This window comes from Mycobacterium sp. NGS57 (genome assembly GCF_059812405.1).
Genome location: NZ_JCALCP010000007.1, coordinates 282,434 through 339,342, shown reverse-complemented (window position 1 = coordinate 339,342; position 56,909 = coordinate 282,434). Strand labels below are relative to the sequence as shown.

56 protein-coding genes and 3 tRNA genes (2 of these 59 running past the window's edge) are annotated in these 56,909 nt (G+C 68.1%); 32 read left to right on the top strand and 27 right to left on the bottom strand.

All coding sequences use genetic code 11. The features are described 5' to 3' along the window. The 7 genes from AC5Y43_RS15995 to AC5Y43_RS15965 all read left to right on the top strand — a co-directional run. A protein-coding gene (locus AC5Y43_RS15995; protein WP_499973981.1) for a hypothetical protein crosses the window boundary here: on the top strand, positions 1-1,220 show its 3' portion. The gene continues 1,168 nt to the left of window position 1, outside the view; only the last 1,220 of its 2,388 coding nucleotides appear in the window; the start codon falls outside the window, past its left edge; the stop codon is at positions 1,218-1,220. Then, positions 1,217-4,819: a lipid II flippase MurJ gene (locus tag AC5Y43_RS15990; protein WP_499973979.1), complete on the top strand. Its 3,603-nt coding sequence runs from the start codon at positions 1,217-1,219 to the stop codon at positions 4,817-4,819. Before AC5Y43_RS15995 ends, AC5Y43_RS15990 begins: the two co-directional genes overlap by 4 nt. Before the next feature lie 65 nt (positions 4,820-4,884). Then, entirely contained in the window at positions 4,885-5,478 is a 594-nt protein-coding gene (gene sigM / locus AC5Y43_RS15985; protein WP_499973977.1) for an RNA polymerase sigma factor SigM, read from the top strand. Beyond that, the gene (locus tag AC5Y43_RS15980; protein ID WP_499973975.1) at positions 5,471-6,211 is read left to right on the top strand and encodes an RsmA family anti-sigma factor; all 741 of its coding nucleotides are present in this window, start codon (positions 5,471-5,473) and stop codon (positions 6,209-6,211) included. The genes sigM and AC5Y43_RS15980 overlap by 8 nt, the downstream gene beginning before the upstream one ends. 74 nt (positions 6,212-6,285) lie before the next feature. Continuing rightward, a complete protein-coding gene (gene trxB / locus AC5Y43_RS15975; protein ID WP_499973974.1) occupies positions 6,286-7,302 on the top strand; it encodes a thioredoxin-disulfide reductase in 1,017 nt (338 codons plus the stop codon). Then, complete coding sequence (gene trxA / locus AC5Y43_RS15970; protein WP_499973971.1) at positions 7,299-7,652, top strand: thioredoxin; 354 nt, start codon at positions 7,299-7,301, stop codon at positions 7,650-7,652. Before trxB ends, trxA begins: the two co-directional genes overlap by 4 nt. Before the next feature lie 135 nt (positions 7,653-7,787). Continuing rightward, positions 7,788-9,008, top strand: coding sequence for an N-acetylmuramoyl-L-alanine amidase (locus AC5Y43_RS15965; protein WP_499973970.1), 1,221 nt, complete (start codon positions 7,788-7,790; stop codon positions 9,006-9,008). Here the strand turns inward: AC5Y43_RS15965 and AC5Y43_RS15960 are convergent. From AC5Y43_RS15960 to rpmH, 9 genes are all read right to left on the bottom strand, one after another. Then, entirely contained in the window at positions 9,005-9,781 is a 777-nt protein-coding gene (locus AC5Y43_RS15960) for an acetyltransferase (protein WP_499973969.1), read from the bottom strand. The two genes, AC5Y43_RS15965 and AC5Y43_RS15960, sit on opposite strands and share 4 nt — an antisense overlap. Before the next feature lie 280 nt (positions 9,782-10,061). Continuing rightward, a complete protein-coding gene (locus AC5Y43_RS15955) occupies positions 10,062-11,054 on the bottom strand; it encodes a ParB/RepB/Spo0J family partition protein (protein WP_499973966.1) in 993 nt (330 codons plus the stop codon). A 26-nt stretch (positions 11,055-11,080) separates the two neighbouring features. Then, positions 11,081-12,124, bottom strand: coding sequence for a ParA family protein (locus AC5Y43_RS15950; RefSeq protein ID WP_499973965.1), 1,044 nt, complete (start codon positions 12,122-12,124; stop codon positions 11,081-11,083). Then, positions 12,019-12,738: a 16S rRNA (guanine(527)-N(7))-methyltransferase RsmG gene (gene rsmG, locus AC5Y43_RS15945; RefSeq protein WP_499973963.1), complete on the bottom strand. Its 720-nt coding sequence runs from the start codon at positions 12,736-12,738 to the stop codon at positions 12,019-12,021. Before rsmG ends, AC5Y43_RS15950 begins: the two co-directional genes overlap by 106 nt. Positions 12,739-12,777: 39 nt before the next feature. Continuing rightward, complete coding sequence (locus AC5Y43_RS15940) at positions 12,778-13,350, bottom strand: Jag family protein (RefSeq protein ID WP_499973961.1); 573 nt, start codon at positions 13,348-13,350, stop codon at positions 12,778-12,780. Between the two features lie 81 nt (positions 13,351-13,431). Beyond that, entirely contained in the window at positions 13,432-14,532 is a 1,101-nt protein-coding gene (yidC, locus tag AC5Y43_RS15935; RefSeq protein WP_499974041.1) for a membrane protein insertase YidC, read from the bottom strand. Then, positions 14,513-14,821, bottom strand: a complete 309-nt coding sequence (gene yidD, locus AC5Y43_RS15930) for a membrane protein insertion efficiency factor YidD (RefSeq protein WP_499973959.1) — start codon at positions 14,819-14,821, stop codon at positions 14,513-14,515. Before yidD ends, yidC begins: the two co-directional genes overlap by 20 nt. Next, complete coding sequence (gene rnpA / locus AC5Y43_RS15925; protein WP_499973957.1) at positions 14,818-15,174, bottom strand: ribonuclease P protein component; 357 nt, start codon at positions 15,172-15,174, stop codon at positions 14,818-14,820. Before rnpA ends, yidD begins: the two co-directional genes overlap by 4 nt. Before the next feature lie 23 nt (positions 15,175-15,197). Then, positions 15,198-15,341 (bottom strand): 50S ribosomal protein L34, encoded by a 144-nt coding sequence (gene rpmH, locus AC5Y43_RS15920; protein ID WP_079219747.1) that lies wholly within the window; start codon positions 15,339-15,341, stop codon positions 15,198-15,200. Between the two features lie 599 nt (positions 15,342-15,940). On the opposite strand from rpmH, the gene dnaA reads away from it, so the two are divergent. From dnaA to AC5Y43_RS15875, 9 genes are all read left to right on the top strand, one after another. Then, positions 15,941-17,485 carry a chromosomal replication initiator protein DnaA gene (dnaA, locus tag AC5Y43_RS15915; protein ID WP_499973956.1) on the top strand — a complete coding sequence of 515 codons (1,545 nt, stop codon included), beginning with the start codon at positions 15,941-15,943 and terminating at the stop codon, positions 17,483-17,485. A gap of 487 nt (positions 17,486-17,972) precedes the next feature. After that, positions 17,973-19,172 (top strand): DNA polymerase III subunit beta, encoded by a 1,200-nt coding sequence (gene dnaN / locus AC5Y43_RS15910; protein WP_499973955.1) that lies wholly within the window; start codon positions 17,973-17,975, stop codon positions 19,170-19,172. Continuing rightward, positions 19,173-20,333, top strand: a complete 1,161-nt coding sequence (gene recF / locus AC5Y43_RS15905; RefSeq protein WP_499973953.1) for a DNA replication/repair protein RecF — start codon at positions 19,173-19,175, stop codon at positions 20,331-20,333. It begins immediately after the preceding gene. Then, positions 20,330-20,884 (top strand): DUF721 family protein, encoded by a 555-nt coding sequence (locus AC5Y43_RS15900; RefSeq protein ID WP_499973952.1) that lies wholly within the window; start codon positions 20,330-20,332, stop codon positions 20,882-20,884. The genes recF and AC5Y43_RS15900 overlap by 4 nt, the downstream gene beginning before the upstream one ends. A 254-nt stretch (positions 20,885-21,138) precedes the next feature. Continuing rightward, positions 21,139-23,172, top strand: a complete 2,034-nt coding sequence (gene gyrB, locus AC5Y43_RS15895; protein WP_499973951.1) for a DNA topoisomerase (ATP-hydrolyzing) subunit B — start codon at positions 21,139-21,141, stop codon at positions 23,170-23,172. 17 nt (positions 23,173-23,189) lie between these two features. Continuing rightward, complete coding sequence (gene gyrA / locus AC5Y43_RS15890; protein WP_499973949.1) at positions 23,190-26,291, top strand: intein-containing DNA gyrase subunit A; 3,102 nt, start codon at positions 23,190-23,192, stop codon at positions 26,289-26,291. 101 nt (positions 26,292-26,392) lie between these two features. After that, positions 26,393-27,280, top strand: a complete 888-nt coding sequence (locus tag AC5Y43_RS15885) for a DUF3566 domain-containing protein (RefSeq protein WP_499973947.1) — start codon at positions 26,393-26,395, stop codon at positions 27,278-27,280. Positions 27,281-27,449: 169 nt separating this feature from the next. Continuing rightward, positions 27,450-27,523, top strand: a tRNA-Ile gene (locus tag AC5Y43_RS15880). Between the two features lie 139 nt (positions 27,524-27,662). Further along, a tRNA-Ala gene (locus AC5Y43_RS15875) sits at positions 27,663-27,735 on the top strand. A gap of 152 nt (positions 27,736-27,887) precedes the next feature. On the opposite strand, the gene AC5Y43_RS15870 is transcribed toward AC5Y43_RS15875, so the two are convergent. Further along, on the bottom strand, positions 27,888-28,445 hold the full coding sequence (locus tag AC5Y43_RS15870) for a TetR/AcrR family transcriptional regulator (RefSeq protein ID WP_499973946.1): 558 nt from the start codon (positions 28,443-28,445) through the stop codon (positions 27,888-27,890). 188 nt (positions 28,446-28,633) lie between these two features. On the opposite strand from AC5Y43_RS15870, the gene AC5Y43_RS15865 reads away from it, so the two are divergent. Next, a complete protein-coding gene (locus AC5Y43_RS15865; RefSeq protein WP_499973944.1) occupies positions 28,634-29,848 on the top strand; it encodes a cytochrome P450 in 1,215 nt (404 codons plus the stop codon). Positions 29,849-29,852: 4 nt separating this feature from the next. Here the strand turns inward: AC5Y43_RS15865 and cwsA are convergent, their stop codons facing one another. Next, entirely contained in the window at positions 29,853-30,287 is a 435-nt protein-coding gene (gene cwsA / locus AC5Y43_RS15860) for a cell wall synthesis protein CwsA (protein ID WP_499973943.1), read from the bottom strand. A gap of 128 nt (positions 30,288-30,415) precedes the next feature. Between cwsA and AC5Y43_RS15855 the strand changes: the two genes are divergently transcribed. After that, a complete protein-coding gene (locus AC5Y43_RS15855; protein WP_499973941.1) occupies positions 30,416-30,964 on the top strand; it encodes a peptidylprolyl isomerase in 549 nt (182 codons plus the stop codon). A 12-nt stretch (positions 30,965-30,976) separates the two neighbouring features. Here the strand turns inward: AC5Y43_RS15855 and AC5Y43_RS15850 are convergent, their stop codons facing one another. Beyond that, the gene (locus AC5Y43_RS15850) at positions 30,977-31,402 is read right to left on the bottom strand and encodes a PH domain-containing protein (protein ID WP_499973940.1); all 426 of its coding nucleotides are present in this window, start codon (positions 31,400-31,402) and stop codon (positions 30,977-30,979) included. Between the two features lie 155 nt (positions 31,403-31,557). Continuing rightward, positions 31,558-31,839, bottom strand: a complete 282-nt coding sequence (gene crgA, locus AC5Y43_RS15845; protein WP_499973938.1) for a cell division protein CrgA — start codon at positions 31,837-31,839, stop codon at positions 31,558-31,560. Between the two features lie 77 nt (positions 31,840-31,916). On the opposite strand from crgA, the gene AC5Y43_RS15840 reads away from it, so the two are divergent. After that, entirely contained in the window at positions 31,917-32,678 is a 762-nt protein-coding gene (locus tag AC5Y43_RS15840; protein WP_499973937.1) for a DUF881 domain-containing protein, read from the top strand. 42 nt (positions 32,679-32,720) lie between these two features. Continuing rightward, entirely contained in the window at positions 32,721-33,428 is a 708-nt protein-coding gene (locus AC5Y43_RS15835) for an aminodeoxychorismate/anthranilate synthase component II (RefSeq protein ID WP_499973936.1), read from the top strand. On the opposite strand, the gene pknB is transcribed toward AC5Y43_RS15835, so the two are convergent. From pknB to AC5Y43_RS15800, 7 genes are all read right to left on the bottom strand, one after another. Continuing rightward, a complete protein-coding gene (gene pknB, locus AC5Y43_RS15830; RefSeq protein WP_499973935.1) occupies positions 33,406-35,283 on the bottom strand; it encodes a Stk1 family PASTA domain-containing Ser/Thr kinase in 1,878 nt (625 codons plus the stop codon). The two genes, AC5Y43_RS15835 and pknB, sit on opposite strands and share 23 nt — an antisense overlap. Continuing rightward, positions 35,280-36,593 (bottom strand): serine/threonine-protein kinase, encoded by a 1,314-nt coding sequence (locus tag AC5Y43_RS15825; RefSeq protein ID WP_499973933.1) that lies wholly within the window; start codon positions 36,591-36,593, stop codon positions 35,280-35,282. The genes pknB and AC5Y43_RS15825 overlap by 4 nt, the downstream gene beginning before the upstream one ends. Beyond that, on the bottom strand, positions 36,590-38,068 hold the full coding sequence (gene pbpA, locus AC5Y43_RS15820) for a D,D-transpeptidase PbpA (RefSeq protein WP_499973931.1): 1,479 nt from the start codon (positions 38,066-38,068) through the stop codon (positions 36,590-36,592). Before pbpA ends, AC5Y43_RS15825 begins: the two co-directional genes overlap by 4 nt. Further along, entirely contained in the window at positions 38,065-39,474 is a 1,410-nt protein-coding gene (locus AC5Y43_RS15815) for an FtsW/RodA/SpoVE family cell cycle protein (protein WP_499973930.1), read from the bottom strand. The genes pbpA and AC5Y43_RS15815 overlap by 4 nt, the downstream gene beginning before the upstream one ends. After that, positions 39,471-40,979, bottom strand: a complete 1,509-nt coding sequence (locus tag AC5Y43_RS15810) for a PP2C family protein-serine/threonine phosphatase (protein WP_499973928.1) — start codon at positions 40,977-40,979, stop codon at positions 39,471-39,473. Before AC5Y43_RS15810 ends, AC5Y43_RS15815 begins: the two co-directional genes overlap by 4 nt. Next, positions 40,976-41,443, bottom strand: a complete 468-nt coding sequence (locus AC5Y43_RS15805; protein ID WP_499974039.1) for an FHA domain-containing protein FhaB/FipA — start codon at positions 41,441-41,443, stop codon at positions 40,976-40,978. The genes AC5Y43_RS15810 and AC5Y43_RS15805 overlap by 4 nt, the downstream gene beginning before the upstream one ends. A gap of 128 nt (positions 41,444-41,571) precedes the next feature. After that, complete coding sequence (locus AC5Y43_RS15800) at positions 41,572-43,317, bottom strand: FHA domain-containing protein (RefSeq protein WP_499973927.1); 1,746 nt, start codon at positions 43,315-43,317, stop codon at positions 41,572-41,574. Positions 43,318-43,557: 240 nt separating this feature from the next. Here AC5Y43_RS15800 and AC5Y43_RS15795 point away from each other — a divergent pair. Together AC5Y43_RS15795 and AC5Y43_RS15790 are read left to right on the top strand one after the other, a co-directional pair. After that, a tRNA-Leu gene (locus AC5Y43_RS15795) sits at positions 43,558-43,640 on the top strand. 158 nt (positions 43,641-43,798) lie between these two features. Further along, complete coding sequence (locus tag AC5Y43_RS15790) at positions 43,799-44,182, top strand: type II toxin-antitoxin system death-on-curing family toxin (protein WP_499973925.1); 384 nt, start codon at positions 43,799-43,801, stop codon at positions 44,180-44,182. A 171-nt stretch (positions 44,183-44,353) separates the two neighbouring features. On the opposite strand, the gene AC5Y43_RS15785 is transcribed toward AC5Y43_RS15790, so the two are convergent. Continuing rightward, on the bottom strand, positions 44,354-44,707 hold the full coding sequence (locus AC5Y43_RS15785; RefSeq protein ID WP_499973923.1) for a VOC family protein: 354 nt from the start codon (positions 44,705-44,707) through the stop codon (positions 44,354-44,356). 38 nt (positions 44,708-44,745) lie between these two features. Between AC5Y43_RS15785 and AC5Y43_RS15780 the strand changes: the two genes are divergently transcribed. The 3 genes from AC5Y43_RS15780 to AC5Y43_RS15770 all read left to right on the top strand — a co-directional run bounded on the left by AC5Y43_RS15780 (position 44,746) and on the right by AC5Y43_RS15770 (position 47,569). Beyond that, a complete protein-coding gene (locus AC5Y43_RS15780) occupies positions 44,746-45,012 on the top strand; it encodes a YdeI/OmpD-associated family protein (RefSeq protein WP_499973921.1) in 267 nt (88 codons plus the stop codon). Positions 45,013-45,164: 152 nt separating this feature from the next. Continuing rightward, complete coding sequence (locus AC5Y43_RS15775; RefSeq protein WP_499974038.1) at positions 45,165-47,087, top strand: TNT domain-containing protein; 1,923 nt, start codon at positions 45,165-45,167, stop codon at positions 47,085-47,087. A 2-nt stretch (positions 47,088-47,089) separates the two neighbouring features. Then, complete coding sequence (locus AC5Y43_RS15770; RefSeq protein ID WP_499974036.1) at positions 47,090-47,569, top strand: Imm61 family immunity protein; 480 nt, start codon at positions 47,090-47,092, stop codon at positions 47,567-47,569. A 64-nt stretch (positions 47,570-47,633) separates the two neighbouring features. Here the strand turns inward: AC5Y43_RS15770 and AC5Y43_RS15765 are convergent, their stop codons facing one another. From AC5Y43_RS15765 to AC5Y43_RS15750, 4 genes are all read right to left on the bottom strand, one after another. Then, positions 47,634-47,939 (bottom strand): GNAT family N-acetyltransferase, encoded by a 306-nt coding sequence (locus AC5Y43_RS15765; protein ID WP_499973919.1) that lies wholly within the window; start codon positions 47,937-47,939, stop codon positions 47,634-47,636. Beyond that, complete coding sequence (locus tag AC5Y43_RS15760) at positions 47,936-48,910, bottom strand: pirin family protein (protein WP_499973918.1); 975 nt, start codon at positions 48,908-48,910, stop codon at positions 47,936-47,938. The genes AC5Y43_RS15765 and AC5Y43_RS15760 overlap by 4 nt, the downstream gene beginning before the upstream one ends. A gap of 28 nt (positions 48,911-48,938) precedes the next feature. Beyond that, a complete protein-coding gene (locus AC5Y43_RS15755) occupies positions 48,939-50,321 on the bottom strand; it encodes an acyl-CoA dehydrogenase family protein (RefSeq protein ID WP_499973916.1) in 1,383 nt (460 codons plus the stop codon). A gap of 94 nt (positions 50,322-50,415) precedes the next feature. Next, positions 50,416-50,832: a WhiB family transcriptional regulator gene (locus AC5Y43_RS15750; protein ID WP_499973914.1), complete on the bottom strand. Its 417-nt coding sequence runs from the start codon at positions 50,830-50,832 to the stop codon at positions 50,416-50,418. Between the two features lie 143 nt (positions 50,833-50,975). Between AC5Y43_RS15750 and AC5Y43_RS15745 the strand changes: the two genes are divergently transcribed. From AC5Y43_RS15745 to AC5Y43_RS15720, 6 genes are all read left to right on the top strand, one after another. Continuing rightward, positions 50,976-51,758, top strand: coding sequence for a helix-turn-helix domain-containing protein (locus AC5Y43_RS15745; RefSeq protein WP_499973912.1), 783 nt, complete (start codon positions 50,976-50,978; stop codon positions 51,756-51,758). Beyond that, a complete protein-coding gene (locus AC5Y43_RS15740) occupies positions 51,755-52,576 on the top strand; it encodes a C40 family peptidase (RefSeq protein WP_499973910.1) in 822 nt (273 codons plus the stop codon). Before AC5Y43_RS15745 ends, AC5Y43_RS15740 begins: the two co-directional genes overlap by 4 nt. 49 nt (positions 52,577-52,625) lie before the next feature. Further along, the gene (locus tag AC5Y43_RS15735) at positions 52,626-52,988 is read left to right on the top strand and encodes a DUF4226 domain-containing protein (RefSeq protein ID WP_499973908.1); all 363 of its coding nucleotides are present in this window, start codon (positions 52,626-52,628) and stop codon (positions 52,986-52,988) included. A 91-nt stretch (positions 52,989-53,079) separates the two neighbouring features. After that, positions 53,080-54,474, top strand: a complete 1,395-nt coding sequence (locus AC5Y43_RS15730; protein WP_499973906.1) for a DUF4226 domain-containing protein — start codon at positions 53,080-53,082, stop codon at positions 54,472-54,474. Positions 54,475-54,529: 55 nt separating this feature from the next. After that, complete coding sequence (locus AC5Y43_RS15725; RefSeq protein WP_499973904.1) at positions 54,530-54,847, top strand: ESX-1 secretion-associated protein; 318 nt, start codon at positions 54,530-54,532, stop codon at positions 54,845-54,847. Continuing rightward, entirely contained in the window at positions 54,844-55,155 is a 312-nt protein-coding gene (locus tag AC5Y43_RS15720) for a DUF2694 family protein (RefSeq protein WP_499973902.1), read from the top strand. The genes AC5Y43_RS15725 and AC5Y43_RS15720 overlap by 4 nt, the downstream gene beginning before the upstream one ends. 9 nt (positions 55,156-55,164) lie before the next feature. Here AC5Y43_RS15720 and AC5Y43_RS15715 read toward each other — a convergent pair whose 3' ends face one another. Continuing rightward, complete coding sequence (locus tag AC5Y43_RS15715; RefSeq protein ID WP_499973901.1) at positions 55,165-55,308, bottom strand: hypothetical protein; 144 nt, start codon at positions 55,306-55,308, stop codon at positions 55,165-55,167. Positions 55,309-55,390: 82 nt separating this feature from the next. Here AC5Y43_RS15715 and AC5Y43_RS15710 point away from each other — a divergent pair, with 82 nt between their 5' ends. After that, complete coding sequence (locus AC5Y43_RS15710; RefSeq protein ID WP_499973899.1) at positions 55,391-56,713, top strand: DUF5631 domain-containing protein; 1,323 nt, start codon at positions 55,391-55,393, stop codon at positions 56,711-56,713. A gap of 108 nt (positions 56,714-56,821) precedes the next feature. On the opposite strand, the gene AC5Y43_RS15705 is transcribed toward AC5Y43_RS15710, so the two are convergent. Then, positions 56,822-56,909, bottom strand: partial view of a TIGR03084 family metal-binding protein gene (locus AC5Y43_RS15705; protein ID WP_499974035.1) — the final stretch only. Its footprint extends 668 nt past the window's final position; only the last 88 of its 756 coding nucleotides appear in the window; the start codon falls outside the window, past its right edge; the stop codon is at positions 56,822-56,824.

Genomic DNA, 56,909 nt, shown 5'->3' with positions numbered 1-56,909 from the left:
TGCTCAGCGGTAACGACAGCACGGTCGCGATCGCCGCCGGCACCCTGTCCGCCCAGGATTCGGCCGGCGACTCCAGCGTGGACACCGCCCCCCGCCGGCTATCGCCGCAGGTGGTGGTCGCCCCGTTCGACCCTGCCGTCGGCGCGGCGCTGGCCGGCGCGGGCAACACACCCGTCGCCCCCACCTACCTGGACCCGTCGCTGAGCGTCCGGCTCTCGCACGACTCGAACGTCGCCCGGCGCCAGGACGCCCTGGGCTCTATGTTCTGGCACGCCCTGCAGCGCGACGCGGCGCCGCGCACCCAACTGCTGGTGCCGCCGGCGACGTGGAACCTGCAGGCCGACGACGCGCAGGTCCTCCTGACCGCGCTGGCCACCGCAATCCGGTCCGGTTTGGCGGTGCCGCGGCCGCTGCCGGCCGTGATCGCGGAGGCCGCCGCCCGCAACGACCCGCCGCAGCAGGCACCGGTCTCGGAGGACTCGGCGTCCGAAAGGGGCCGCTTCGGCGACGACGTGACTGCCGCCATCTCCGGTCAGGTCGCCCGACTGTGGGGCCTGACCTCGGCGCTGAGCACCGACGAGCGCACCGGGCTGACCGGCGTGCAGTACACCGCGCCGCTGCGCGAGGACATGCTGCGCGCGCTGAGCCAATCCGAGCCGCCCGACACCCGCAACGGGCTGGCCCAGCAGCACCTCGCGGTGGTCGGCAAGACGATCCACGACCTGTTCGGCGCCGTCACGATCGTCAACCCGGGTGGCTCCTACACCCTGGCCACCGAGCACAGCCCCCTGCCGCTGGCGCTGCACAACGGCCTCGCGGTGCCGATCCGGGTGCGGCTGCAGGTTGACGCGCCCCCCGGGATGGCGGTCACCGACGTCGGCCAGGTCGAGTTGCCGCCGGGATACCTGCCACTGCGGGTGCCGATCGAGGTGAACTTCACCCAGCGCGTCGCCGTCGACGTGGCGCTGCGCACCCCGGACGGCTTGCGGCTGGGCGAGCCGGTGCGGTTGTCGGTGCACTCCAACGCCTACGGCAAGGTGCTGTTCGCGATCACGCTCAGCGCCGCGGCGGTGCTGGTGCTGCTGGCCGGACGCCGGCTGTGGCACCGGTTCCGCGGCCAGCCCGACCGCGCCGACCTCGACCGTCCCGATCCACCCCATCCCCGGCCCGCCGAGCGTGACGAGATCGGCGAGCGCGTCGACCAAGAACATCACGTATGACGCCCGCCTATCGGCGCACCCCACCGGCACCGCCGCAGCCGCTGCGCCAGCCGCCGGCGACGCACCGCCGTCGCGCGGGCCCGCCGACCGGACCCCTCCCCCCGGTGCCGGAGCTGGAACGCCGCCGACCCGAACTGTCCGACGCCGCGCTTGTGTCGCGGTCGTGGGGGATGGCGTTCGCGACGCTGGTCAGCCGCCTCACCGGCTTCGCCCGCATCGTCGTGCTGGCCGCCATCCTGGGTGCCGCGCTGTCGAGTTCCTTCTCGGTGGCCAACCAGCTGCCGAACCTGGTCGCCGCGCTCGTGCTCGAGGCGACCTTCACCGCGATCTTCGTGCCGGTGCTGGCCCGCGCCGAACAAAGCGACCCCGACGGGGGCGCAGCGTTCGTGCGGCGCCTGGTGACGTTGACGACGGCGCTGCTGCTGGTCGCCACCGCGCTGTCGGTGCTGGCCGCGCCGCTGTTGGTGCGGCTGATGCTGGGCCGCGTCCCGCAGGTCAACGAGCCGCTGACGACCGCCTTCGCCTACCTGCTGCTCCCGCAGGTACTCGCCTACGGACTGACCTCGGTGTTCATGGCAATCCTGAACACCCGCAATATCTTCGGGCCGACGGCGTGGGCGCCGGTCGTCAACAACGTCGTCGCGCTGGCGACCCTGGGGGTGTACCTGGCCGTTCCCGGCGAGCTGTCGGTCGACCCGGTCCGGATGGGCAACGCCAAGCTGCTGGTGCTTGGCATCGGCACCACCCTGGGCGTGTTCGCACAGACCGCCGTGCTGCTGGTGGCGCTCAAGCGCCAGCACGTGAGCCTGCGCCCGCTGTGGGGAATCGACGAGCGCCTCAAGCGCTTCGGGGCGATGGCCGCGGCCATGGTGCTCTACGTGCTGATCAGCCAGCTCGGTCTGGTGATCGGCAACCAGATCGCCAGCACCGCGGAGGCATCCGGGCCCGCGATCTACAACTACACGTGGCTGGTCCTGATGCTGCCGTTCGGCATGATCGGCGTGACGGTGCTGACCGTGGTGATGCCGCGGCTGAGCCGCAACGCCGCCAACGAAGACACCCGGGCCGTGCTCGCCGACCTGTCGCTGGCCACCCGGCTGACGCTGATCACGCTGATCCCGATCGTGGCGTTCATGACCGTCGGCGGACCGGCGATCGGCAGCGCGCTGTTCGCCTACGGACATTTCGGCGAGGTCGACGCCGGATACCTGGGCGCGGCGATCGCGTTGTCGGCGTTCACGCTGATCCCGTACGGCCTGGTGCTGCTGCAGCTGCGCGTGTTCTACGCGCGCGAGCAACCCTGGACGCCCCTCGTGATCATCCTCGTCATCACCGCCGTCAAGATCGCCGGCTCGGTGCTGGCGCCGCATCTCACCGGCGATCCGAAACTGGTGGCCGGTTTTCTGGGCCTCGCCAACGGGATCGGATTCCTCGCCGGCGCGATCGTCGGCTACTACCTGCTGCGGCACGCGCTGCTACCCAAAGGTGGTCAACTGATCGGCGTCGACGAGCTGCGCACCATCCTGGTGACGATCGTCGCCTCGATGCTGGCCGGTTTGGTCGCCCACGTGGCCGACCGGCTGCTGGGGCTGGACCGGCTGACGGCGCACGGCGGCGCGGGCTCGCTGCTGCGCCTGGTGGTGCTCGCGGTCATCATGGTGCCGATCGCGGCCACGGTCCTGGTCCGCGCGCGGGTGCCCGAGGCGCAGGCGGCGCTGGGCGCCATCCGGCGGCGCCTTGGCAACAGGCCCGATACTGCGCAAGACGGATCGTCCCGGCACGCCAGCGTCACGTACCCTGAGCAGAGGAATTCGTCCCCGCCGGAGGTAAGTGCGGTCCAGGAGCCGATCCGGCGCAGGCCTCCGGAGCGGGTTGCCAGCGCCCGCATAGCGAAAGGACCGGAGGTGACCGACCGCCCAGTGGACAGCGCATCCGGCGTGGGGTCAGGCGCCGAACCGGCACGGCCCGTCGCTGACGACTTCCAGCCCGACATTCCGCGCGAGCCCGCGCCGCGTCAGTCGGACCGGCAGAACGGCGACCCGTCGGCCGAAAACGCCCGCGGTCCAACGCCATTCGACGCACCGCGGGAGCGGGCCGGCGATCCTGCGTCCACGGAGGCGCTGCACCTGGTTCCCGGCGCCCGCATCGCCAGCGGCCGCTATCGGCTGCTGGTCTTCCACGGCGGCGCGCCCCCCCTGCAGTTCTGGCAGGCGATGGACACCGCGCTGGACCGGCAGGTGGCACTGACTTTCGTCGACCCGGACGGGGCCCTGCCCGACGAGGTGCTGCAAGACGTCCTGTCCCGCACCTTGCGGCTCAGCCGCATCGACAAGCCCGGCGTCGCCCGGGTCCTCGACGTGGTCCGCAGCGGCGGCGGCGGCCTGGTCGTCTCGGAGTGGATCCGCGGCGGTTCCCTGCAGGAGGTGGCCGACACCTCGCCGTCGGCCATCGGCGCCGTGCGGGCGATGCAGTCGCTGGCCGCCACCGCCGACGCGGCCCACCGCGCCGGCGTCGCCCTGTCGATCGACCATCCCAACCGGGTGCGCGTCAGCATCGAGGGCGACGTCGTGCTGGCCTATCCCGCCACCATGCCCGACGCCAACCCCCAAGGCGACATCCGCGGGATCGGCGCCGTGCTGTATGCCCTGCTGGTCAATCGGTGGCCGCTGCCGCAGTCGGGGGTGCGCAGCGGGTTGGCGCCGGCCGAGCGGGATTCGACGGGAAATCCCGTCGAGCCCATGGCGGTCGACCGCGACATCCCCTTCCAGATTTCCGCGGTCGCCGTCCGCGCGGTCCAGGAAGACGGCGGAATACGCAGTGCCTCAACGCTTTTGAATCTGCTGCAGCAGGCGACGGCGGTTGCAGACCGCACCGAAATCCTCGGGCCGATCGACGATTCGCCGGCACTGCCCCCAACTGGCCGGCCGACGACCGGTCGGGAGTACGCGACCTTCGTCCGCAGGCGCCGCAACGTGCTGATCGGCGTCGGCGCCGCACTCGCCGTCATCGTGGTGGCGTTGCTGGTGTTGGCGTCGGTGGTCAGCAGCATCTTCGGCAATGTCGGTGGGGGCCTCAACAAGGACGAGCTCGGGCTGAACGGACCGTCGTCGGCGGCGTCTCCAAGTTCCGGGGCGCCCAGTTCCGCCGGCAGCGTCGTCAAGCCCACCAAGGCGTCGGTCTACTCCCCCGACGGCGAGACCGACAACCCCAGCCAGGCCGGGCAGGCCATCGACGGCGACCCCACGACCTCCTGGTCGACGGAGGTCTACACCGACGCCGTCCCGTTCCCCAGCTTCAAGCAGGGCGAAGGCCTGATGCTGCAGTTGCCGAACCCCACCGTCGTCGGCCAGGTCACCATCGACACCACGAGCAGCGGCACCAAGGTCGAAATCCGCTCGGCGTCCACACCGTCGCCGTCGAAGCTGGAGGACACCACCGTGCTGGCCCAGGCATACGCGCTCAAGCCGGGTCACAACGTGATCCCGGTCCGGGGCGGTTCGGCGACGTCGAACGTGCTGGTGTGGATTTCCACGCTGGGAACCACCAATGGCAAGAGCCAGGCCACCATTTCGGAGATCACGGTCCAAGCGGCATCCTGAGAATCCCTCACAAACCTGCGCGCCGGTGAAGTGCCGCGCGAGCACCGATTGGATACTGTCCGGCCGTGGGTCTCGGGGGAAACGGTGAAGGGCAACGCAGCGACGCCGAACTGCTGGCGGCCCATGTCGCCGGCGACCGCTACGCCTTCGGCGAGCTGTTCCACCGCCATCAACGACAGCTGCACCGGCTGGCCCGGCTGACCACGCGCACACCGGAGGACGCCGAGGACGCGATGCAGGACGCGATGCTGTCGGCGCACCGCTGCGCGGGGTCGTTCCGGCATGACGCCGCGGTCGGCAGCTGGCTGCACCGCATCGTGGTCAACGCCTGCCTCGACCGGCTGCGCCGCACCAAGGCCCACCCCACCGCCCCGCTCGAAGACGTCTACCCGGTCGCCGACCGCACCGCGCAGATCGAGACGGCGATTGCAGTGCACCGGGCCCTGATGCGCCTTCCCCTCGAGCAACGGGCGGCGGTGGTGGCCGTCGACATGCAGGGTTACTCGGTCGCGGCCACCGCCGCGCTGCTCGGCGTTGCCGAGGGCACCGTCAAGAGCCGGTGTTCCCGCGGCCGGGTCCGCCTGGCCGAGTTGCTGGGGTATTTCCGTGCCGACCGCTCCGCCGGTCCGTGCATGACGGACACTGGGGCGGATGGGTGAACCCGACGAAACCGCGGATCCGCCTTTAACGGTCGAGCTGCTCGCCGACCTGCAGGCCGGCCTGCTCGACGACGACGCCGCGGCCCGTGTGCGTCGACGGGTCCGCGACGATCCCGCGGCCCAGCAGGCTCTGCACGCGCTCAACCAGGTCCGTCGCGACGTGGCCGCGCTGGGTGCCGACACGGGCTCAGCGCCGGAGGTGCCCCCGGACGTCACCGCCCGGATCTCGGCGGCGTTGCGTTCGGCGGATCGCGACGACAAGCGCACCGGCATCGCGCACTCGGCCCGTCCGCGGATGCGCCGGGGGGGCACATTCGCCGTCGTCGCCGGTGTGGGCGCGGTCCTCGCTGCGGTCGGGGTGGGCACCGCGGCACTGATCAACGCGCCCGAGCCCACGCCCAGCGCCCCGGCCACCGCTGAGCACATCACGGTGTCCACGCCCCCGATGACGATCCCGCTCGCGCGCGCGGAGATCCTCGGCCTGCTCGGCCGCAGCCCCGATTACGGCGCGCTCGGCGACCCGTCGCGGCGCGCCTCCTGCCTCAGTGGACTCGGCTATCCGGCGTCCACGCAGGTGCTCGGCGCGCAACCCGTCGACATCAACGCCCGCCCCGGGGTGCTGCTGGTGTTGCCCGGCGACACGCCCGAGAACCTGGCGGTCTTCGCGGTGGCGCCGAATTGCAGCGCCGCCGACACCGGGCTGCTGGCCAACACGCAGGTTCCCCGGTCCTAATCTGGTGCGCAGCCGGGAACACCCGCGCCTACGCTGGCGTTCGTAGACGTAGCTTCCGTACCTGAAAGGCCCGAATGACTGCCGACACTCACGACACCATCCACGACGTCATCATCATCGGCTCCGGCCCCGCCGGGTACACCGCCGCGCTCTACACCGCCCGCGCGCAGCTGGCGCCCCTCGTCTTCGAGGGGACCTCGTTCGGTGGCGCGTTGATGACCACGACCGAGGTGGAGAACTACCCCGGTTTCCGCGACGGCATCACCGGCCCGGAGCTGATGGACGAGATGCGCGAGCAGGCGCTGCGCTTCGGCGCGGACCTGCGGATGGAAGACGTCGAGTCGGTCTCGTTGGACGGTCCGGTGAAGTCGGTCGTCACCGCCGAGGGGGAGACCCACCGGGCGCGGGCGGTCATCTTGGCCATGGGGGCGGCCGCGCGCTACCTCCAGGTTCCCGGCGAACAGGAGCTGCTGGGGCGCGGGGTGAGCTCGTGCGCCACCTGCGACGGGTTCTTCTTCCGCGACCAGGACATCGCCGTCATCGGCGGCGGCGACTCTGCGATGGAGGAGGCCCTTTTCCTGACGCGCTTCGCCAGCAGCGTCACGCTGGTGCACCGGCGCGAGGAGTTCCGGGCGTCCAAGATCATGCTCAACCGGGCTCGCAACAACGAAAAAATCAGGTTCATCACCAACGCCGTCGTGGAGGCGGTCGAGGGTGACACGACGGTGACCGGATTGCGGTTGCGCGACACCGTAACTGGTGACGAGTCGACGCTCCCGGTGACCGGTGTCTTCGTGGCAATCGGCCACGAGCCGCGATCGGCGCTGGTGCGCGAGGTCCTCGACGTGGATCCCGACGGTTACGTACTCGTCCAGGGACGCACCACCGGCACCACGCTGGGCGGCGTGTTCGCCGCGGGCGACCTCGTCGACCGCACCTACCGGCAAGCGGTCACCGCTGCGGGCAGTGGCTGCGCGGCGGCCATCGACGCCGAGCGCTGGCTGGCCGAGCACGAAGCAGACGCACCCGCGCACGGCGCACAAGCCGGAAACGCCGAAGGTACCGACACATTGATTGGAGCGCCCCGATGACCGACGCCGAAAAAGCCGGCAGCACAATAGAAGTCTCCGATGCGTCCTTCGCCACCGACGTGTTGACGAGCAATAAGCCTGTGCTGGTTGACTTTTGGGCAACATGGTGTGGGCCGTGCAAGATGGTGGCACCGGTGCTCGAGGAAATCGCCGGCGAGCGGGCCGGCCAGCTCACCGTCGCCAAGCTCGATGTGGACGCCAACCCGGAGACGGCCCGCGACTTCCAGGTCGTTTCGATCCCCACCATGATCCTGTTCAAAGACGGCCAACCGGTGAAGCGGATCGTCGGCGCCAAGGGCAAGGCCGCGTTGCTGCGCGAGCTTTCCGACGCGGTCCCCGACCTCACCTGACCGCTGCCTGACCGCTGTCTGATTCGCCGCGCCGCGCCCCGCGCTCAGCCTGGGGTTTTCCGAAAACGCAGAAGCGTCTGCGACAATAACGGGTAGCTGTTGCAGTGTTCAGCCTTGTCCCGGAGGGCCCTTGGTATGTCGAGTCCGCGCCGCGAAGACGGCGACGCGCTGCGCTGTGGTGACCGCGGCGCGGCCGTGACCGAAATCCGGGCGACGCTGGCCTCGCTAGGGCTACTGGAAAACCCCGACGAAGACATGACTACCGGCCGCCATGTGGCCCTCGAGGTCTTCGACGCCGAACTCGACCAAGCCGTGCGGGCTTTCCAGCAGCACCGCGGCCTGCTGGTGGACGGGATCGTCGGCGAGGCCACCTACCGCGCGTTGAAAGAGGCCTCGTACCGGCTGGGCGCGCGCACCCTGTATCACCAGTTCGGGGCCCCGCTGTACGGCGACGACGTCGCCACCCTGCAGGCGCGGCTGCAGGACCTCGGTTTCTACACCGGTCTGGTCGACGGCCACTTCGGCTTGCAGACCCACAACGCTTTGATGTCGTATCAGCGCGAGTACGGGCTCGCCGCCGACGGCATCTGCGGTCCCGAAACCCTGCGCTCCTTGTATTTTCTGAGTGCGCGAGTCAGCGGCGGCTCGCCGCACGCCATCCGCGAGGAAGAACTCGTTCGCCGATCTGGCCCGAAACTGTCGGGCAAGCGCATCATCATCGACCCGGGCCGCGGCGGCGCCGACCACGGGGCGATCATGCAGGGCGTGGCCGGCCCCGTCAGCGAAGCAGATGTGTTGTGGGACTTGGCCAGTCGGCTCGAGGGCCGGATGACCGCCATCGGCATGGAGACGTTCCTGTCGCGGCCCACCAACCACAGCCCGTCGGACGCCGAACGCGCCGCCACGGCCAACAACGTCGGTGCGGACCTGATGATCAGCCTGCGCTGCGAATCGCAGGCCAGCCCGTCGGCCAACGGCGTCGCCTCCTTCCACTTCGGCAATTCGCACGGCTCGGTCTCCACGATCGGACGAAACCTTGCCGACTTCATTCAGCGAGAAGTGGTGGCACGTACCGGTTTACGGGACTGCCGGACGCATGGCCGCACCTGGGACCTGCTGCGGCTGACGCGGATGCCGACCGTCCAGGTCGACGTCGGCTACATCACGAACCCGCGCGACCGCGCGATGCTGGTCTCGACGCAGGCCCGGGACGCCATCGCCGAAGGCATCCTGGCCGCGGTCAAGCGGCTTTATCTGCTGGGCAAGAACGACCGGCCCACCGGCACATTCACCTTCGCCGAGCTGCTGGCTCACGAACTGTCGGTGGAGCGGGCATCCCGGCTGGGCGGTCCCTAACCGCCGCCGGCGATCCGCGGCGTCTGGCCCGCCTTCAGTGCACCCGCCGAGCTCGCGGAACCGGCCCCCACCGGCTGCTGCAACTGGGCATTGGCCAGCAGCCGCTCCAGCGCCGCTTCCACTTCGGCCTTCCACCCAAGGCCCTTATCCAGCTCCAGCCGCAGCCGCGGAAAGTACGTATGTGGTGCCACCACAACGAATCCCACGTCCTTCAAGAACTCCGCGTCGATCATGCAGTGGTCGACCGAGCAGTCCCCCAAAGCCTCCAGCACCGGCCGCACATCGGGATCCACCGCCCGCGGGTCCTGCAGCTCGGACGCCGCCGCGGTGCGGCCGAATGCCTCCAGCGCCCGGACCCCGCGGCGGACCAGCTCGTCGATTACCCGGGCGATGAGCCCGTGGGGCAGGTCGTCGGCGTCCGGCCCCGGCTCGATGTTCATCGATGTCAGCAGGATCGCATCGGCAGACACCGGTGCCGTCGGGAACCGCTGCGCCCGCGGAACCGCGCGGGGCGGCGCGTAGAGGACGTACCCCAGGCACGGCGGCTCGATGTGGCTGCGCTCAGCGTCGGGAACCGCAGTCGCGACCTGCCCGCACGAACCCCACTCCAGCATCACCATCGACAGCCAGGCTTCCTTTTCGAACTCGGGGTCGGCGAGGTGGTCCTGGTTGCCGAGGGTCGCGGGGTCGACCTCCCAGAAGACGCAGCGGCGCGCGTGCTTGGGAAGGTGCTCGAAAGCCTCGAGTCGCAGCGGCGTGATTCGAGCGGACACTAGCCTCCTGGCTTCCGTGCGGTATCGGGGCCCGCGTCAACCCGCGGGGCCACCGGCAACCCCTCCAGGATAAAAGAGTTGGTCCTCATCGGACCAGTGTTTGCTCCGCCACGCGATTCGACACCGCCAACCGGGCCCGCGCACCGCGGCACCGCGCGGTTAATGATCGAAATGCATTGGCACACATAGAGACTCGCTGCGGCGCGGGCCATCCGGCGGGCAATTTTGGCCGGGAATCCGCCCCCCGCGTCACAGTGACGTAATTACACCGTATGGAGCGTCAGGCCTTGGGCGGGGTCATCACGTCGACAATCCGTTGTAGATCCTCCACCGAGGCGAACTCGACCACGATCCGGCCCTTGCGTTTGCCCAGGCTGACCGTCACCCGTGTGTCGAAGCTGTTCGACAGCCGCTCGGCAACGTCTCGCAGGCCGGGCATCTGGATCGGCTTGCGGCGCTGGGGCGCCGGCGGGGCGGTGTCGCCACGATTGGCCAGGGTCACCGCCTCTTCGGTGGCCCGCACCGACAGGCCCTCCGCGACGATCCGGCTCGCCAGCTCCTCCTGCGCCTCCGGGCCGGCCTCCAGCGCCAGCAGTGCCCGGGCGTGCCCGGCGGACAGGACGCCCGCCGCCACCCGCCGCTGGACGGCGATCGGCAGCTTCAACAACCGGATCATGTTGGTGATCAGCGGCCGCGAGCGGCCGATCCGGGAGGCCAGTTCGTCGTGGGTGACATCGAACTCGTCGAGCAGCTGCTGATAGGCCGCCGCCTCTTCCAACGGATTCAGCTGTGCCCGATGGATGTTCTCCAGCAGGGCGTCACGCAGGAGGTTGTCGTCAGCGGTCTCGCGCACGATGGCCGGGATGGTCGCCAGGCCCGCCTCCTGGGCGGCGCGCCACCGCCGCTCCCCCATCACGATCTGATAGCGCGCGCCGCCCGGCGCCGCGCTCACCGCCCGGACCACGATCGGCTGCAGGAGGCCGAACTCCCGGATGGAGTGCACCAGCTCCGACAGCGCCTCTTCGTCGAATACCTGCCGGGGCTGGCGCGGATTGCGCTCGATGTCGGACGGCGCGATCTCGCGATAGACCGCCCCCACCGAGGCGGCGTCCGCCGACGAGACGGCCGGTCCGCCGATCAGCACGTCGGCGGCCGCATCCCCCATCCGCGGACCCAGCGTCGCGGGACCGGCGTCGCTGTCCGCCGGACCGGTCGGGATCAGCGAAGCCAGCCCCCGGCCGAGGCCGCCCTTCCTGCGTAACGGCTGCGTCATGGTCGTCCCTTCACGGATGGTGGTGGTCAATCCCGTTCGGCGAGTTCGCGGCTCGCATCCAGATAGCTCATCGCCCCCCGCGAACCGGGGTCGTAATCGATGATCGTCATGCTGTAGCCCGGTGCCTCCGAGACCTTGACGCTGCGCGGGATCACCGTACGCAACACCTTGGCGCCGAAGTAGCGGCGCACCTCTTCTGCGACCTGGTCGGCCAGCTTGGTCCGCCCGTCGTACATCGTGAGGATCACGGTGGTGACCTCCAGCTGCGGATTGAGGTGGGCCTTCACCATCTCGATATTGCGCATCAGCTGTGACACGCCCTCCAACGCGTAGTACTCGCACTGGATCGGGATCATCACCTCCGGAGCGGCCACGAGCGCGTTGATCGTCAGCAGGCCGAGCGATGGCGGGCAGTCGACGAACACGTAGTCGAAGTCGAACTGGTCGAGATCGGCCAACGCGGTGCGCAGCCGATTCTCGCGCGCGACCATGCTGACCAATTCGATTTCCGCGCCGGCCAGATCGATCGTCGCCGGCACACAGAACAGCCGGGGGCTGTGCGGGCTGGGTCGCAGCGCGTCTCGCAACGCGACCTCGCCGATGAGCACCTCGTAGGAGGACGGCGTGCCCGCCGTCCGGTCGTGGATGCCCAGCGCCGTGCTCGCGTTGCCCTGCGGGTCGAGGTCGACGACGAGCGTCTTGAGCCCCTGTACCGCGAGGGCCGCGGCGAGGTTGACCGCGGTGGTGGTCTTGCCGACACCGCCCTTTTGATTCGCGATGGTGAAGACGCGGCGCTGGCCGGGTCGGCGCAGCGGCGCGTAGGTGGTGTGCAGGACCCGCATCGCGCGCTCAGCGGCGGCGGCGATCGGGGTGTCGTATTCGTTCGATGTTTCACGTGAAACATGGCCGGCGTCGGCGCGCGCCGCGGTGGGCGCGGGAGCGGTGGGTCCGTCGTGGGGAGAACTCATCGTGCCCCCCTGTCTGCTATCCGCGCCGGCTTCGGGCGCGTCCGCTTGCGGTGACGCGCCACCACTACGGTTGCGGGCGGACGCAAATATTTCGCGCCACATGTCACCACCCTGGCATCAACAGCGCCCGCAGCCGCCATCACACGCCGGTGCGCTTCCAGTTCCTCGGGAGCGCGCTCCCCTTTGATCGCCACCATCCGCCCGTCCGGCCGTAGCAATGGCATACTCCACTTCGTCAATTTGTCCAGCGCCGCAACCGCCCGCGACACCGCGGCGTCCCGGTCCCCGAAGCGGTCGCGCACCCCAGGTTCCTCCGCTCGGCCACGCACCACCGCGACCGCCAACCCTAGTTCGGCCACGACCTCGGTAAGAAACTCGCTGCGCCGCAGGAGGGGCTCGAGGAGCACGACCTCGAGGTCCGGCCGCGCAATCGCCAGCGGTATCCCCGGGAGCCCGGCGCCGCTTCCGATATCGATCACCCGCTCCCCCGGATCGAGGAGCTCGGCCACCGCGGCGCTATTCAATAGGTGCCGGTCCCACACGCGTTCGGCTTCCCGCGGACCGAGCAGCCCCCGTTCGACGCCGGCTCCGGCGAGGAGGCCGGCGTACCGCCGCGCGAGGTCGATCCGCGGGCCGAAGACGGCGCTCGCCGCGTCGGGTTCCGGTCCGCCATGTTTCACGTGAAACATCTCGTCTACGTGTTTCACGTGAAACATCCTCCGGCTCCAAGCGCAAATTACACCGCTGTGACTCGGTCAGTCGAGCAGGACCACGACGCGACGCGAAGGCTCCTGGCCCTCGCTTTCGCTGTGCACCCCATCGACGGCCGCGACGGCGTCGTGGACGATCTTGCGCTCGAACGGCGTCATTGGCGAGAGCTCCTCGCGCTCGCCGGAGCTCAGCACCCGGCGCGCCACCTTGTCGCCGAGTGCGGCCAGTTCCTCGCGGCGCCGACGTCGCCAGCTCGCGATGTCGAGCATCAGCCGGCTGCGCACGCCCGTCTTCTGGTGCACCGCGAGCCGGGTGAGCTCCTGCAGCGCATCGAGCACCTCGCCGCCGCGGCCGACCAACTTATTGAGGTCGTCGCTGCCGTCGATGCTCACGACCGCGCGGTCGCCCTCGACGTCCAGATCGATGTCGCCGTCGAAGTCCAACAGGTCCAACAGCTCTTCCAGATAGTCGCCGGCGATCTCCCCTTCGGCGACCAGTCGCTCTTCGGCGTCGTCGGGTTGATCCGCTCCCCCCGACTCCGCCGTGTCCTCGTCGACCGACGCTTGGGTGTCGAGTTCCGTATCAGCGTCGCGTTCGGTGGTGTCGGCGTCTGTCATGCGTTATCTCTCCCTCATCCGTGGGGCCCGTTCCAGTCGCGTCACTGGTCGAAGGCGCCGGTGGCTGTCGTCGTCGTTTCTTTAGCGTTTCCGCTTTTTCGGTCGCGCCCCCGGTCGCGGGGTGCGGTTGGTCGGAGCGTCGTTGCGTGGCTCAGCATCCGGCTGGTCCGGTTGCGCCGTCGTCGTCTTCGCGGCGCCCGCGTCGTCAGCGGGCCCATCGGACTCCGGGCCCGCCGGCGATTCCCCGCCTGCCGCCTTCGGGTTGCGTTTGGGTTTAGCCCCCGGCGCCGGTGCGTTGGACGCGCGGCGCTCGAGGGCTTGTTGGCGCTTGGCCTCGTCTTCCTTCTCGATCATCCCGAACACGTAGTGCTGCTGCGCGAACGTCCAGATGTTGTTGGCGAACCAGTACAGGATGATCGCGAGCGGGAGGAACGGTCCGCTGACGATGATGCCGAGCGGAAACACGTACAGCGCAAGCTTATTCATCATCGCCGTCTGCGGGTTGGCGGCCGCCTCTGGGCTCTGCCGCGCCACCGACGCGCGGCTGTTGAAGAAGGTCGCGATGCCGGCCAGGAGCATCACCGGCGCGCCCACCGCGATCACCGCGGGGCGGCTGAAGACGGTGAACGCGTCCAATCCGGAATGCTGCGTCATGAACGCCCCGATCGGCGCGCCGAAAAGGTGGGCGTCGAGGAAGTGGCCCACGTCGGCGGGGCTGAAGAAATAGTTCCCGGTCGCTCGGTTCTGAGCCACCGACAGGTGGGCTTGACCGAAGCCGCCGGTGGTGCGGTTGAACGAACGCAGGACGTGATACAGCCCGAGGAACACCGGGATCTGCGCGAACGCCGGCAGGCAACCCAGGAGCGGGTTGAAGCCGTGCTCGCGCTGCAGCTTCTGCATCTCGAGCGACATGCGCTGGCGGTCCTTGGCGTACTTTTTCTGCAGCGCCTTCAGTTGGGGCTGCAGCTCCTGCATTTGCCGGGTGAAGCGGATCTGGTTCACCACCGGCTTGTACAGCAGGGCCCGCAGCGTGAACACCAGGAACATCACCGACAGAGCCCAGGCGAAGAAGTTCGACGGACCCAGCACGGCCGCGAACAGTTTGTACCAGGCCCACATGATCCACGACACCGGGTAGTAGATGATGTCGAGGCTGAAAAAATCAAAGGACAAAAGACTCACTCTTCCCTTGCGTCGCTGGGGATTGCCAGGCGCTGTCGGCGTCGTCGAAGTCGGCACGAGCGCCGCTTCGTTCGGGTATCGGATCCCATCCTCCCCGATGCCACGGTCCGCATTTGGCGAGCCGGACCGCGGACAGCCAACTCCCCCGGATCAGGCCGTACTCAGTGAGAGCGTCGAGGGCGTACTGGCTACAGGTCGGCGTGAAGCGACAGGTCGGCGGTCGCAGCGGCGACACCATGTGCCGGTAGAGGCGGATCAGGAAAAGCAGGCCCCGCACGGCGGCGTTCACCGGCCGGCCCCCGCCGACTCGAGGGCGCGGCGCAACCCGCGTCGCAGTTGCTGCTCCAGGCGTGCCGAGGACGCCTGGCGACTGCCCGGCAACGCCCGGATCACCACGCGGTCGGCCGGGTCGAGGTCATCCAGCATCGTCCGGGCGACGTGGCGTAGCCGGCGCGCGACGCGATGGCGTTCCACCGCGGATCCCACGGGCTTCGCGATGATCAGCCCGACGCGCGGGCCGGTGCCGTCTTCGGGAGTCCGCCGGAGGTGCACGACGACGTCGGCCTGCGCCGAACGCGCGCCGTGTTTGACGGCGGAGTCAAACTCCGTTGACCGCCTCATGCGGTTGCGTGCGGGAAGCACCGCCGAAAAACCTGACGTTGCGATCAGGCAGTGAGCGCGCGGCGGCCTTTGCGGCGCCGACTGGAGACGATGGCCCGCCCGGCGCGGGTGCGCATCCGCAACCGGAAGCCGTGCACGCGGGCTCGGCGCCGGTTATTCGGCTGGAAGGTCCGCTTGCCCTTGGCCACGGCGTTCTCCTCGTATTCGAACCATCCGGCCGCTCACGTTGCTCGACTGCGTTCGTCCGCGAGTCGGTCGGGGGTGGGTCTTGCTGCTGGCCGGCGCGGTCCCCGAGCTAAGTCCGGGTCGCAGCCGTATCGCCGACTTTCGGGCGACTGTTCGAGGGTACTGACGAGCTTCCGCTGGGTCAAACTTGGTCTGCCGCAACGAACGCAACTCACACATCCGCGAAAACAGAAGTTCTCGACGACCGGTCTGCGGCACCATAGGGGAACAACCATCATGCACGCCCCGAAGAACTCTAGAGAAGCCGATTGGAATGCAGCACAACGGTTGGCAGCCGCACGGAAAACTGTTAGCTTCGGGCAATGCCGTTTCAGCGTGGAACGGCGCTCGACGACGAAGCGAGGATGGCGGATCGACTAGCTGGCTAGGCGACCTGAACAGGCCGTCATCAGCACGGAGATCGCGGGCCGTCGCCGGTAGGCTGCGGCTCGTTTGCGGTCATCCTGTCCACACCTGTGCATAACTATGTGGACAGTTGCTTTGTCGCCCAGCGTGGCTACTCCTCGACCCGGGATCTGCGAGAACCAGGGAGATTACGTCGTTGACCGATGACCCCGGTTCAGGATTCACGACAGTGTGGAGCGCGGTCGTCTCCGAGTTGAACGGTGAATCCTCCCCGGACGGCATGTCCGCCGGACGCACCGCGCTCGCCACCCCGCTCACCCCGCAGCAGCGGGCGTGGCTGAACCTCGTGCAGCCGCTCACGATCGTCGAGGGCTTTGCTTTGCTGTCGGTGCCGAGCAGCTTCGTGCAAAACGAAATCGAACGTCACTTGCGCGCGCCCATCACCGACGCGCTGAGCCGTCGCCTCGGGCAGCAGATTCAACTCGGCGTGCGCATCGCCCCGCCCGAGGAAGCCGGCGACGGCCCCTTCCCACAAGCGGAGAGCTTCCCGTCCGACGGGCAACCACCGGCCCCCGCCGACGACGACCTGGATACGCCGCTCGACACCGACGAGGCGGATGAGAACGGTGAACTCGTGGGTGGCGCCGAGCAGAGTTGGCCCAACTACTTCACCGAGCGCCCACACACCACGGATCCGGCCGTTGCCGGCGGAACCAGCCTCAACCGGCGCTACACCTTCGACACGTTCGTCATCGGCGCGTCCAACCGCTTCGCCCACGCCGCGGCCCTGGCCATCGCCGAAGCCCCGGCCCGCGCCTACAACCCGCTGTTCATCTGGGGCGAGTCCGGCCTGGGCAAGACCCATCTGCTGCACGCCGCCGGCAACTACGCGCAGCGGCTGTTCCCCGGCATGCGGGTCAAATACGTCTCCACCGAGGAATTCACCAACGACTTCATCAACTCGCTGCGCGACGACCGCAAGGTCGCGTTCAAGCGCAGCTACCGCGACGTCGACGTGTTGCTTGTCGATGACATCCAATTCATCGAGGGCAAAGAAGGTATCCAGGAAGAGTTCTTCCATACCTTCAACACGCTGCACAACGCCAACAAGCAAATCGTCATCTCCTCCGACCGGCCGCCGAAACAACTGGCCACCCTCGAGGATCGGCTGAGGACCCGCTTCGAATGGGGCCTGATCACTGACGTGCAGCCGCCCGAACTGGAGACCCGCATCGCCATCCTGCGGAAAAAGGCTCAGATGGACCGGCTGGCGGTGCCCGACGATGTCCTCGAGTTGATCGCCAGCAGCATCGAACGCAACATCCGCGAACTCGAGGGCGCGCTGATCCGGGTGACGGCGTTCGCGTCGCTGAACAAGACGCCCATCGACAAGGCATTGGCGGAGATCGTGCTTCGCGATCTGATCGCCGACGCCAGCACCATGCAGATCAGCGCGGCGACCATCATGGCCGCCACCGCCGAGTATTTCGACACCACCGTCGAGGAGCTGCGCGGCCCGGGCAAGACCAGGGCGCTGGCGCAGTCACGCCAGATCGCGATGTATCTGTGCCGCGAGCTCACCGACCTGTCGTTGCCCAAGATCGGTCAGGCATTCGGCCGCGACCACACCACGGTCATGTACGCACAGCGAAAGATCTTGTCGGAGATGGCCGAGCGGCGTGAGGTCTTCGATCACGTCAAGGAGCTGACCACGCGCATCCGGCAACGCTCCAAGCGCTGACCCTGTCGTTTCGAGCCGTCCAGGGGTCCGTCCCCGAAACTTTTCGAAAAACTTCCCGCTCCCCTGTCACACCTGTCACACCCAAGCCGCTGTGTGCAGCGCTGTGCAGAAACCAGCGAAACTCGGGTGCAGCAATGGAGTTTCCGTGCACACCCTTCCCCCATCCCCAGCGGCCCAACAACAACCCCACCGTTGTCAACGCTGTCATCAACAACCTCGCCCGTCCCCTAGCTGGACCAAGCCCTGCCTGTCCCCAGAATCCACAGCCCTTATTACTGGTACTGAAATCTCTTCGTCGATTCTTCTTTGAAGAACAGCATTGGGGACACGCGTTGCCCGCGCGACGCGCAGCCGGCGTTCGCCCGGCTTGTCGGCCTCTTGGACTAGCTTTCAAGATGGCCGCAGAAGATCTACGGTTGTGGTTCGACTGCTAGCGGCGGGCGGCTAGCGATCTCGGTTACGAAGACTTGGCAGGTGAAGGGACGCTATGGACGCGGCGACGACGACAGCTGGCCTCACCGACTTGAAATTCCGTCTCGTGCGAGAGTCTTTCGCCGACGCGGTGTCGTGGGTGGCGAAGAACCTGCCGACCAGGCCGGCGGTCCCGGTGCTGTCCGGGGTCCTGTTGTCCGGTTCGGACGACGGGCTGACGATCTCCGGATTCGACTACGAGGTATCCGCGGAAGCACAGGTTGCGGCCGAAATCGCTTCTCCGGGAAGCGTTTTGGTGTCCGGCAGGTTATTGTCGGACATCACCCGGGCGCTGCCGAACAAGCCCGTCGACTTCTATGTCGACGGCAACCGGGTCGCGTTGACCTGCGGAAGCGCCAGGTTTTCGCTGCCGACGATGCCGGTCGAGGATTATCCGACGCTGCCCGCGCTGCCGGAAGGGACCGGCACGCTGCCGGCGGAGCTGTTCGCCGAGGCGATCGGCCAGGTGGCCATCGCCGCCGGCCGGGACGACACGTTGCCCATGCTGACCGGCATCCGGGTTGAGATCTCCGGTGACCGGGTGGTTTTGGCGGCGACCGACAGGTTCCGGCTCGCGGTACGCGAGTTGACCTGGTCGGCGCTGTCGCCCGACATCGAGGCCGCGGTGTTGGTTCCGGCCAAGACGCTCGCCGAGGCCGCCAAAGCCGGCGCCGACGGGGATGAGGTCCGGTTATCGCTGGGGGCCGGCCCCGGAGTCGGGCAGGACGGGTTGCTCGGTATCAGCGGCAATGGCAAGCGCAGCACCACCCGGCTCCTCGACGCGGAGTTCCCGAAGTTTCGGCAGTTGTTGCCGGCCGAGCACACGGCCGTCGCCACCATCAATGTCGCGGAGTTGACCGAGGCCATCAAGCTGGTCGCCCTGGTCGCCGACCGGGGTGCGCAGGTGCGGATGGAATTCTCCGACGGAACGCTGCGGCTGTCCGCGGGCGCCGACGACGTGGGCCGTGCGGAAGAAGACCTTCAGGTTGATTTCGTCGGGGAACCGTTGACGATCGCGTTCAACCCGACGTACCTGACCGACGGGCTGGCGTCGGTGCATTCCGAGCGGGTGTCGTTCGGCTTCACGACCCCGGGCAAGCCGGCGTTGCTGCGCCCGGCGCTCGCTGACGACAGTTCCCCGACCGGCAGCGGGCCCTTCGCCGCGTTGCCGACGGACTACGTGTACCTGTTGATGCCAGTCCGGCTGCCCGGGTAGGTGTACGTCAGGCAGTTGGGCCTGCGCGACTTCCGGTCGTGGGCACACGTCGACCTCGAATTACAGGCGGGCCGGACGGTGTTCGTCGGCCCCAACGGGTTCGGCAAGACGAATCTGATTGAGGCCCTGTGGTATTCGACCACCCTGGGCTCACACCGGGTTGGAACCGACGCGCCGTTGATCCGGGCTGGTGCGGATCGCGGGGTGGTCTCGACCATCGTGGTCAGCGACGGGCGGGAATGCGCCATCGATCTGGAGATTGCGGCCGGCCGCGCCAACAAGGCCCGGCTGAACCGGTCGCCGGTGCGTAGCACCCGTGAAGTGGTCGGCGTGCTGCGAGCGGTGCTGTTCGCGCCCGAGGACTTGGCTCTGGTGCGTGGTGATCCGTCGGATCGGCGCCGCTACCTCGATGACCTGGTGACCGTCCGCCGGCCGACGATCGCGGGCGTGCGCGCGGACTACGACAAGGTTTTGCGGCAACGCACTGCGTTGTTGAAGTCGCTGTCCGGCGCGCGGTACCGCGGTGACCGGGGTGCGCTGGACACCCTCGACGTGTGGGATAGTCGGTTGGCCGAGCACGGCGCCGCATTGATGGCGGCCCGGATTGATTTGGTGAACCAACTGTCGCCGGAAGTGGAAAAGGCCTATCAGCTGCTCGCGCCGGGATCACGGCCGGCGTCGATCGCCTACCGCTCTAGCCTGGGCGACCCCGGCACCATCGATGGCGGCGACCTCACCGATCGGGAATTCTTGGAGGCCGCGCTGCTGGCCGCACTCTCGGCCCGCCGGGACGCGGAACTGGAACGCGGGATGTGCCTGGTCGGTCCGCATCGCGACGACCTGGAGTTGCGCCTCGGCGATCAAGCCGCCAAAGGTTTTGCCAGCCATGGGGAGTCGTGGTCGTTCGCGGTGGGCCTGCGGCTGGCGGCCTACGAGTTGCTGCGCGAAGACGGCAGCGACCCGGTGTTGTTGCTCGACGACGTGTTCGCCGAACTCGACGCGGCGCGTCGCCGTGCGTTGGCGGCGGTGGCTGAATCCGCCGAGCAGGTTCTGGTGACCGCCGCCGTGCTGGAAGACATTCCGGCGGACTGGGACGCCAGGCGCGTGCACATCGATTTGCGCGACGACGACACGGGCAGGGTATCGGCGGTGGTGGGATGACCGGCGAGGACGACACGGGAAACGTTGACCGCCTCGGCGAGTTGACGGGTATGGACTTGGTGCGGCGCACCCTCGAGGAGGCTCGCGCCGCGGCGCGCGCACAGGGCAAGGACGCGGGGCGCGGGCGGACCACCCCGTCGGGTCCGCGTCGCGTCGCGGGGCAGCGGCGCAGCTGGTCGGGACCGGGCCCGGACGTTCGCGATCCACAACCGCTGGGCAGGCTGGCGCGCGATCTCGCCAAAAAGCGGGGCTGGTCGGCGCACGTGGCCGAAGGCACGGTGCTGGGCCACTGGCCGTCGGTGGTGGGACAGCAGATCGCCGACCATGCGACCCCGACCGCGCTCAGCGAGGGAGTGCTGAGCGTGACGGCGGAATCGACGGCCTGGGCCACCCAACTGCGGATGATCCAGGCGCAACTGTTGGCCAAGATCGCCGCCGCGGTGGGCAACGGTGTGGTGACGTCGCTGAAAATCACCGGCCCGGCCGCCCCGTCGTGGCGCAAGGGGCCGCGGCACATCGCCGGACGGGGCCCGCGCGACACCTACGGGTGAGGCATTCAAGGGGCGTAAACGATCCCCAGACGCGCGTCTATCCACAGCGGCTGAGAGCCACCAGGACGACGCGGACCCCTAATTTGCACGTCGGGACGCGCCCGGAAGAAAGAAATCGTGTGCACGGCGCGGTTAGCTGGGTAGAAACGCGCCCGGAGAAGCGGTCCGAGGCCTCGATCACGGTAGAGTGGTGGGATGCGATTGTCGCGGTGACCGGACCGCCCGCATGAAACCCCAAGGAGAGCATTCCGACCGTGGCTGCCCAGAAGAAGAAGCCCCAAGCCGGATACGGCGCCGAACAGATCACCGTTTTGGAAGGGCTGGAGGCTGTCCGCAAACGCCCGGGCATGTACATCGGGTCCACCGGTGAGCGTGGTCTGCACCACCTCATCTGGGAGGTGGTCGACAACTCGGTGGACGAGGCGATGGCCGGCTACGCCAACCGGGTGGACGTGCGCCTGCTCGACGACGGCGGCGTCGAGGTGGCCGACAACGGCCGCGGTATCCCGGTGGCGATGCACGCCACCGGCGCGCCGACCGTCGACGTGGTGATGACCCAACTCCACGCCGGCGGCAAGTTCGGTGGCGAGAACAGTGGCTACAACGTCAGTGGCGGTCTGCACGGCGTCGGTGTGTCGGTGGTGAACGCGCTGTCGACCCGGCTCGAGGTGGACATCGCCCGTGATGGCCACGAGTGGTCGCAATTCTACGACCACGCCGTGCCGGGCACGCTCAAGGAGGGCGAGGCCACCAAGAAGACCGGGACCACCATCAGGTTTTGGGCGGATCCGGACATCTTCGAAACCACCGAGTACGACTTCGAGACCGTGGCGCGCCGGCTGCAGGAAATGGCATTTTTGAACAAGGGCCTGACGATCGAGCTCACCGACGAGCGGGTGGCCCAGGACGAGGTTGTCGACGAGGTCGTCAGCGACACCGCCGACGCACCCAAGTCCGCCGAGGAAAAGGCGGCGGAATCGAGCGCGCCGCAAAAGGTCAAGCACCGCACCTTCCACTACCCCGGCGGCCTGGTCGACTTCGTCAAGCACATCAACCGCACCAAGAACCCGATCCAGCAGAGCGTCATCGATTTCGACGGGAAGGGAGCCGGCCACGAGGTCGAAATCGCCATGCAGTGGAACGGCGGCTATTCGGAGTCGGTCCACACCTTCGCCAACACCATCAACACCCACGAGGGCGGCACCCACGAAGAGGGTTTTCGCAGCGCGCTGACGTCGGTGGTGAACAAGTACGCCAAAGACAAGAAGCTGTTGAAAGACAAGGACCCCAACCTCACCGGCGACGACATCCGGGAGGGCTTGGCCGCGGTCATCTCGGTGAAGGTCAGCGAACCGCAGTTCGAGGGTCAGACCAAGACCAAGCTGGGCAACACCGAGGTCAAGTCGTTCGTGCAGAAGGTGTGCAACGAGCAGCTGACGCACTGGTTCGAGGCCAACCCCTCCGAGGCCAAAACCGTTGTGAACAAGGCGGTGTCGTCCGCGCAAGCCCGGATCGCCGCGCGCAAGGCGCGAGAACTGGTGCGCCGCAAGAGCGCCACCGACCTCGGCGGGTTGCCGGGCAAGCTTGCCGACTGCCGCTCCACCGACCCGCGAAAGTCCGAACTGTATGTGGTGGAGGGTGATTCGGCCGGCGGCTCGGCCAAAAGCGGCCGCGATTCGATGTTCCAGGCGATCCTTCCGTTGCGCGGCAAGATCATCAACGTCGAGAAGGCGCGCATCGACCGCGTTTTGAAGAACACCGAGGTCCAGGCGATAATCACCGCCCTGGGCACCGGCATTCACGACGAGTTCGACATCACCAAGCTGCGCTACCACAAGATTGTGCTGATGGCCGACGCCGACGTTGACGGCCAACACATTTCGACGCTGCTGTTGACGCTGTTGTTCCGGTTCATGCGGCCCCTGATCGAAAACGGGCACGTGTTCTTGGCGCAGCCGCCGCTGTACAAGTTGAAGTGGCAGCGCAGCGATCCCGAATTCGCCTATTCCGACCGCGAGCGCGACGGCCTGCTGGAGGCCGGGCTGAAGTCCGGCAAGAAGATCAACAAGGAAGACGGCATCCAGCGCTACAAGGGCCTGGGCGAGATGGACGCCAAGGAGTTGTGGGAAACCACGATGGACCCGTCGGTGCGGGTATTGCGCCAAGTCACCCTGGATGACGCGGCCGCCGCCGACGAGTTGTTCTCGATCCTGATGGGCGAGGACGTCGAGGCGCGCCGCAGCTTTATCACCCGTAATGCCAAAGACGTTCGTTTCCTGGATGTTTAAGGGGATTTAGGAAATACATGACTGACACCACGTTGCCGCCGGGCGACGAAGCCGGCGACCGCATCGAGCCCGTCGACATCCAGCACGAGATGCAGCGCAGCTACATCGACTACGCGATGAGCGTGATCGTGGGCCGCGCGCTGCCGGAGGTGCGCGACGGCCTCAAGCCGGTGCACCGCCGCGTGTTGTACGCGATGTACGACTCCGGGTTCCGCCCCGACCGCAGCCACGCCAAGTCGGCGCGCTCGGTGGCCGAGACGATGGGCAACTACCACCCGCACGGCGACGCGTCGATCTACGACACGTTGGTGCGCATGGCCCAGCCGTGGTCGCTGCGCTATCCGCTCGTCGACGGCCAGGGCAACTTCGGTTCGCCGGGCAACGATCCTCCGGCGGCGATGCGCTACTGCGTCTCTGGAGATGTGTTGGTGGCGCTGCCAGAGGGCCGCTCGATCCGCATCGCCGATGTAGTGCGGGACGCAAAGCCGAACAGCGACAACGTCATTGATCTTAAGGTGCTTGATCGGCACGGCATGCCGGTGTCGGCGGACCGCCTGTTCCACTCGGGAGACCATCCGACCTTCTGTGTGCGCACATTAGGCGGACATGAGGTCACCGGTACGGCGAACCACCCACTGCTGTGCCTGGTGAATGTTGGCGGTGTGCCGACGCTTCTTTGGAAGCTAATCGAAGAGATTCGCCCGGGTGACTGGACCGTCATGAACGCCGAGCGTGGGGGCTACGCACGGAACACGCCGGCAGCGGCGTACATACCCCCCACGGTCGACGAGGTGCCCGGACTGGTCGAGTTCCTGCGTGTCCATGGGAATGACCCGGACGCGGCCGCCATAGCGACCGACCTCACCGACGGCCGGTTCTACTACGCACGTGTCGCCTCGGTGACCGACGCCGGCATCCAGCCGGTCTACAGCCTGCGCGTCGATACTGACGACCACGCATTCCTGACGAACGGGTTCGTCAGCCACAACACCGAGGCGCGGCTGACTCCGCTGGCGATGGAGATGCTGCGCGAAATCGACGAGGAGACAGTCGATTTCACCCCCAACTACGACGGCCGCGTCCAGGAACCGACGGTGCTGCCGAGCCGGTTCCCCAACCTGCTGGCCAACGGGTCCGGCGGCATCGCGGTCGGCATGGCGACCAACATCCCGCCGCACAACCTGCGCGAGTTGGCCGAGGCGGTGTTCTGGTGCCTCGAAAACCACGAGGCCGACGAGGAAGCCACGCTGGCCGCCGTCATGCAGCGCGTGAAGGGGCCCGACTTCCCCACGTCAGCGCTGATCGTCGGCTCGCAGGGCATCGCCGACGCCTACAAGACCGGCCGCGGCTCCATCCGGATGCGCGGAGTGGTTGAGGTAGAAGAAGATTCACGCGGCCGAACGTCTCTGGTCATCACCGAGCTGCCGTATCAGGTCAACCACGACAACTTCATCACCTCGATCGCCGAGCAGGTGCGCGACGGCAAGCTGGCCGGAATCTCCAACATCGAGGACCAGAGCAGCGACCGGGTGGGCCTGCGCATCGTCGTCGAGCTCAAGCGCGACGCGGTGGCCAAGGTGGTGCTGAACAACCTCTACAAGCACACCCAGCTGCAGACCAGCTTCGGGGCCAACATGCTGTCCATCGTCGACGGGGTGCCGCGCACCCTGCGCCTGGATCAGATGATCCGCTACTACGTCGCACACCAGCTCGACGTCATCGTGCGGCGCACCACCTACCGGCTGCGCAAGGCCAACGAGCGGGCCCACATCCTGCGCGGTCTGGTCAAGGCCCTCGACGCGCTGGATGAGGTGATCGCCTTGATCCGGGCGTCGGAAACCGTCGACATCGCGCGCGCCGGACTGATCGAGCTGCTCGACATCGACGAGATCCAGGCCCAGGCGATCCTGGACATGCAGCTGCGGCGCCTGGCCGCCCTGGAGCGTCAGCGCATCATCGACGATCTGGCCAAGATCGAGGCCGAGATCGCCGACCTGGAAGACATCCTGGCCAAACCGGAGCGGCAGCGGGCGATCGTGCGCGACGAGCTCACCGAGATCGTCGACAAGCACGGCGACGACCGCCGCACCCGCATCATCGCGGCCGACGGGGATGTCAGCGACGAGGACCTGATCACCCGCGAGGACGTCGTCGTCACCATCACCGAGACCGGCTACGCGAAGCGCACCAAGACCGACCTGTACCGCAGCCAGAAGCGCGGCGGAAAGGGCGTGCAGGGCGCCGGGCTCAAACAGGACGACATCGTCAAGCACTTCTTCGTGTCCTCCACCCACGACTGGATCCTGTTCTTCACCACGCAGGGCCGGGTGTACCGGGCCAAGGCCTATGAGCTGCCGGAGGCATCCCGAACGGCGCGCGGGCAGCACGTCGCCAACCTGTTGGCCTTCCAGCCCGAGGAGCGGATCGCGCAGGTCATCCAGATCCGCGGCTACGAGGACGCCCCGTACCTGGTGCTGGCCACCCGCAATGGCCTGGTGAAGAAGACCAAGCTGACCGACTTCGACTCCAACCGGTCCGGAGGCATCGTCGCGGTAAACCTCCGCGACGGCGACGAGCTGGTCGGGGCGGTGCTGTGCTCGGCCGACGAGGACCTGCTGCTGGTGTCCGCGCTCGGGCAGTCCATCCGGTTCTCGGCGACCGACGAGGCGCTGCGCCCGATGGGCCGGGCTACCTCCGGCGTGCAGGGCATGCGCTTCAACGCCGACGATTACCTGTTGTCGCTCAACGTGATCCGCGAAGATACCTACCTGCTGGTCGCCACGTCCGGGGGTTACGCCAAGCGCACCGCGATCGAGGAGTACCCGGTGCAGGGCCGCGGCGGCAAGGGCGTGCTGACCGTGCAATACGACCGTCGGCGCGGCCGGTTGGTGGGCGCGCTGATCGTCGACGACGACAGCGAGCTGTACGCGATCACCTCCGGGGGCGGCGTGATCCGCACGGCGGCGCGCCAGGTCCGCAAGGCGGGACGGCAGACCAAGGGCGTGCGGTTGATGAACCTCGGTGAGGACAACACGCTGCTGGCGATCGCCCGCAACGCCGAGGAAGCCGCCGACGAGGTGGTCGGGGAGGCCGACGTCGACGCGGAATCGGACGGCTAGCCAGGTCACGATGCCCACCAAGCCGCGGTCCTGTGGGTGCGGGCTGCCGTTCAGGCAATAGACTCGGCCCGACGATGCGCTAACAGTTCTAAGGAGTCGGGGTGACCTCACCGAACGAGCCGGGCGCCCCCAACATGGGCGACGGCCTAAATGGGGATGGCGCGGCCGAGCGTGCCGGTGCGCACCGCGCGGCACCTCCGCAGGCCGGCCGGATCCAGGATTCCGGCGATGGGCCACCCCGGCAGCGCGGCGGTGCCCGGCCGTCGCACGCGCCGCAACGCGAGCCCGAGCCTCACCCCGAGACGAGGCCGTCGGGCCCGCCGGCCGGCGCCGACGCCCGGCTGAACCGCTTCATCTCGGGTACCGCCGCCCCCGGCGCCCGTCCGAAGAGCCCCCCGCGCGACCCGGACGCCCCGGCGGCGCGCGACCAGGTGGCCGCACCCGCCGAGGCCTACGCCAGCGAGTTGCCCGACCTGTCCGGCCCGATGCCGCGGCCGCCACAGCGCAAGCCCGCGCCGGACCGCGGTGCGGAGGGCCCGGGCCGGGCCGCCACCGCCGAAGGGCCGGAGAACCGGGAGGCCCGCGAGGGCCGCGAAAGCCGCGTCCAGGTGTCGCGGCGGACCCGCGGACCCGTTCGGGCCAGCATGCAGATCCGCCGGATCGATCCGTGGAGCACGTTGAAGGTGTCCCTGCTGCTATCGGTGGCGCTGTTCTTCGTGTGGATGATCGCGGTGGCGTTCCTCTACCTCGTCCTCGGCGGCATGGGCGTGTGGGCCAAGCTCAACAGCAACGTCGGCGACCTGCTGAACAACACCAGCGGCAGCAGCGGCGAACTGGTCTCCAGCAGCACCATCTTCGGCGGTGCCGTGCTGATCGGCCTGGTCAACATCGTCCTGCTGACCGCGATGGCCACCATCGCCGCCTTCGTCTACAACCTGGCGACCGATCTGATCGGCGGCATCGAAGTCACGTTGGCCGACCGCGACTAGCGCGGCGATCGCTCGCGAGAGTGCAGTTGGCGACGCATCGCGCCCGAGAGAGTAGGCGTCGGTAGTTGCACTTTCGCGGAAGGCTGCCGGCGGCCCGGCGCGGATCATGGGCTTTTGGGGGTGGGGCGGCGATTGCGGTAATCTCGTCGCTCGGCCGTACGGCGAGTACGGGCCTATAGCTCAGGCGGTTAGAGCGCTTCGCTGATAACGAAGAGGTCGGAGGTTCGAGTCCTCCTAGGCCCACAACCATGTGCCCGTCCAGACGTTGCGTGAGACTTGCATTGCCACTGGCATTGGTCGCGGTAGCGGCGGCGGTGGTGCGGTCACGGCGCGGGGTCGAGGTATGGCACGTGGCGGTGGCCGATCCGTCCGACCACAACCAGGGGCCTTAGCTCAGTTGGTAGAGCACCGCCTTTGCAAGGCGGGTGTCAGGGGTTCGATTCCCCTAGGCTCCACAGACTCCCCCGTATCAACCGGCGGTCGGCGGCTGGACCTCGCTGCGGGCCTCGAAACCGTCGCGATCGGAAGCATTCGGCCTTAACGGTTTCCGCCCAGCGACCCGACGGGAACCATCGGCAATGCATCCATGCCTTCGGCTGCGACGGGGTTATTCGTCCGCATGAACAGTCGAATAGGACGAGCCGAGGAAGCGTTGCACCAACGCGCGTTCGGCGGCGACGTCTTTCAAAGGCCAGCGCCACAGCGCCAGAAAGACACGGATCAGCCACTGCGCGGCGAGGGGGTCGTCCGCGTTCCCCAGCATTTCGGTCGCCAGGGCGGTGACCGCCGATGAGCTGGCGATCCACTCGTTGGCCGGGGTCGCGTGCACCGACCGCATCAGGTGGGCCAGCGGGTCCGAACGCAACCGTTCCAAGGCCACGATCGTCGCGGTCACCACGCGATCCGCCCCGTCGAGGCCCCGGATGGCGTCCCGTGCGGCGTCGACGATGCGCTCCGCATGGATGGCGACGACGGCGTCGCGAAGGGCGGCCTTGCCGCCGGCGTGCCGGTAAATCGTCGCGGGCGAGCAGTGGACCGCGGCCGCGAGGGCTTCGATCGTGAAAGCTTCGTATCCGCGGCGGGCGATGAGATCCGCGGCCGCCGCATGAATCCGCTCGGTGGCCTCGCTACGGCGATCTCGTCCCACCAACCAGTCGTCGCGCATAGGCCCCTCCGCAGCGGTGGTCGGAAACACTTTCCTCACGATGAGAATTTCTGATGGATAACTCTCAAGTCAATCCGCTGCTGGAAGCAAGGGCGCAACCGGGGCTGCAACCTGTGCCCGACCCGTGGCGCTCCTCAACTTCGCCGCGACCCATTGACGGCGCAGGCCGGCACATCGAGCCTGAACACATGCCGGTATTGGACTCTCCGATCAGGTTCTTCGGCGCCGAGGCGGTGCAGGATCCCTATCCGCTGTATGAGCGCATGCGTGCCGAGGCGCCGGTACACCGCATCGGTGACTCGGTGTTCTACGCGGTGTGCGGCTGGGACGCGGTGCAGGAGGCCGTCGAGCGGGTCGACGACTTTTCGTCGAATCTCACCGCGACGATGCTCTTCAACGACGACGGCACCGTCACCCCGTTCGACATGGCGCCCGCGGGAGAAGCCGCGCACGTGTTGGCCACCGCGGACGACCCGACGCACGCGGTGCACCGCAAGCTCCTGCTTCCGCACTTGTCGGCCAAGCGCGTCCGGATCATCGAGGAATTCGCCGCCCACACCGCCGAGCTGTTGTGGGAGCAGAACCTGCGCGACGGGGAGATCGAATGGATGAGCGCCATCGCCAACCGCCTGCCGATGATGGTAGTCGCCAAGCTGCTGGGGCTGCCCGAGGGCGACGTCGACAAACTCATTCGGCTCGGCTACGCCACAACCACACTGCTCGACGGCATCGTCACACCCGCCCGCCTCGAAGAGGCGTTCGCCGCGGCACTGGAGCTGTCGCAATACGTCCTCGAGCATTTCGAAAAGGCAAGCAGGGGCGACGAATACGGTCTGATCGGCGATCTGGCCGCGCGCTGCGCTTCGGGCGAACTCGAGCAACTGCCGGCACTGGGCATCATGCTCACGCTGTTCAGCGCCGCCGGTGAATCGACGGCGTCGCTGCTGGGCAGCGCGGCGGGCATTCTCGCCGAGCGGCCCGCGATCCAACGCCAGCTACGCGAAAACCCCGAACTGCTCGGCGCTTTCATCGAAGAGACGCTGCGCTTCGAAGCGCCGTTTCGTGGCCACTATCGCCATGTGTGGCGCGACACCACGCTGGCCGGAGTCCACGTGCCGGCCGAGTCACACCTGCTGCTCATGTGGGGGGCGGCCAATCGCGACCCGGCGCACTTCGACGCCCCGGAGGAGTTCCGCCTCGACCGCACCGCCGCCAAAAGTCACGTCAGCTTCGGCAAGGGCGTGCACTTTTGCGTGGGCGCGGCACTGGCCCGCCTGGAAGCCCACATCGTGCTGCGCATGCTGCTCGAGCGCACCTCGTGGATCGAGGCGATCGACGTCGGCGATTGGCTGCCGAGCATTCTGGTCCGGCGTCGGGAACGGTTGCGGCTGGCCGTGCGGTAAGCGGCTAGGGGCGCGGCTGGACGTCCACGCTCGGCGGACGCGACTGGGGCTCCTGGGGCTTCGCTCGCACCGAACGCCGCACGATGCTGAATGCGACGGCGCCGCCCGCCAGGACCGCGACGGCCGCGCCGGCGATCAGCCACGGGCGCGGCCTGCGGCGCTGGGACCGACGCGCCTCCTGCAGCGCCTCGGGCAGCCCCGAGACCACCTCGTGCGCGGCGGCCAATTCCAGGGCCAATGTCTCTTGGGCCGCGGCGATTTCGCGGGCGAGCCGGCCGTCCCGGTAGCGGTGGCGCAGCTCCGCCGCGGCCGACCGCGCGGAGTTGGCGCCCAGCCCGACGATCCCCCGCGCCAGATCCACGGGCCCCACTGTCGTATAAGTCAATCCGCGGGCCAATCGCTCCCGTGAGGTCAGCCGGGATTCCGTCTTAGCGCTCATCTGCCGCCCTTCCGTGCCGCTCGTCCGGTGCCTCATCAGACTGCCATCAGACTGACTTCAGCGGGCCACGTCCGCGCCCATTGTGCGCGCCCGTGTTTCGGTACCGAGTGCGGGCATGCCCGCGCGTGATGGCAGACTCTAGGCCCGTGACTAACAGCCCCATTCAGACCGCCACCGCAACGCTGCACACCAACCGCGGAGACATCAAGGTCGCCCTGTTCGGAAACCACGCCCCCAAGACCGTCGCCAACTTCGTCGGCCTGGCCCAGGGCACCAAGGAGTACTCGACCCAGAACGCGTCGGGCGGCCCGTCGGGCCCCTTCTACGACGGCGCGGTCTTCCACCGGGTGATCACGGGCTTCATGATCCAGGGCGGCGACCCGACCGGCACCGGCCGCGGCGGTCCGGGGTACAAATTCGCCGACGAGTTCCACCCCGAACTGCAATTCGACAAGCCCTACCTGCTGGCGATGGCCAATGCCGGCCCGGGCACCAACGGGTCGCAGTTCTTCATCACCGTGGCCAACACTCCCCACCTGAACCGGCGGCACACGATCTTCGGCGAGGTGACCGACCCCGATTCGCAAAAGGTCGTCGACGCGATCGCGACGACGGCGACCGACGGCAACGACCGGCCGGCCGAGCCGGTCGTCATCGAGTCGATCACGATCTCCTAGCGCGGCTTCCGGTCAGCGCTTCTTACCGCCCGCGTAGCCGGCGGCCGTGAGCGCATCGAGCACCGTCAGCGGGTCGGTCCCGAGGTCCCAACGGGAGAGGACCACCAGCCCGCCTTCGACCGATTCGACTTCGAGCAACCGCATCGTCCGCGCATGGCGACGGAACTCGGTGATCCGGATGATCTTGATGTCGGAGTGCTGCAATACCTGCGTTCTGAACCAGCCGCGCAGCACCAAACCGCCGGGGGTAATTGCCAGTTTGGGGCGAGCGCGCCACGTCATGCCCGCAAACAAGATCAGACCCGCGGCGGCAATGCCCGCCAAAATGCGGGCCGGCGCGTCTGTGACCACGGTCACAGAGGCGGTAGCCATCAAGACACCGACGACCCCGCAACCAGCGATTCCCGCCGCCGGCGGCGCCCAATGTGTTTGCTGCATGGGCCGGCTAGCCCCTTCCACCACTGCCGATGCGGTTATCCACAAGCGCTATCAACAGTGGGGATAAATAACACGCGTGTGATTGGCCGCCCGCAACGTTGCTGAACCAGTTACAAGCGGACCCCAAGATGAATTCATTACCGCAGGGATCCGGGTCAGTGCCAGCGCATCGTGAGCAACAACCCGGTGATCATGAAAGCGAACGCGATCGCGTAGTTCCATGGGCCCAGTTGCGCCATCCAGTTCAGGGCGGCCGGAGCCTGGCTTCCGACCGCGGCCAGCTGAAACACCATCAGCCAGACGAGCCCGATCAGCATGAGGCCGACGAACAAACACACGAACCACACGCTGGACGGCCCGACCTTCACCTTCACCGGCGTACGGCTGACCGAGCTGACGGCGAAGTCGTTCTTCTTGCGGACCTTGGATTTGGGCACGGTTACCTCGGGGGTGTCGCGGCAATTACGCTACGAGACTAACCCACCTGGCACCGTGACCAGGAAATGGAGCGCCAGTGAAGGACCCGCCCGGCCCGCCGAACCCGCGCCGTTCGCCGTGGCGCTTCGGCGTCCCCTTGGTGTGCCTGCTGGCGGGGTTGCTGCTCGCGGCGACGCACGGGGTGTCCGGCGGCGCCGAGATCCGCCGCAGCGACGCACCGCGCCTGGTCGACCTGGTCCGCGAGGCACAGTCGTCGGTCGATCGCCTCAGCGCCGAACGCGACGAGCTGGCCAAGAGGATCGATTCGGCGCACGGCCACTCGTCGGACGCCGCGCTGGCGGCGATGCTGCGGCGTTCGGCCGAGTTGGCCGCCGAGGCGGGAATGGACCCGGTCCACGGTCCCGGGCTGGTGGTCACCCTTCAGGACGCACAGCGCGACGCCAACGGCCGCTTCCCGCGCGATGCGTCGCCCGACGACCTGGTGGTGCACCAGCAGGACATCCAGGCCGTCCTCAACGCGCTGTGGAGCGCCGGCGCGGAAGCGATCCAGATGCAGGACCAGCGGATCATCGCGACCTCGGTGCCGCGCTGCGTGGGCAACACGCTGCTGCTCAACGGCCGCACCTACAGCCCGCCGTACGTGATCACCGCGATCGGCGACGCGCCGGCCATGCAGGCCGCGCTGACCGCCGCTCCCCTGGTCGTCCTCTACAAGCAGTACGTGGTCCGATTCGGCCTGGGCTATCACGAAGAGGTCAAACCCGACGTGCAGGTCGTCGGCCGGTCCGAGCCGGCGCGGACGCACTTCGCGCAGCCCGCCGGGCCGGTCGGGTACTGAGCGGCGCATCTGTGCCCCGGGCCGGACCGGTACCCTGACACGATGCGGATCCTGGTTGTCGACAACTACGACAGCTTCGTGTTCAACCTCGTGCAGTACCTCGGGCAGCTCGGCGTCGACGCCGACGTCTGGCGCAACGACGACGCCCGCCTGTCCGGGTCGCCCGACCCATCCGATCAGCATGCCGCCGTCGCCGCGCAATTCGACGGCGTCCTGCTCAGCCCGGGGCCGGGCACCCCGGAACGCGCGGGGGCCTCGATCGGCCTGGTCCGCGCGTGCGCCGAAAAGCGCACCCCCCTGCTCGGGGTCTGCCTGGGACACCAGGCCATCGGCGTGGCGTTCGGCGCCACCGTGGACCGCGCACCCGAGCTGCTGCACGGCAAGACCAGCAGCGTATTTCACACCAACATCGGTGTGCTGCAAGGACTTCCGGATCCGTTCACCGCGACCCGCTACCACTCCCTGACGATTCTGCCGGAGTCCTTGCCGGCGGCGCTGGAGGTCACCGCGCGCACCCAAAGCGGCGTGATCATGGGCGTGCGCCACCGCGAGCTGCCGATCCACGGCGTCCAGTTCCACCCGGAGTCGATCCTGACCGAGGGAGGGCACCGGATGCTGGCCAACTGGCTCGCCTGTTGCGGCTGGACGCGCGACGACACGCTGGTGCGCCGGCTGGAGAACGAGGTCCGCGCCGCGGTCGGACCGTATGTTTCGGAGGATGCGGCGGCTACTGGCCGAACTTCAGCGTGATGATGCCGTCGCGGTTGCAGCCGGCGCCCGGCGCCGGGTTCTGATAGACCACCCGGTGGGACTGGGAGCCCCCGGCGTCGACGTCGGCGCCCTTGTCCAGCACCCCCGTCCAGCCCAGCGCGCGTAGCCGCGGCTCGGCGTCCGCCCAGAACATGCCGGACAGGTCGGGCATGGTGAACTGGTTGCCCTTGGAGACCTGGATCTCGATCACCGAGTCCACCGGAACCGTTTGGCCCTTGGGCGGATTGGTGCCGATCACTTCGCCGGCCGGCTTGGAGCTGTCGACCTGGGTCTGGCTGAACTTGGTGAACCCGTAGACGGTCAGGTTCTTCTCCGCGACGTCGACGGTCTGACCGGCGACGTCGGGGACCTGTTTGGTTTCCGGCCCGGAGCCGACGATGACGGTGATCACGTTGGTAATGGCCGACGTCTGGTTGGCCGGTGGGTTGGTCCCGATGACCTTGCCCAGCAACTCCGGGGTGGATGGCGAGTTCGCGGTCTTGAACTTGCTGAACCCCGCGGCCTTGAGCTTGTTGACCGCGTCGGTGTAGCTGAGCGAGGAGACGTCGGGCAACTCCCGCTGTTCGGGGCCGGTGGAGACGTTGATGGTGATCTCGTCGCCGGCGCTGACGGACGCGTTGGCGGCCGGGTCGGTGCTGATGACGTGATCCGGCGGCACCGTCGAGTCCGGCTTCTGCAGCGTGCGCGTCTTGAAGCCATGGTTTTGCAGCGTGGCGATCGCGTCGGCGGACACCTGGCCGCGCATGTCGGGCACCTGAACGTCGCGGGTGCTGCCGCCGAACGTGTTGAACGCGATCACGACGACGATCGTCAGCACCGCCAGCACGGCGACGGCGACCACCCAGCGGCCGATGGAACCACCGGGCCGATCGGTGTCGGCGTCGTCGAAGTTCTGGCGCGGCAACGGGTCGGTGCGCGGCCCGTGGCTGGGCGCGGTGGACGACAGGTACGAGCTGCGTTCGGCGTCGGTGAGCACCTTGGGCGCCTCGGGTGTCTCGCCGTTGTGCACCCGCACCAGGTCCGCGCGCATCTCCGCGGCGGTCTGGTAGCGGTTGTCAGGATTCTTGGCCAGCGCCTTGAGGACGACGGCGTCCAGGTCGGCGGAGATGCCCTCGTGCCGCTTCGACGGCGGCACGGGATCTTCGCGCACGTGCTGGTAAGCGACCGCGACGGGCGAGTCACCGGTGAAAGGCGGTTCGCCGGTGAGGATTTCGTAGAGCACACAGCCCAACGAGTAGACGTCGGAGCGGGCGTCGACGGAGTCGCCGCGGGCCTGTTCGGGCGACAGGTACTGCGCGGTCCCGATTACGGCGGCGGTCTGGGTGACGCTGTTGCCGCTGTCGGCGATCGCGCGGGCGATGCCGAAGTCCATCACCTTGACCGCGTTGGTGGTGCTGATCATGATGTTGGCCGGCTTGACGTCGCGGTGGATGATGCCGTTTTGGTGACTGAAGTTCAGCGCCTGGCAGGCGTCGGCGATGATCTCGATGGCGCGCCGGGGCGGCATCGGTCCGTCGGTGTGCACGATGTCGCGCAGGGTGACGCCGTCGACGTACTCCATGACGATGTACGGCAGCGGACCGGTCGGTGTTTCCGCCTCGCCGGTGTCGTAGACCGCCACGATCGACGGGTGGTTCAGCGCCGCGGCGTTTTGCGCCTCGCGGCGGAAACGCAGATAGAAGCTGGGATCACGGGCCAGGTCGGCGCGCAGCACCTTCACCGCGACGTCGCGGTGCAAACGGACGTCGCGGGCCAGATGAACTTCGGACATGCCCCCGAAACCGAGGATCTCGCCGAGCTCATAGCGGTCGGACAGGTGCTGCGGGGTTGTCATCGCGGTGTCTCGTGTCGAGCCGGCGATGCGCCGGGCCTGAAGGGGGCCCAGCCGTGTCCATGCGGCTCGCTCTGAAGTCCAGAATTACCTATGCTCCCGCGATCCGTCCAATCCAGGCGCAGACGTGGCGCGGCCCCACCGGGCGTCTTGCTCGCCGGCGCGGTCGCCGGCGGGGGCCCGGTGTCGGTGACCATCGGCGGCTGCTGCTGATTGTCCCCGCGGGAATTGATGACGATGATCACCGCGATCAAGATCGCCAGCGCGCCCAGGACCCCGGCGGCCCACAGCAGCGCGCGCTGGCCCGACGAGAACGTGCGCCGGGCCGGGGGCCGGGAACGCCCGGTGGACGGACCGGACCGGCGGGTGGCCGGGGCGCGACTCGGCCCGACCGCGGTGGCCCTGGCGTGCGGGCTGGACGGGATGGCCGCCGGCGAGGCGCGACCCGGGGGAGGCGACTGGCTGGGCCGCGGCGGCCGGCGCCCCGCGCGCACCGCGGCGACGGCATCGGCGAACGGTCCCCCGCTCCGGTAGCGCATCTGCGGATTCTTGACGAGGGTGATCTCGATGAGTTCCCGCACGTTCGGCGGCAGTTCGGCGGGCAGCGGCGGCGGGGGCTCCTTGATGTGTTTCATCGCCACCGTCAACGCGCCGTCGCCGGTGAACGGGCGCTTGCCCGAAACCACCTCGTAGCCAACGACTCCCAGCGAATAGACGTCGCTGGCCGGGGTCGCGTCGTGGCCCAGCGCCTGTTCGGGAGCGATGTATTGGGCGGTTCCCATCACCATCCCGGTCTGGGTCACCGGCGCGGCGTCGACCGCCTTGGCGATGCCGAAGTCGGTGATCTTCACCTGGCCGGTCGGGGTGATCAGGATGTTGCCCGGTTTGACGTCGCGGTGCACCAGGCCGGCGGCGTGCGCGACCTGAAGGGCCCGCCCGGTCTGCTCGAGCATGTCCAGCGCGTGCCGCAGCGACAGCCGCCCGGTGCGTTTGAGGACCGAATTCAACGGTTCGCCGTTGACCAGCTCCATCACCAGGTAGGCGGTGCGCCCCTCGCCGTCGAGCTGGCTCTCACCGTAGTCGTGCACGGCGGCGATGCCCGGGTGGTTGAGCATCGCGGTGGTGCGCGCCTCGGCGCGGAACCGCTCGATGAACTCGGGGTCCTGGGAGAACTCCTGCTTGAGCACCTTGACCGCGACGCGCCGGCCCAGCCGGCTGTCCACGGCCTCCCAGACTTGGCCCATGCCACCGGTGGCGATCAGACGCTGCAGGCGGTACCGGCCTGACAGCGTCACACCAACTCGCGGGCTCATGGTCCTCCCTGTAGCGCGGCCTCGATCACCGCCCGCCCGATCGGCGCGGCGAGCGCGCCCCCGGTCGCGGACAGCTCGTTGGCGCCGTTCTCCACCAGCACCGCCACGGCAACCTTCGGCGTCTGCGCGGGCGCGAACGCGATGTACCACGCGTGCGGCGGAGTATGACGTGGGTCGGTGCCATGCTCTGCGGTACCCGTCTTGGATGCAATCTGCACGCCGGGAATCGCCCCTTTCTGCTGTGCGACCTTCTCGGCGCCGACCATCAGCTCTGTTAGCTTAGCGGCGACCTGCGGTGACACCGCGCGGCGCTGCTGGTAGGGCGCGGTGGTGCTGATGTTGGAAAGGTCGGGTCCCTTGAGGCTGTCGATCAGGTAGGGCTGCATCGTCACCCCGGCGTTCGCGACGGTCGCGGCGACCTCGGCGTTTTCCAGCGGGGTCAGGGCGACGTCCTTTTGGCCGATGCTCGACATCCCCAGCGCGGCGGCGTCGGGGATGACCCCGACCGTGGATTCGGCGACCTGCAGCGGAATGACGCTGGGCGTGCTGTCCAGCCCGAACGAGCGCGCCATGCTGCGCAGCGCGTCGGCGCCGGTCTGCAGGCCCAGCTGAACGAATGCCGTGTTGCACGACTGGGCGAACGCCTGGCTGAGCGACACCGTGGGCTCGGTGCCGCACGGCGCGCCGCCGTAGTTCTGCAGGGTGGCGGTGCTGCCCGGCAGGGGAATGGAGGGCGCCGCGGTCAACTTCTCGGTTTCGGTCGCGCCGGCCTGCAGCGCCGCCGCGGTGGTGATCACCTTGAACGTCGAACCCGGCGGATACGTCTCCGAGATGGCCCGGTTGGTCAGCGGGTTGTCCGGGTCGTCGCGAAGTTGCTGCCAGGCCCGCGCCTGCACAGCGGGATCGTGCGACGCCAGCAGGTTGGGGTCGTAGGACGGCGACGACACCATGGCCAGAATCTTGCCGGTCGACGGTTCCAGCGCGACGACGGCGCCCTTGCACGGCGGTCCGCCGCAGCCCTGTTGCATCGCATCCCAGCCGGCCTGCTGGACGCGCGGGACGAGCGTGGTGTCGACGTTGCCGCCGCGCGGATCGCGGCCGGTGAAAAAGTCGGCCAGCCGGCGCCCGAACAGGCGCTCGTCGGACCCGTTCAACAGCGGGTCCTCGGTGCGTTCCAGGCCCGTGCTCGAATAGCGCAGCGAATAGAAACCGGTCACCGGGGCGTACGCGGCGGGGTCGGGATAGACCCGCAGGAAACGGAATCGGCTGTCGGTGGCCACCGAGTAGGCCAGCAGCTGACCGCCCGCGATGATCTGGCCGCGCTGGCGCGAGTACTCGTCGAGCAGCACCCGCTGGTTGCGCGGGTCGGCCCGCAGCCCCTGGGCGGCGAAGACCTGGGTCATCGTCGCGTTGAGCAACAGCAGCACCACCAACGCCATCACGGTGACCGAGATCCGGCGGAGAGAGGCGTTCATACCCGCTCGATCACGTCGGTGCCGGCCGCCGCGATCGGCGACGGGTTGCGCGCGCGGGTGCGCAGGGGGCGCCGGGCGCTGTGCGAGATCCGCGCCAGGATGGCCAGCAGGATGTAGTTGGCCAGCAACGACGACCCGCCGTACGACATCCACGGTGTGGTCAGCCCGGTCAGCGGGATCACCCGCGTGACGCCTCCGACGACGATGAACAGCTGGATGGCCAGCGTCGACGACAGACCGGCGGCCAGCAGCTTGCCGAAGCTCTCGCGGGTGGCGATCGCCGTGCGCAGGCCGCGGACGATGACGATCGTGTACAGCATCAGCAGTGCCGCCAGGCCCACCAGGCCGAGTTCTTCGCCGAACGCGGCGATGATGAAGTCGGTCGAGGCCGCCGGAACGGTGTCGGGCTGGCCGTTGCCCAGACCGGTGCCGAAGATGCCGCCCGTCGCGAAGCTGAACATCGCCTGCACCAGCTGGTAGCCGTTGCCGTCGGGATCGGAGAACGGGTCCCACCACATTTGCACCCGAACGCGGACGTGGTCGAAAAGGAAATACGCCGCGGCGCTTGCCGCGGCGAACAGCACCAGCCCGATGACGACCCAACTGAAGCGCTGGGTGGCGAGGTAGACCACCACCAGGAACGACGCGTAGAGCAACAACGACGTGCCGAGGTCCTTCTCGAAGACCATCACGCCGACCGAGATCACCCACGCCGCCAGCAGCGGGGCCAGATCCCGGGGGCGCGGCAGCGTCATGCCCATGACGTGCTTGCCGACGCTGGTGAACAGCCTTCGCCTGGCGATCAGCACCGCCGAGAAGAAAATCAGCAACAGGATCTTGGAAAATTCGGCCGGCTGAATCGAGAAGCCCGGCAAGCGAATCCAGATCTTCGCGCCGTTCTGCTCGGACAGGGATGCCGGCAGCAGCGCCGGGATCGCCAGAAAAACCAGGCCCGCGATGCCACAGATGTAGCCGTAGCGCGCGAGTTGGCGGTGGTCTTTCAAGAACGTGACGACCAACGCGAAGGCGGCCACCCCGACCACGGTCCACAGCAGCTGCTGGGTGGCGCTGGGATGACGATGGCCACCCAGCTCGTTGCTGACGAGATCGAGCCGGTGGATCATCACCAACCCAAGTCCGTTGAGCAGAGCCACAATTGGCAACAGCAGCGGATCGGTGTAGGGCGCAAACCTCCGGACGGCCAAGTGCGCGCTGCCGAACATGGCAGTGAAGATCAGCCCGTAAGTGACCAGGTTCCAGCGCAGGTCGCGGTCCTGGTTGGCCTGGACGATGAGCAACGCGGCGACGGTGATCAGCGCGGCAAAGCCCAGCAGTAGCAGTTCGGCATTGCGCCGGGTGGGCAGCGGAGGAGTGACCGCCACCGGCGGCTGGACTTGTGTGGTCATGCCACCGCCCGGCAGTCGATGCCTGGCTTCAGGGGGGCTGGCGGGAGTGTCGTCAGCGTCTGGGTGGGAGACGGTGACGTGGTCGCGGGCGCGGTTGGCGCGGTGCTTGCGGTGGTGCTGCTGGGCGGGGCGACGCTGGAGGAGGTCGGAGAGGTCGGGGGCGCTGGGGATTTCGGCTCACTGGTGCCCGCCGGGGCGGGCGGCGCGGGCGAGGCGGGCGGGGACGTGGCGCGCGGCGGCGGACACGGCGGCAGCAGGGAGTTGGCCGACAATTCGCGCAACTGCGCGATGGCGTTGTCCAGGGTGCCGGCCGGCAGCCCCGCCTGGACCTGAGCGCGTTCGGGCGGGCGCAGATCCTGCAGTTGCATCAGGCGGCATTCGAGATGAGTGCCGGTCTGGCTGGAGCTGATCAGGGACAGGTCGTTGCGGGCGTTCAGGCAGCCGATCAAATACGGCTCGTGCAGGGACATGCCCAGCAGGGATCCTTGTATCCCGCGCAGGATCGACACCATGCCGTTGTATTCGGCGACGTAGTAATTGCTCCGGATGATGGCCCGGCCGATGCCCAGACCCGCGAGCACCAGCAGCACCACCAGCGTGGCGACGAGCGCCATCCGCCGCCGTGGCCACCGCGGGCGCTTCGGCGGCTCCTCTTGTGGCGGAACGCGTTTGGTGACCTCGTCGCGGGGCCGGATCGCCGACGCGCGTCCGGCGGAGGTGTTGGGCAGGGTCAGCTGGTCTTCTTCACCGGAGACCGCGCCGGCCAGGATCGGCTGTGTCTGGCCGTAGTCGTAGTCGACGACGTCGGCGACCACCACGGTGACGTTGTCGGGACCGCCGCCGCGCAGCGCCAATTCGATGAGGCGATAGGCGCTTTCGGCCACGTCGGGGATCTGCAACGCTTCTTGGATGGTTTCGTCGCTGACCGGATCGGACAAGCCGTCGGAGCACAGCAGGTACCGGTCGCCGGCGCGGGCTTCGCGCATGGTCAGGGTGGGCTCGACCTCGTGGCCCGTCAGCGCCCGCATGATCAACGACCGCTGCGGGTGGCTGTGCGCCTCCTCGCGGGTGATCCGCCCTTCGTCGACCAGGGTTTGGACGAACGTGTCGTCCTTGGTGATCTGGGCGAGCTCGCCGTCGCGCAGCAGGTAGCCACGCGAGTCGCCGATGTGCACCATTCCAATCCGGTTGCCGTCGAACAGGATTGCGGTCAGCGTGGTGCCCATCCCCTCGAGGTCGGGCTCCATCTCGACCTGCGCGGCGATGGCCGCGTTTCCGGCGCGCACCGCCGAGTCGAGCTTGGCGAGCAGGTCGCCTCCGGGCTCGTCGTCGTCGAGGTGGGCCAGCGCGGCGATCACCAACTGCGAGGCCACCTCGCCGGCGGCGTGACCGCCCATGCCGTCGGCCAACGCCAGCAGACGCGCCCCGGCGTACACGGAGTCTTCGTTGTTGGTGCGTACCAGGCCGCGATCGCTGCGGGCGGCGTAGCGCAGGACCAGGCTCACGGGCGCAACTCGATCGCCGTTTTGCCGATTCGAACCGGCGTTCCGAGAGGAACCCTTACCGCAGTCGTCACCTTCGCCCTGTCGAGGTAAGTGCCGTTGGTCGATCCTAGATCTTCGACGTACCACTCCGACCCGCGCTGAGAAAGCCGCGCATGCCGTGTCGAGGCGTAGTCGTCGGTGAGCACCAGGGTCGAGTCGTCAGCGCGTCCGATCAGCACCGGCTGACCGCTGAGTGTGATGCGGGCGCCGGTCAGCGCCCCCTCGGTCACCACCAGATAGCGTGCGGCGTGGCGACGCTGGCGTGCCGGTAACAGGGTGCCGCGCAAGGCCAGCCCCCGGCGGACCATAACGGCGCCGGTGGGGGCGTAGATGTCGGTCCGAAGGATCCGCAGCACCGACCAGATGAACACCCATAACAACATCAAAAATCCGGCTCGCGTCAGCTGCAGTACCAATCCCTGCATCTGGCGTCCTTTCCGTCCTGGCGCCGCACCCCTCGTCGTACCCGTGACACCGAGCACATCAGCAACGTCACGATACTTGGACGGGCGTCGACGCGGGGCGAAGCACGGCAGCTTTGGGCCCGGTGCGTCTAGTGGATGCGAACGATGATCTCCGAGTGGCCCAAGCGGATTACGTCGCCGTCGGCCAACTGCCACTCCTGTACCGGTGAGTTATTGACGGTGGTGCCGTTGGTCGAGTTGAGGTCGGAAAGCAGTGCCACCTGGCCGTCCCAGCGGATCTCCAGGTGACGCCGCGACACGCCCGTGTCGGGCAGCCGGAACTGCGCGTCCTGGCCGCGTCCGATGATGTTGGAGCCGTCGCGCAACTGGTAGGTCCGGCCGCTGCCGTCGTCGAGTTGCAGGGTCACCGTGGTTCCGGCGGCCGCGTAGCCGCCCTGGCCGTAGCCCCCGTATCCGCCGGCCTGCTGGCCGTAGTCGGCTGAGCCGTAGTCGGCGGGCTGGCCGTAGTCGGGCGGCTGGCCGTAGTCGTACTCGCGGTGTGCGGTTTCGGCGTATCCGCCGCCCTGCGGGGCGTACCCACCCCCCGGGACGCTCTCGGCGTACTGGGTGTAGTCACCCTGGCCGTACTCCTGCTGGCCGTAGCCCCCGCCCTGCTGGTAGCCCTGGTCGTACCCGCCCTGGTCGGGGTAGCCCGGTCGTTGCTGCTCGGGCGCGCCCTGCGGGGGCGCGTAGGAACCCTCGTCCTGGCGAGCCGGCCCGCGGCCGTATTCGCTGTAGCCCTGCTGCGCGGCGCCGGGCTGCCCGGCCCCGGGCGGGCCGTAACCGCCGCCCTGGCGGTAGCCCTGATCGCCCGGACCGCTCTGGCCATAAGCTTGGCCGCCGTAGCCGCTGGGCGCAGGTGGGCGCTGCTCGTAGGACTGCGGGTAGCCGCCGCCCTGCTGCTGGTCGGGGTAGCCACCCTGTCCTTGGTCGGGGTAGCCGCGGCCCTGGTCGGGATAACCATGCTGTTGGTATCCGCGCTGGTCCTGGTAGCCGCCCTGGTCGGGGTAGCCCCCGCGCTGGCCTTGGTAGCCGCTCTGCTCCGGGTAGCCGCCCTGCTCGGGGTAGCCGCCCTGCTCGGGGTAGCCGCCTTGGTGCTGGTAGCCGCCCTGGTCGGGGTAGCCGCCGCGCTGGTCCGGGTAGCCGCCCTGCTCGGGGTAGCCGCCCTGCTCGGGCGGGCGTGGGGGCGGGTAGCCGCCCTGCGCCGGGTGGCCGCCTTGCTCGGGTGGATAACCCCCGCGGGGATCCGGTTCGCCCTGCGGATCCGCGCCACGCTGCTCGTCTTGCGGGCGCCCGTAGCGGTCGTCGTAATACTCATCGCCGGGCCGGCCCTGCCCCTGACCCCCGTGGTAGCTCGAATTGTCAGTCATTGCTGCTACTCCTCGTTCTGCGCCGAACGCGTCATTTGATTGTGGCCGGAGGGCATGGTTGACCGGCGGGCGGGGTTCGACATCGGGGTTGACAGCACCGCGGGCACGGTACTGGCCGGTATGCAGGCTCGACGACTGCTCGAACCGGACGACCACATCACCATACGTTTGCCACCCCTGTTCGTAGATATAGTCGGCCACGTACCTGGCGAAAGCGCTCGAAGTGAGATCCGTGTCCGTTCCCACCTTCGCAAAGTCGTGCATACCGAGGGTAATGATGTATTCGTTCGGGGCCAAAAGACGATTTCCCTGCAGCGCGCGGACGCCGTCCTCGGCTTCCCTCCGCAATAGCGTTTCAACCTCTTGGGGGACGACCGGTCCGCCGAATACCCGGGCGAACGCGTTGTCCACGGTCGCCTCGAGCTTGCGCTCGATGCGCTGAACGAGCCCCCTTTGGCTACTCATTTCGCAGCGCTCGCCCGCAGCTCTCGTCGTGTGTCGCGGGCCTGAGGCAATCGAACCGCCCGCGTGTCTATCACCCCAGCATGCTATCGGGATAGCGCGACGCAGTGGCACCGTGGAAATTCTGAGAATCGCGTCGGCGCAGTTCAGAGGTGGCGTGTGGGCTGCGGACGGCCGCCAGGCCCCGCCGGCTCGATTGGGGCACACCGCTATTAGAGTGGTATGGTCCACCGGTTGTTTTCCGGGCGAGTGGCGGAATGGCAGACGCGCTGGCTTCAGGTGCCAGTGTCCTTCGGGACGTGGGGGTTCAAGTCCCCCTTCGCCCACAGTCAGTACAAGCTGCTGCGCGCGAGGGCCTGTCGACGCAGGCCGTTGCCCTCAAGGCCGTCGATCAGTCCCTCGAAAACCGCGAGTTGCGCCGCGCGGCTCTGCTAGCCCAGATCCTTGAGGAGGATGCCGGACTGCTGCGGCGGCTCGCTGACGCGTGAGGACCGAGTACCTCGACCTCGACGACCTGCTGGCGTCCGCTGCCGCCTATCTTGGGCGCCCACCACAGGTCCGCGACTTCGGTCTGCTCGAATCGGCTCTCGCCAGACCGTGCGCCTCGGTGTTTGGACAGGACGCCTATCCGACGATTCACGAGAAGGCCGCCGCGCTATTGGAATCGTTGGTTAAAAACCGTGCACTGATCGACGGCAACAAGCGGCTCGGCTGGGTCGCCGTGCGGCTGTTTTACGGCTACAACGGCTACACGATCTCGGCGACGGAGGACGAGAAGTTCGATCTGGTGATCGCTGTGGCCACCGGCGAGCTGGACACGGTCGGCACGATCGCCCACCGATTATCTGCAATGGCTGAGTCAGCGTAGTCTGGCCGACCAATCCTCGGCTTCGCGCCGCGCAGCGACATGGTTGCGGCCTACAACACCCACCTCTTAGTACGGCGCATGCGCACCGCGAGCTTCGGCATCACTTGACCACGAATGCGATGGCGCCGGCGATAGCACATTCCATGGGCGGGCCGTTGGTACAAGAGCGTTTCAGCGGCTGAGGGGACTGTAAAAGACCAGTCCGTTCCCCTTGTTGTCGTAGACGACGGCGCGTCGTTCGTGGGCGTCGTCGTAGGGGCCTTTAACGATGCCGCCGCCACTGGCCTCGATTGCCTTCGCCGCGGCGTCGACGTCGGCGGTCTTGATTCCGACGACCACCTGCCCGGGGATCGGGTGGTCGACCGCGGTGGCCAGTGCGAGGGTGACGGCGCCGCCGTCGAGGGCCGCGAAATGGGCCCCGTCGCGGAACTTCAGCGGCATGCCCAGGGTCTCGCTGTAGAACCGGATCGACTCGTCCAGGTTGTCGGTCGACAAGACGATCATGCGCACTTCGTGGTCGCTCAATGCTGCCTCCCGTGGCTCGATCCCCTTACCCTATCCCCGTGAGCAGCAACCGAATCCCCGGTGGAGTGGTCCACGAGTTGCCGTCGGATCTGCGTCAGGCGTTGACCGCCAACTCCACGGCGTTAGCCGCCTGGCAGGACATCACGCCGCTGGCGCGCAACGAGTTCATCTGCTGGGTCGAAGACGCCAAGCAAGAGGCGACGCGACAGCGGCGCATTCGCCGCACCCAGGAGGAGCTGGAGGAAGGCAAGCGCCGCCCGTGCTGCTGGCCGGGCTGCAAGCACCGGGAGCGTACGGGCAGGTAGGCCATCAGAGGTGAATTGACCGATGCGCCGTAATTAGTACCGTAGCGAGCAGCTCAGGAAAGGCTTGGAATGCTCGTCACGGCAGGACACCGGTGTGGGGCGCGAAAGCCCGCGGGACGGTTACTCAGGCCTGCGTAGCTGCGGGCGGTGTGATGGGGCTCCCCTATATCGATGTGCAAGCGCTGATCGCCGAGGCCGGCGGCGATCCGTGGGCGATCAACGCAAGTCTTCAGTCGGGCAGCCCGTCGCAGATTTCCAATCTGGCCGAGGCCTTTCATCGCGCGGGGCGGTGCACGGCGGAGGCCGACAGCGCGTTCGAACAGGCCCGCGCCCGCTTCGAGGCCGCCTGGAATCACCAGGATGGCGGACATCCCATCAACGACTCCGACGAAGTGCAGCGGGTGACGAAATCGTTGGGAGCGCAGTCGTTGCAGCTACCCAACATCGGTGCGGACCTCGAGAACATTGCCGCGGCGTTGGCCGCCGCGCAGAAAGCCGCGGCCGCGCAGATCGCCACTTTAGATGCCCAGTTGAAGGTCATCTCGGACCTGGTTGGCGAGGCCGTCGCGATGTTGAACGACCAAAGCCTCAGCGCGGCGGACAAGCAAGCGCTGCATGCCTTTATCGACACGTGCGAAGGCGACGCGCTGCGGGATACCAAGACGGCCCTGGCCGCCCTGCACGCAATTCGCAACGCCTACTCCGATGGCCTTCAGCAATCGCTGAGCACTCTTCACGCCGACGGGTATGACGGCGCGGTCCTGCATGGCGTCGACAGCGATGGCGCGTCTCCGCCGTCTGCGGCCCAGCAGGGTGCGATGGCGGACATCCGGCAAGTCACGAACCAGGCCGTGGTGGACCAGATGGGCAAGGTGCGCGCGGCGCAGGAGGCGCTCAACAAGGCGATGGCCGACCTCTATGTCCACGGCCCGGGCTCCCCCGAAGGCGACGCCGACAGCGCCAAGTTGCCCAAACTCAAGGCCGATCTCGCGCATGCCCTCGATGACCTGGGCAAGATTCCCGACTACGACAACATCGACCCCGCGTCGGTGAGCATCAGTCCCGACGGCCATTTCATGTTCACCTACAACGTCAACGGCCAGCCCGTCCAAGTCGTCGGCCAACTCAAAGACGGCACGGGCGGGTTCTTCGACCAGGCCACCGGCACCAACTACACCTTCACCGGCGGCAAGTTGACCGGCATGCGCACGCTTGATCCCGGACAGGTGCAAGCGACGCCCGAACCGCTGTGGAGCGCCATCACGCTAGCGGTCGGGGGGCCAGAACTGAAGGCCGGCGGCGAGGCGGCCTGGCAGGGCCTGAAGACGCTTTTCAGTCGGCAAGCGTTGGAGGGCCTGACGTCCGAAAATGTGCTGGCCCGGGGACTAAGCGGTGCCGAGATGCGCGAGGAAATCGCTAAAGCGGCGCTGCCGCCTCGTGGCGAACCCGGCATCGGCGGTGACCCTGTACCCAGCACCCATCCCCTCGAGCCACCGCCGGTCGAGCACGCGCCTCCGGCTGCGCACGGCGACGCGCCGGTCGACCACGCGCCCGTTGGCCCGCATGCGGCGGTCGTCCCCGACGGCCCGACGCCGCTGCCGCCGGATCACCCTCCGCCCCCGCCGCTGCCCTCGGATCATTCGCTGTTCCACGGGTACACCCCGGTTGAACCAGGCCCGGAGTTCACCCACCCTGACGGCAGCCTGATCTACCCCGACGACACCTTGGCGACCAAACCGTACGCAGTGCCCGGAACAGTCGTTCCGGACGCCGATCTCGCACCCGGTACCGTGCTGAGCCGTTTCGGTCACCCCGGCGGTTCATACCTGGCACCGGAAGGAACTCCATTTACACAACTCTCTTTACCGCCAGACAGCGCCGTTAAGCCGTTCTATCAATATGTTGTAGCGGACCCATCTGCGCTACCGCCAGGTTGGCATATAGAGGAGTCGAAAGTAGCGCCTTGGTTCCACCAACCCGGTGGCGGGCAGCAATTCCGAATCATTAGGCCGGACGGCACAAATGGTACGGTGGAGCAATTGGAACGTTACGGCGTGGTGCGGCGGATACGGTGAAAATGGCAGACCTTTCTCTCTTATCGACCATCTGGTTGCAGTGGGCCCCCAAAGCCGGCCTGACTGGTGTGTCCACGTCATCAAATTGCGGCGATTGCGTAATCGTATTTCAGGCAGCCGACTATGCAGTCCATCTTCGCAATAGCGGCAATGATTGGCAGGTCGATGTCGTCGATGACCGGGGCCAGCGACGCAATGATGTGGCACGATTTTCGAGCTTCGACCTCGTAGAGAAGTACCTCGCTTGGGACTGGGCGACTCTAGCTAGGTCCGGTCTGGCGTCCGGTCCGCTAGGCGCCGATCTTTACAAGCTTGGATATGCGCCCGGAATCGAAGTCGCCGAGCTAGACAAAGGCAATATTGAACTGTACTTTAACGGTGATTGCGCCACTCTAGTTGTCGGAGATGCCACGATTTTCAGCCACATCATGAAACGATCACTAGACGAGCTATTGAATACCGCCAGGGCAGCAGGACTTTGATGAAGAACCTCATCTCCTAAGTCTTCGGTTCATTCTCCAGTTACGACCGCAGCCACTGGGAAGTCTATGGCGCGACCGGATCGGTGATGTCGTCGAATTCGGGATGCTTCTTGAGCACCGTGGCCACCATGGAACACACGGGAACGATGCGCTTGCCGTCGTCGCGAGCCCCGTTGAGCGCCTCCTCGACGAGGATGGTCGCCAGGCCGCGCCCGCCGTACGCCGGGTCGATCTCGGTGTGGTGGAAGACGCGCTGGTTGCCACGGTCGGCGAAGTCGGCGAGGCCGACGGTGGTGCCGTCGACGGCAATAGTGTACCGACCTTCCTCCTTGGTGACGACGGCTTCTGCGCCGGTCTTGTCGGCGGTCATGGGTGTTCCTTTCTTTGCGGTGGTGATGAGCGAGGCCGCAGCCGGGTCGTCGGCAGCGGCGGTGCCGGTAGTCGGGCGACCCGGCCGCGGTAGCCCGTGACCGCACCGAAGCGCTCGTCGGCGTCCTCCCACAGTCGGCGGTAGCCGACGATGTCTTCATGACTCCGCCCGACGAAGTTCCACCACATCACCAGTTCTTCGCCGAACGGGGCCCCGCCCAGCAGCAGGACCCGGGCGGGCCCTTCACTGACATTGCGCAAATGCAGCGCCGGCGCTCCGGGACCTTGGTAGCCGAGGTCGCCGACCGCCAGGCTAGTCTCGCCCATCGCGACGGGCCCTAAGTCGCACAGCACCCCGTGCTCGAAAGCGGGGTCGACGTCGATGTCCAGCGCGGCGGTCGGTTCCAGGTCGATCTGCGCGCCGAGTAGCGGTGTGAACGTGTGCACCGGCGAACGGCTGCCGCCCAGCTCGCCGAGAAACACGCGCGCCGTGCCGCCCGGAAGCGACGCCGCCGGGGGCGCGTGGTGGGCGAAATCGCGGCCGGTGTCGCGGTCGGAGTCGGGTAACGCCACCCACAACTGCACCCCGTGCAGGACGTCGCTCGTCTCGACCGACACCTCCGAGTGGCAGATGCCGGTGCCGGCCGTCATCAAATTAAGTTCGCCGGGCCGGACCATGGCGTGGACGCCGGCGCTGTCACGATGCTCCACTTCCCCGCGGAATAGCCAACTCACGGTTTGCAATCCGGTGTGGGGATGGGGCGGGACGTCCATGCGTGCGCGCACGGGACCGTAGTGGTCGATGAAACACCACGCACCCACCAGCGAACGTTGCCGTTGCGGAAGCGGGCGCTGCACCCGGATCGCCCTGGGCCCGCCCAGCGGAACCTCTCGTGGACGCAATACCTCGACGCCCGCGGTAACCGACGCGCCGCAAGCGACTTCGGCCGGCGCAGTCTCGAGGTTGCTCACTGGCCCGACGCTACGCCGTGTGGCGATCTCATCGGCCCGGCGGCCGGAGCACCTTCATGGCGAGCCGCATAACCGGCTCGGGGACGCGATCCTGCATCGACAGCGCGGCATCGGCGGCGCGGGACCGCAAGGGGGTGCCCCGACCAAAAAGCCGATTCAGCGGTCCCCCGGTCGGCTCGATCACCACGTGCAGCGGCGGGGTCCCCACGGCGGCGCCCAGCGCATTGGAGATGACCATCCGCTGGATCTCGCTGGTGCCCTCAAAGATGGTGTACAACTTGGCATCCCGATACCACTTCTCGACAGGGTGGTCGGTGATATAACCCCAGCCGCCCATGGTCTGGATGGCGCGTTCGGTGGCCTTCACCGCGACCTCGCTGGCGGCGAATTTCGACATCGAACCTTCGCCGCGTTCGAAGGGCACGTTGTTGGCGGCCATCCACGAGGCGCGCCAGGTCAGCAGCCGAGCGGCGTCGATCTGGGTGGCCAGCTCCGCCAGCGGAAAGGCGATGCCCTGGTTGTCGATGATCGGGCCGCCGAACGCCTCGCGCTCGGTCGCATACCAGGTCGCGTATTCCAATGCGGCGCGGGCGATCCCGATCGCCTGGGCGGCCACCATCGGGCGGGTCTGTTCGAAGGTGCCCAACGTCGCCGAGCCGGAACGCGTCCCCCCGGCCACCACCTCACGGGCCTTGGCGAGCTTGTGTTCCAGCTTCTCCTCTCCGCCAAGTAGATTGGCGCCCGGAACGCGCACGCCCTCGAACAGCAACTCGGCGGTGTGCGACGCGCGGCAACCCAGCTTGTCGAGCTTTCGCACCAGTTTCAGCCCGGGCGTCCCGCCGGGGACCACGAACAGTGCCTGGCCGCGGTGGCCGAGTTCCTCGTCGACCACGGCGTTGACAACGTGCACGTTGGCGATGCCGCCGTTGCCGATCCACATCTTGTGGCCGTCGATGATCCAGTCGTCGCCGTCGCGGCGCGCCCGAGTGCGCAGGTTCCGCACGTCGCTACCGCCCTCGGGCTCGGAAATCGCCAGGGCCGCGAGCTTGATATCGCCTGGCGTGCCGAAACATTCGGGCGCCCACTCCAGCATCTGCTCCGGCGACGCGGCCTGGCCGATCGCCGACAGCGCCAGCGCGGGCATCACGATCGCCAAACCGATTCCGGCGCAGCCCCAAAACAGCTCCTCCATGAACATCGGCAGCGAAATGCCGGTCGGGTCGCCGATCAGGTCGCGGTAGAACAGCGGGCTGTAGAAGCCTCGCTGGGCGGCCTCCTCGAGCACCGGCCACGGAAACTCCTGGCGCTGGTCGTAGTGGAGCGCCACCGGGCGGATGACTTCTTCGGCGAACTCGTGGGCGCGCCGGGCCAGGTCGTGTTGCGCCGCCGTCGGCGTCAGGTCGAACGTCATGGATGCGCCTTTGGGTCGACAGACTCGGTCGTGCCAAGCCCGTCTACCCCGTTGGCTGGGGCAACAAACTGCTCTGAGCGGGTCCGACGGGAGGTCAGGCGGCGTTGCGCGGGCCCACTTGCGCGATCGGCAGGTGCAGCACGACGGCTGCGACGGGAGTCGCCTCATGCTCGTGGCGGGCCAGCAGGCTCGCGTTTTCGGGCAGCTGCCGCGGGTTGATTTCTCCGGTGGCGATGCGACGCAGGACGTCGTGGGCCCGGGCGAGCTGTTCGCGCTTGCGGTACTGGCCGCCGGGCAGCTTGACGCCGGCCCAGACCCCGTACTCCTCGCGGTGCTCGATGGCGTGCTGGGCGCAGCGGCGCTGCTGTGCCAGCGGGCAGCGGCGAAGGCACTGGATCCGCGCCTCGGTAGCCGAGCGCTCGTAGGCCCGCGCCTTCGCCGCGCCGTCACCACCGTCGTCGTCGGGATAGCCGAACCACAATTCCGGGTTGGCTGCGCAGGGGTGTCCCATGTCGGTCTCCTTGTCGGCGGTGAAACGTAGGCAAAAGCGTATATCCAGATAGGGCGTCGGCGCAAGAGAAACGTGACAAAAACGTATATCTGCTGGGTGCGACCCCGGCCTGTGTAATATCCGGCCTATGGCCGGAGCGTGCGGTGAGCCGTGAATCGGCCGGCGCGGCCATCCGCGCGTTGCGGGAGTCGCGCGACTGGTCGCTGGCAGACCTTGCGTCGGCGACCGGGGTCAGCATCATGGGTCTGAGCTTTCTGGAGCGTGGCGCCCGCAAACCGCATAAAAGTACAGTTCAGAAAGTGGAAAACGGGCTTGGCCTGCCACCGGGCACCTACTCGCGCCTGCTCGTGGCCGCCGATCCAGACGCCGAGCTGGCCCGGCTGATGGCCACCCAACCGGTCGGTGCGGGGTCCGCGAGGCCGGCCGGAGCCGTGGTGGTCGACCGTCACAGCGACACAGAAGTGCTGGAAGGTTACGCCGAGGCGCAGCTCGATGCCCTCAAATCCGTCATCGATCGGCTGCCGGCGACGACATCAAACGAATATGAGACGTATATTCTGTCTGTGATCGCTCAATGCGTGAAGGCGGAGATGCTGGCCGCCAGCTCCTGGCGGGTCGCCGTGAACGCTGGAGCCGACTCGACGGCCCGGCTCATGGAGCACCTGCAGGCGCTCGAAGCGACGCGCACCGCCCTCCTGGAGCGGATGCCCACCAGCCTGAGCGCCCGGTTCGACCGCGCGTGCGTGCAATCGTCGTTGCCGGAGACCGTCATCGCGACCCTGGTCGGCGTCGGCACCGACGAGATGTGGGACATCCGCAACCGGGGCGTCATCCCGCCCGGGGCGCTCCCCCGCGTTCGCGCCTTCGCCGAGGCCGTCGAATCCCCCGGTGCTGGCACCGCAGATCAGGAAAGCGGGGGGCAGTGAGCGACAGCGAAATCGAGATGTTGAGCCGCGCCCATCGACTGTTTTCCGGCACCGCCGGGCAGCCGACGCTGGACGCCGGCGCCGCGCGCTACGACGCGCTACTGCGACGGGCCGCCGACGTGAATCACGCTGTGGCGCACGGCGCTTACCGGCTCGCAGCCGAATACGGTCGGCAGAACCTGCTGTCGGCGGCCGGCACGGATGCCGAGGCCGCGCGCGTCATCGCCGGCGCCCACCGGGATCGCGCCGAGGCCGGCGAGCGCACCAAATCCGTCGTCGAGGCGGCGCGCGCCGACGCCGCGGGGACCCCGGCCACCCCCTTGGCCCAGCGCGAGGCGATGCGGCGCCGGGTGGCGCGGCTGCGCGCGCAGCGGGCGCACGTGCAGTCGGCGCAGCTGAAAGCGCGGCGCCACTCGGCCGCCCTGCGGGCGCTGCGCTACCGAACGACCCACCACCGCGGGCGGCGCCCGCTGGCTCCGAACGGCCGCGCCGAAGCCGCGGTGCGCGCGGCATTGTCGCGGCTGGGACGGCCCTACGTCTGGGGGGCCACCGGGCCCAACCAGTTCGACTGTTCCGGCTTGGTCCAGTGGTCCTACGCACAGGCGGGCCTCCATTTGGGCCGCACCACCTATCAACAGATCAACAACGGGATCCCGGTGCCCCGTTCGCACGTGCGGCCCGGCGACCTCGTGTTCCCCCACGCCGGACACGTGCAGCTGGCCATCGGCAACAACCTCGTCGTCGAGGCGCCCTACTCCGGTGCATCGGTGCGAATCAGCCGGCTGGGCAGCAACATCGCGATCCGCAGGCCGCTATGACAAAGCACGGACCGCCCCGCCGCTTGGGCACGACGAGAAGGTTGAACCGATGTCGGAACATGCCGGATCTCCGGTAGGCGCCATCCAGGCGCGGCAGGCGGCGCTGGCCGGACAGCACGGCACCGCCGCCGAGGCCGACCGCGTGCTGGCCGAGGTGCTCGCCAGCGCGCACGCCGCGACACGGGAAGGCATCAGGCGTCTCGACGCCATCGCCGAGGAGATCGACCGCGTGGCCGCCCAGCGTGCGAACCTCGCCGTCGACACCCCTACGGGGGCGCGGGAATTGCAACGATTTCTGGTGGACAAACAACGCGAGATCGCCACGGTGGTGGCCGCTGCCCGCGAACTCAATCACGCGAAAAGGGTTGTGCTGGATGGCCTGCGGGGTCAGTACGCGATCCCTGCGGGCTAGCCGGCGCGTTCGTTCACAGGCGCGCCGGAGTGAGTTGTCGCCGCGAACGTGCCTGCGTACTGTCGCCCGGCATGGAGGGGCCGCGACATCGATGTCGACGCATGACGAGCTGATCACCGCGATCACGCGCGTCCGGGACCGCACCGGCGATCCGAACGCGTGGCAGACCGGCTTGGCGCCGGATGAGGTGGCTGCCGCGATCACCCCCGCCACATCGCCGGGCCGGCTCGACGCGATCGTGCGCAAGATCCGCCGACAACACCCGGACATCTTCGGCGCGGTGCCCACCGGTCCGTCGGGACGGCCGGAGCAGGGCGAGGGCGCCGATGCCATGGCGGACGCCGAAGCGGCTCTGGCACACCAGAACTCGGCGAGTTCGCAGCTCGACATGCAAGTGATCGCGGCCATCCTCAACGCACACCTCAAGGCGGTCGAGGGCCAAGGAGCGCTGACCAACCTGCAGCGCGAGATCGAAACCGCGGTCCTGACGCGGTCGGATCTCGACACCCCGGCCGGAGCGCGCGATTTCCAGCGGTTCCTCATCGGCAAGCTCAAGGACATCCGCGCGGTCGTGTTGAACGCGAGCCTGGACGACACGTCGAAATCGGCGTTGATGGCCGCGTGGACGTCGCTGTACGAGGCCTCCAAAGCCCCCAAAGCCGACTCCGACGACCACCCGCCCGCGGCCGCCGCACCCGTCGGCGACGCGGCACAAGAGCCGTTGGACGATCCCGAGGCCGACGACCCGCTGCTGGACCCGACGTTCGCTGAGGACCCCGGGCTGGCGGCGCCGACGGGCGCCGCGGCCCCGGCCCCCACCGCTGGCGCCGCCGTTCCGGCTTCTCCGGCAATGCCGTCCCTGCCCAGCTTTGGCGGTGCATCGCTGCCGGGCCTGGGCGGACCGGGCGGCCTGCCGCTTTCCGACCTGGCCGGGGCCGGGCGAACCGATCCGGCGCTGCGGGACCTCGTCGAGGAGGACCTCCCCGGATCCCACGACCCCGAACCCGACGAACCCCCGGACGAGCGGGATGGCGACGACGAGGCACGCGACGTGGACGCCGCGGCCGATCAACCCGAGGCGCCACCGGCGGTTCCGACCACGGTGACCCTGCCCGACGGCGACACCGTCACGGCCGCCAGCCCGCAGCTGGCGGCGGTGATCAAAGCCGCGGTGGGCGGGGCGCCGATCGCAGAGGCGTTCCACCAGCAGGGAATCACCGTCCCCGCACCGGGAACCGCGGTCACCGAACCCGTCGACCCGGCGCAAGCCGTACCCGGCGACGTCGGCATCTTCACCGATCGTCATGCGCTTGCCCTCGGCCACGAAAAGGCGCTGCTCGACGGCCAGATTCAACGCATTGCCACCGTGAGCGGCCCGAGCTTCCTAGGCTGGGAGCATCCGCCGGCGGCGACCGCGCCCGCGACCCCACCGGCTAAGCCGCACACACCAACACCCACCGGGCCGGCGGGCACGTCGACCACCTGACAATCCACAGTGATCCCGTCGGGAGCCCCGGCGGCGCATGAGGAGGAGAACGCAGATGGCAGATCCGATCCGTGTGGTGCCCGCGCACTTGCGTGACGCCGCTGCGCATCACCGGGAGACCTCCGACTACCTGCGCACCGTGCCGTCGTCGCATGCGGCGATCCAGGACAGCCTCGACTCGCTGGGGCCGGTGTTCGGCGAACTGCGCGACGCCGGACGCGACCTGCTCGAGTTGCGCCGCCAGTGCTATGAGCAGCAGGCCGACGACCACGCCGAGATGGCCGAAAACCTGACCGTCTCGGCGGCGATGTGGGAACAGCACGAGCAAGACGCGGCGCGAGATTTCGGTGGCATCGTCGACGGCGGTCGATGACCGACGCCAATCCCGCCTTCGACACCGTCCACCCCAGCGGACACATCCTGGTCCGCTCCTGCCGGGGCGGTTACATGCACAGCGTCGCGCTGAGCGAAGAGGCGATGGAGACCGACGCCGAGGCGCTGGCACAGGGCATCCTGTTGACCGCGGACGTGTCCTGCCTCAAAGCGCTATTGGAAGTGCACGACGAGATCGTCGCGGCCGGCCATACCCCGTCGGCCGAGGTTCCGAGCCCGCGCGATCTGGATGTCGCGATCGAAAAGTTGCTGGCGCACAAGCTGCGCCGCCGTGGCAAGGCACGCTGAAGGCACGGCCTACAGCAACCACGTTTTGGCGCTATCGGGATCCGGAGCGATGTCGGTGGGCGGTTCGATGGGGTTGGGGCCGAACAACTCTCGCGCGCGCGCCAGCAGGGTGCGCACTTCGTCGAGTTGCTGCTGCAGCGCAGAATCAGCCATGTCCTCACGCTACCCACGTCGTCGCAGCTGCACAATTCACTTGGTGAATGGACGTGCCGATGGATGCCGGTAGGCTTGACCAGTGGCGATCTTCGGTCGGATGTCGGCGCGCCAGCGCCTCCGGAGAGCTGCCCGGGAATCACTGACCATCCCTGCCTTCAGCTCTTCTGTCGACTGCACCCCGTGGGTGACGGGCGGACTGTGGCCCGTCGAGCTGTCCACCAACACCAGGCCCGAAACCGCCACGCTCGCAGAGTATCTGAAGGTCGGTCTGCGGCGAATCACCAGAAGCGCGAATGACGAACTCCGCACCATTCGGCTGGCCGGATTGCCCGACGCCGTCCGGCAAGCGGAAGAAGCCAGGGTCATCGAGGCGGCCCGCGCGCGCGCCGTGCGCCGCGTCGAGTCGACGATGCGCCAACTGCACGCGTTCCAGGCCAAGGCGCCCGCCGCGGGCGAGGGCACTGCCGACACCGGAAGTCCGACCTGGGCCGAACTCGAGAAGACCGAAGCCATCCCCTCCGTCACCGAACCGGCCCCCGAGCCGACGGAAGTCATCCCCGAGCCGACGGAAGTCATCGAAGAAGACCATGGCGACGAAGCGCCGGAAAGCGCCCCGGTGGCCGATGAGTCAGCTGCCGAAGAGGAGGCGCCCGAGGTTGCCGAGGGGCGGCACCGAGCCGCTGTCGACGGCGCAGTCCCACCGCAGCCGCCGGTGGCTCCGATCACCCCCGCAGCGCCTGAGGCGCCGGCGGCGACGGCGGCCCCGGTCGCATCCGAATCCGATACCGAGCGGCTGCGGCGGCTGCTTGCGTTCGTGGTCCATCAAGAGCCGCGGCTGAATTGGGCAATCGGCGATCGCCCCGACGGCACGACGTTGTTGGTCACCGACTTCGCGCACGGTTGGGTGCCACCGGGAATCGCGGTTCCGGAGGGCGTGCGGTTGTTGGAACCTGATCGACGTCAGGGCAAGGTCTCCGCGCTGCTGGGCGAAACCACGCACGCCGTCACCTACGCTCCCGGGGATGCCATGGGCCGGCTGGACGACTTTGCCGAGACGACGGCCTCGGCGCAGCCCCGTGAGCTACCCGCGGTCGACGACCCCGGCTGGCAGTTGAGCCAGGCCACGCATTGGCGGGACGGGCTGCCCCGCATGGTGCACACGTTGGCCCGGGCCGCGGCCGCCGGGACCGGTGTCGCCGAAGAGGAAATCGACTTGCTGCGAGTGCATCTCGACACCGCGCGCTATCAGCTGCTGATCCAATATCCGAACATCGATCCGCTACTCTTCCTCAACTGCCTGTTGTTGGCCGCCACGGAGGGCGTCGTGACCGGGGATGCGGTATCGGCGAACTATCACCTCGCCTGGTTCCAGAAACTCAACGCCCCGACGGCCGGCCGGTAGGCGCTCATCGCCCGGGGCTCGGTTGGATGGCCCGGCTCTCTTCGCGCCGCAGACGCTCATCGCCCGGGGCTCGGTTGGATGGCCCGGCTCTCTTCGCGCCGCAGGCGCTCATCGCCCGGGGCCGGGCGGCCCCGCGAAGGCCTGCGCGATCCCCAACCACCGTTGGGCATCGGGCCCGTGCGCGGTAATCTCCAGC

Bases quoted from the DNA above. Each gene is read 5' to 3' on its own strand.
- AC5Y43_RS15750 (WP_499973914.1), bottom strand. From the start codon at position 50,832: ATGGGACACCCCTGCGCAGCCAACCCGGAATTGTGGTTCGGCTATCCC.
- AC5Y43_RS15765 (WP_499973919.1), bottom strand. From the start codon at position 47,939: ATGACCGCCGACAAGACCGGCGCAGAAGCCGTCGTCACCAAGGAGGAA.
- AC5Y43_RS15815 (WP_499973930.1), bottom strand. From the start codon at position 39,474: ATGACCACACAAGTCCAGCCGCCGGTGGCGGTCACTCCTCCGCTGCCC.
- AC5Y43_RS15800 (WP_499973927.1), bottom strand. From the start codon at position 43,317: ATGAGTAGCCAAAGGGGGCTCGTTCAGCGCATCGAGCGCAAGCTCGAG.
- AC5Y43_RS15950 (WP_499973965.1), bottom strand. From the start codon at position 12,124: ATGTGGCGCGAAATATTTGCGTCCGCCCGCAACCGTAGTGGTGGCGCG.
- AC5Y43_RS15990 (WP_499973979.1), top strand. From the start codon at position 1,217: ATGACGCCCGCCTATCGGCGCACCCCACCGGCACCGCCGCAGCCGCTG.
- trxA (WP_499973971.1), top strand. From the start codon at position 7,299: ATGACCGACGCCGAAAAAGCCGGCAGCACAATAGAAGTCTCCGATGCG.
- AC5Y43_RS15855 (WP_499973941.1), top strand. From the start codon at position 30,416: ATGGCAGACTCTAGGCCCGTGACTAACAGCCCCATTCAGACCGCCACC.
- AC5Y43_RS15980 (WP_499973975.1), top strand. From the start codon at position 5,471: ATGGGTGAACCCGACGAAACCGCGGATCCGCCTTTAACGGTCGAGCTG.
- AC5Y43_RS15965 (WP_499973970.1), top strand. From the start codon at position 7,788: ATGTCGAGTCCGCGCCGCGAAGACGGCGACGCGCTGCGCTGTGGTGAC.
- pbpA (WP_499973931.1), bottom strand. From the start codon at position 38,068: ATGAACGCCTCTCTCCGCCGGATCTCGGTCACCGTGATGGCGTTGGTG.
- AC5Y43_RS15865 (WP_499973944.1), top strand. From the start codon at position 28,634: ATGCCGGTATTGGACTCTCCGATCAGGTTCTTCGGCGCCGAGGCGGTG.
- AC5Y43_RS15730 (WP_499973906.1), top strand. From the start codon at position 53,080: ATGTCGACGCATGACGAGCTGATCACCGCGATCACGCGCGTCCGGGAC.
- dnaN (WP_499973955.1), top strand. From the start codon at position 17,973: ATGGACGCGGCGACGACGACAGCTGGCCTCACCGACTTGAAATTCCGT.
- AC5Y43_RS15955 (WP_499973966.1), bottom strand. From the start codon at position 11,054: ATGACGCAGCCGTTACGCAGGAAGGGCGGCCTCGGCCGGGGGCTGGCT.
- gyrA (WP_499973949.1), top strand. From the start codon at position 23,190: ATGACTGACACCACGTTGCCGCCGGGCGACGAAGCCGGCGACCGCATC.
- AC5Y43_RS15725 (WP_499973904.1), top strand. From the start codon at position 54,530: ATGGCAGATCCGATCCGTGTGGTGCCCGCGCACTTGCGTGACGCCGCT.
- AC5Y43_RS15900 (WP_499973952.1), top strand. From the start codon at position 20,330: ATGACCGGCGAGGACGACACGGGAAACGTTGACCGCCTCGGCGAGTTG.
- AC5Y43_RS15775 (WP_499974038.1), top strand. From the start codon at position 45,165: ATGGGGCTCCCCTATATCGATGTGCAAGCGCTGATCGCCGAGGCCGGC.
- AC5Y43_RS15755 (WP_499973916.1), bottom strand. From the start codon at position 50,321: ATGACGTTCGACCTGACGCCGACGGCGGCGCAACACGACCTGGCCCGG.
- cwsA (WP_499973943.1), bottom strand. From the start codon at position 30,287: ATGAGCGCTAAGACGGAATCCCGGCTGACCTCACGGGAGCGATTGGCC.
- AC5Y43_RS15825 (WP_499973933.1), bottom strand. From the start codon at position 36,593: ATGAGCCCGCGAGTTGGTGTGACGCTGTCAGGCCGGTACCGCCTGCAG.
- AC5Y43_RS15735 (WP_499973908.1), top strand. From the start codon at position 52,626: ATGTCGGAACATGCCGGATCTCCGGTAGGCGCCATCCAGGCGCGGCAG.
- AC5Y43_RS15835 (WP_499973936.1), top strand. From the start codon at position 32,721: ATGCGGATCCTGGTTGTCGACAACTACGACAGCTTCGTGTTCAACCTC.
- AC5Y43_RS15715 (WP_499973901.1), bottom strand. From the start codon at position 55,308: ATGGCTGATTCTGCGCTGCAGCAGCAACTCGACGAAGTGCGCACCCTG.
- AC5Y43_RS15850 (WP_499973940.1), bottom strand. From the start codon at position 31,402: ATGCAGCAAACACATTGGGCGCCGCCGGCGGCGGGAATCGCTGGTTGC.
- trxB (WP_499973974.1), top strand. From the start codon at position 6,286: ATGACTGCCGACACTCACGACACCATCCACGACGTCATCATCATCGGC.
- AC5Y43_RS15870 (WP_499973946.1), bottom strand. From the start codon at position 28,445: ATGCGCGACGACTGGTTGGTGGGACGAGATCGCCGTAGCGAGGCCACC.
- AC5Y43_RS15720 (WP_499973902.1), top strand. From the start codon at position 54,844: ATGACCGACGCCAATCCCGCCTTCGACACCGTCCACCCCAGCGGACAC.
- AC5Y43_RS15770 (WP_499974036.1), top strand. From the start codon at position 47,090: ATGGCAGACCTTTCTCTCTTATCGACCATCTGGTTGCAGTGGGCCCCC.
- rsmG (WP_499973963.1), bottom strand. From the start codon at position 12,738: ATGTTTCACGTGAAACACGTAGACGAGATGTTTCACGTGAAACATGGC.
- pknB (WP_499973935.1), bottom strand. From the start codon at position 35,283: ATGACAACCCCGCAGCACCTGTCCGACCGCTATGAGCTCGGCGAGATC.
- AC5Y43_RS15940 (WP_499973961.1), bottom strand. From the start codon at position 13,350: ATGACAGACGCCGACACCACCGAACGCGACGCTGATACGGAACTCGAC.
- AC5Y43_RS15805 (WP_499974039.1), bottom strand. From the start codon at position 41,443: ATGCAGGGATTGGTACTGCAGCTGACGCGAGCCGGATTTTTGATGTTG.